The 57671-nt window shown below is 66.1% G+C and carries 47 protein-coding genes and 1 tRNA gene (1 of these 48 running past the window's edge); 24 read left to right on the top strand and 24 right to left on the bottom strand.

The features are described 5' to 3' along the window. Both QWL29_RS19475 and cysK read left to right on the top strand, forming a co-directional pair. Positions 1-407, top strand: partial view of an FKBP-type peptidyl-prolyl cis-trans isomerase gene (locus QWL29_RS19475; RefSeq protein WP_308635796.1) — the 3' portion only. The gene continues 244 nt to the left of window position 1, outside the view; 407 of the gene's 651 nt are visible here — the last part of the coding sequence; its start codon lies off the left edge, out of view; its stop codon occupies positions 405-407. A gap of 29 nt (positions 408-436) precedes the next feature. Further along, entirely contained in the window at positions 437-1366 is a 930-nt protein-coding gene (gene cysK / locus QWL29_RS19470) for a cysteine synthase A (protein ID WP_305824534.1), read from the top strand. 351 nt (positions 1367-1717) lie between these two features. Here cysK and QWL29_RS19465 read toward each other — a convergent pair whose 3' ends face one another. The 6 genes from QWL29_RS19465 to QWL29_RS19440 form a co-directional block, all read right to left on the bottom strand. Beyond that, positions 1718-2674, bottom strand: a complete 957-nt coding sequence (locus tag QWL29_RS19465) for a cation diffusion facilitator family transporter (RefSeq protein WP_305824533.1) — start codon at positions 2672-2674, stop codon at positions 1718-1720. Further along, on the bottom strand, positions 2671-2985 hold the full coding sequence (locus QWL29_RS19460; protein ID WP_305824543.1) for an ArsR/SmtB family transcription factor: 315 nt from the start codon (positions 2983-2985) through the stop codon (positions 2671-2673). The genes QWL29_RS19465 and QWL29_RS19460 overlap by 4 nt, the downstream gene beginning before the upstream one ends. A gap of 98 nt (positions 2986-3083) precedes the next feature. Beyond that, positions 3084-4142 (bottom strand): AI-2E family transporter, encoded by a 1059-nt coding sequence (locus QWL29_RS19455; RefSeq protein ID WP_305824532.1) that lies wholly within the window; start codon positions 4140-4142, stop codon positions 3084-3086. A 150-nt stretch (positions 4143-4292) separates the two neighbouring features. After that, on the bottom strand, positions 4293-7166 hold the full coding sequence (locus QWL29_RS19450; RefSeq protein ID WP_305824531.1) for a M16 family metallopeptidase: 2874 nt from the start codon (positions 7164-7166) through the stop codon (positions 4293-4295). Between the two features lie 27 nt (positions 7167-7193). After that, complete coding sequence (locus tag QWL29_RS19445; protein WP_305824530.1) at positions 7194-8090, bottom strand: metallophosphoesterase family protein; 897 nt, start codon at positions 8088-8090, stop codon at positions 7194-7196. Then, positions 8090-8572, bottom strand: coding sequence for a CinA family protein (locus QWL29_RS19440; protein ID WP_305824529.1), 483 nt, complete (start codon positions 8570-8572; stop codon positions 8090-8092). Before QWL29_RS19440 ends, QWL29_RS19445 begins: the two co-directional genes overlap by 1 nt. 417 nt (positions 8573-8989) lie before the next feature. Between QWL29_RS19440 and QWL29_RS19435 the strand changes: the two genes are divergently transcribed. Next, on the top strand, positions 8990-11005 hold the full coding sequence (locus QWL29_RS19435) for a sensor histidine kinase, YfiR-like protein-associated (RefSeq protein WP_305824528.1): 2016 nt from the start codon (positions 8990-8992) through the stop codon (positions 11003-11005). After that, positions 11002-13578 carry an EAL domain-containing protein gene (locus tag QWL29_RS19430; RefSeq protein WP_305824527.1) on the top strand — a complete coding sequence of 859 codons (2577 nt, stop codon included), beginning with the start codon at positions 11002-11004 and terminating at the stop codon, positions 13576-13578. The genes QWL29_RS19435 and QWL29_RS19430 overlap by 4 nt, the downstream gene beginning before the upstream one ends. Positions 13579-13663: 85 nt before the next feature. Here the strand turns inward: QWL29_RS19430 and thiL are convergent, their stop codons facing one another. Beyond that, entirely contained in the window at positions 13664-14632 is a 969-nt protein-coding gene (thiL, locus tag QWL29_RS19425; RefSeq protein ID WP_305824526.1) for a thiamine-phosphate kinase, read from the bottom strand. Positions 14633-14820: 188 nt separating this feature from the next. Here thiL and QWL29_RS19420 point away from each other — a divergent pair, with 188 nt between their 5' ends. The 4 genes from QWL29_RS19420 to QWL29_RS19405 all read left to right on the top strand — a co-directional run bounded on the left by QWL29_RS19420 (position 14821) and on the right by QWL29_RS19405 (position 20709). Continuing rightward, positions 14821-17133 (top strand): NADP-dependent malic enzyme, encoded by a 2313-nt coding sequence (locus QWL29_RS19420; protein ID WP_305824525.1) that lies wholly within the window; start codon positions 14821-14823, stop codon positions 17131-17133. A gap of 287 nt (positions 17134-17420) precedes the next feature. Then, positions 17421-18467, top strand: a complete 1047-nt coding sequence (gene gmd / locus QWL29_RS19415; RefSeq protein WP_305824524.1) for a GDP-mannose 4,6-dehydratase — start codon at positions 17421-17423, stop codon at positions 18465-18467. Position 18468: 1 nt separating this feature from the next. Then, a complete protein-coding gene (locus QWL29_RS19410) occupies positions 18469-19401 on the top strand; it encodes a GDP-mannose 4,6-dehydratase (RefSeq protein WP_305824523.1) in 933 nt (310 codons plus the stop codon). 141 nt (positions 19402-19542) lie between these two features. Beyond that, positions 19543-20709, top strand: coding sequence for a glycosyltransferase family 4 protein (locus QWL29_RS19405; protein ID WP_305824522.1), 1167 nt, complete (start codon positions 19543-19545; stop codon positions 20707-20709). A gap of 230 nt (positions 20710-20939) precedes the next feature. Here the strand turns inward: QWL29_RS19405 and QWL29_RS19400 are convergent, their stop codons facing one another. Continuing rightward, entirely contained in the window at positions 20940-21962 is a 1023-nt protein-coding gene (locus tag QWL29_RS19400; RefSeq protein ID WP_305824521.1) for a response regulator, read from the bottom strand. Further along, positions 21959-25333, bottom strand: coding sequence for an MHYT domain-containing protein (locus tag QWL29_RS19395; RefSeq protein ID WP_305824520.1), 3375 nt, complete (start codon positions 25331-25333; stop codon positions 21959-21961). The genes QWL29_RS19400 and QWL29_RS19395 overlap by 4 nt, the downstream gene beginning before the upstream one ends. Positions 25334-25583: 250 nt before the next feature. Here QWL29_RS19395 and QWL29_RS19390 point away from each other — a divergent pair, with 250 nt between their 5' ends. After that, positions 25584-26354: a substrate-binding periplasmic protein gene (locus QWL29_RS19390; RefSeq protein ID WP_305824519.1), complete on the top strand. Its 771-nt coding sequence runs from the start codon at positions 25584-25586 to the stop codon at positions 26352-26354. Positions 26355-26457: 103 nt separating this feature from the next. Here the strand turns inward: QWL29_RS19390 and QWL29_RS19385 are convergent. Both QWL29_RS19385 and QWL29_RS19380 read right to left on the bottom strand, forming a co-directional pair. Then, positions 26458-26542 (bottom strand) — tRNA-Leu (locus QWL29_RS19385). A gap of 81 nt (positions 26543-26623) precedes the next feature. Continuing rightward, on the bottom strand, positions 26624-27085 hold the full coding sequence (locus QWL29_RS19380; protein ID WP_305824518.1) for a hypothetical protein: 462 nt from the start codon (positions 27083-27085) through the stop codon (positions 26624-26626). A 202-nt stretch (positions 27086-27287) separates the two neighbouring features. Between QWL29_RS19380 and QWL29_RS19375 the strand changes: the two genes are divergently transcribed. Further along, positions 27288-27899 carry an FxDxF family PEP-CTERM protein gene (locus tag QWL29_RS19375; protein WP_305824517.1) on the top strand — a complete coding sequence of 204 codons (612 nt, stop codon included), beginning with the start codon at positions 27288-27290 and terminating at the stop codon, positions 27897-27899. 65 nt (positions 27900-27964) lie between these two features. On the opposite strand, the gene QWL29_RS19370 is transcribed toward QWL29_RS19375, so the two are convergent. The 6 genes from QWL29_RS19370 to hutC form a co-directional block, all read right to left on the bottom strand. Then, the gene (locus QWL29_RS19370) at positions 27965-29743 is read right to left on the bottom strand and encodes an ArnT family glycosyltransferase (RefSeq protein ID WP_305824516.1); all 1779 of its coding nucleotides are present in this window, start codon (positions 29741-29743) and stop codon (positions 27965-27967) included. 141 nt (positions 29744-29884) lie between these two features. Then, on the bottom strand, positions 29885-30154 hold the full coding sequence (locus QWL29_RS19365; protein ID WP_305824515.1) for a type B 50S ribosomal protein L31: 270 nt from the start codon (positions 30152-30154) through the stop codon (positions 29885-29887). 286 nt (positions 30155-30440) lie between these two features. Next, positions 30441-31703 carry a transcription termination factor Rho gene (gene rho / locus QWL29_RS19360; RefSeq protein ID WP_305824514.1) on the bottom strand — a complete coding sequence of 421 codons (1263 nt, stop codon included), beginning with the start codon at positions 31701-31703 and terminating at the stop codon, positions 30441-30443. A gap of 171 nt (positions 31704-31874) precedes the next feature. Then, positions 31875-32201: a thioredoxin TrxA gene (gene trxA / locus QWL29_RS19355; protein WP_305824513.1), complete on the bottom strand. Its 327-nt coding sequence runs from the start codon at positions 32199-32201 to the stop codon at positions 31875-31877. A gap of 224 nt (positions 32202-32425) precedes the next feature. After that, a complete protein-coding gene (locus tag QWL29_RS19350) occupies positions 32426-32824 on the bottom strand; it encodes a response regulator (RefSeq protein WP_305824512.1) in 399 nt (132 codons plus the stop codon). A gap of 99 nt (positions 32825-32923) precedes the next feature. After that, positions 32924-33628, bottom strand: a complete 705-nt coding sequence (gene hutC, locus QWL29_RS19345; RefSeq protein WP_370663720.1) for a histidine utilization transcriptional repressor HutC — start codon at positions 33626-33628, stop codon at positions 32924-32926. Positions 33629-33778: 150 nt separating this feature from the next. On the opposite strand from hutC, the gene ada reads away from it, so the two are divergent. Continuing rightward, on the top strand, positions 33779-34852 hold the full coding sequence (gene ada / locus QWL29_RS19340) for a bifunctional DNA-binding transcriptional regulator/O6-methylguanine-DNA methyltransferase Ada (protein WP_305824510.1): 1074 nt from the start codon (positions 33779-33781) through the stop codon (positions 34850-34852). A 33-nt stretch (positions 34853-34885) separates the two neighbouring features. On the opposite strand, the gene bla is transcribed toward ada, so the two are convergent. After that, complete coding sequence (gene bla, locus QWL29_RS19335; protein WP_305824509.1) at positions 34886-35752, bottom strand: subclass B3 metallo-beta-lactamase; 867 nt, start codon at positions 35750-35752, stop codon at positions 34886-34888. 132 nt (positions 35753-35884) lie between these two features. On the opposite strand from bla, the gene QWL29_RS19330 reads away from it, so the two are divergent. The 7 genes from QWL29_RS19330 to hutI all read left to right on the top strand — a co-directional run bounded on the left by QWL29_RS19330 (position 35885) and on the right by hutI (position 45144). After that, a complete protein-coding gene (locus QWL29_RS19330; protein WP_305824508.1) occupies positions 35885-37549 on the top strand; it encodes an amidohydrolase in 1665 nt (554 codons plus the stop codon). Positions 37550-37831: 282 nt separating this feature from the next. Then, positions 37832-39556, top strand: a complete 1725-nt coding sequence (gene hutU, locus QWL29_RS19325) for a urocanate hydratase (RefSeq protein ID WP_305824507.1) — start codon at positions 37832-37834, stop codon at positions 39554-39556. A 15-nt stretch (positions 39557-39571) separates the two neighbouring features. After that, a complete protein-coding gene (gene hutH / locus QWL29_RS19320; RefSeq protein WP_305824506.1) occupies positions 39572-41134 on the top strand; it encodes a histidine ammonia-lyase in 1563 nt (520 codons plus the stop codon). A gap of 21 nt (positions 41135-41155) precedes the next feature. Then, positions 41156-41944 carry an N-formylglutamate deformylase gene (gene hutG, locus QWL29_RS19315; RefSeq protein ID WP_305824505.1) on the top strand — a complete coding sequence of 263 codons (789 nt, stop codon included), beginning with the start codon at positions 41156-41158 and terminating at the stop codon, positions 41942-41944. Continuing rightward, positions 41941-43308, top strand: coding sequence for a formimidoylglutamate deiminase (locus tag QWL29_RS19310; protein ID WP_305824504.1), 1368 nt, complete (start codon positions 41941-41943; stop codon positions 43306-43308). The genes hutG and QWL29_RS19310 overlap by 4 nt, the downstream gene beginning before the upstream one ends. Beyond that, the gene (locus QWL29_RS19305) at positions 43305-43907 is read left to right on the top strand and encodes a HutD/Ves family protein (protein ID WP_305824503.1); all 603 of its coding nucleotides are present in this window, start codon (positions 43305-43307) and stop codon (positions 43905-43907) included. Before QWL29_RS19310 ends, QWL29_RS19305 begins: the two co-directional genes overlap by 4 nt. Continuing rightward, a complete protein-coding gene (hutI, locus tag QWL29_RS19300; RefSeq protein ID WP_305824502.1) occupies positions 43900-45144 on the top strand; it encodes an imidazolonepropionase in 1245 nt (414 codons plus the stop codon). Before QWL29_RS19305 ends, hutI begins: the two co-directional genes overlap by 8 nt. A gap of 196 nt (positions 45145-45340) precedes the next feature. On the opposite strand, the gene QWL29_RS19295 is transcribed toward hutI, so the two are convergent. The 6 genes from QWL29_RS19295 to QWL29_RS19270 all read right to left on the bottom strand — a co-directional run bounded on the left by QWL29_RS19295 (position 45341) and on the right by QWL29_RS19270 (position 49407). After that, a complete protein-coding gene (locus QWL29_RS19295) occupies positions 45341-45520 on the bottom strand; it encodes a hypothetical protein (protein ID WP_305824501.1) in 180 nt (59 codons plus the stop codon). Between the two features lie 332 nt (positions 45521-45852). Beyond that, a complete protein-coding gene (locus QWL29_RS19290) occupies positions 45853-46350 on the bottom strand; it encodes a GNAT family N-acetyltransferase (RefSeq protein ID WP_305824500.1) in 498 nt (165 codons plus the stop codon). Then, a complete protein-coding gene (locus QWL29_RS19285) occupies positions 46347-47285 on the bottom strand; it encodes a DMT family transporter (protein WP_305824499.1) in 939 nt (312 codons plus the stop codon). The genes QWL29_RS19290 and QWL29_RS19285 overlap by 4 nt, the downstream gene beginning before the upstream one ends. A gap of 110 nt (positions 47286-47395) precedes the next feature. Then, positions 47396-47851, bottom strand: coding sequence for an outer membrane lipoprotein (locus QWL29_RS19280; RefSeq protein WP_305824498.1), 456 nt, complete (start codon positions 47849-47851; stop codon positions 47396-47398). A 105-nt stretch (positions 47852-47956) separates the two neighbouring features. Beyond that, a complete protein-coding gene (locus QWL29_RS19275) occupies positions 47957-48400 on the bottom strand; it encodes an Mpo1 family 2-hydroxy fatty acid dioxygenase (protein ID WP_305824497.1) in 444 nt (147 codons plus the stop codon). Positions 48401-48459: 59 nt separating this feature from the next. Next, positions 48460-49407 carry a LysR family transcriptional regulator gene (locus tag QWL29_RS19270; RefSeq protein WP_305824496.1) on the bottom strand — a complete coding sequence of 316 codons (948 nt, stop codon included), beginning with the start codon at positions 49405-49407 and terminating at the stop codon, positions 48460-48462. Between the two features lie 152 nt (positions 49408-49559). Here QWL29_RS19270 and QWL29_RS19265 point away from each other — a divergent pair, with 152 nt between their 5' ends. The 6 genes from QWL29_RS19265 to QWL29_RS19240 all read left to right on the top strand — a co-directional run bounded on the left by QWL29_RS19265 (position 49560) and on the right by QWL29_RS19240 (position 57340). Next, positions 49560-49784, top strand: a complete 225-nt coding sequence (locus tag QWL29_RS19265) for a hypothetical protein (RefSeq protein ID WP_305824495.1) — start codon at positions 49560-49562, stop codon at positions 49782-49784. Next, complete coding sequence (locus QWL29_RS19260; RefSeq protein WP_305824494.1) at positions 49781-50641, top strand: alpha/beta hydrolase; 861 nt, start codon at positions 49781-49783, stop codon at positions 50639-50641. Before QWL29_RS19265 ends, QWL29_RS19260 begins: the two co-directional genes overlap by 4 nt. Positions 50642-50864: 223 nt before the next feature. After that, a complete protein-coding gene (locus QWL29_RS19255; protein WP_305824493.1) occupies positions 50865-52013 on the top strand; it encodes an efflux RND transporter periplasmic adaptor subunit in 1149 nt (382 codons plus the stop codon). A gap of 4 nt (positions 52014-52017) precedes the next feature. Beyond that, a complete protein-coding gene (locus QWL29_RS19250) occupies positions 52018-55203 on the top strand; it encodes an efflux RND transporter permease subunit (protein WP_305824492.1) in 3186 nt (1061 codons plus the stop codon). Continuing rightward, complete coding sequence (locus QWL29_RS19245; RefSeq protein ID WP_305824491.1) at positions 55200-56672, top strand: efflux transporter outer membrane subunit; 1473 nt, start codon at positions 55200-55202, stop codon at positions 56670-56672. The genes QWL29_RS19250 and QWL29_RS19245 overlap by 4 nt, the downstream gene beginning before the upstream one ends. A 119-nt stretch (positions 56673-56791) precedes the next feature. Beyond that, complete coding sequence (locus tag QWL29_RS19240) at positions 56792-57340, top strand: DNA-deoxyinosine glycosylase (protein WP_305824542.1); 549 nt, start codon at positions 56792-56794, stop codon at positions 57338-57340. Positions 57341-57671 lie beyond the last annotated feature (331 nt).

The following is a 57671-nucleotide window of genomic DNA, read 5'->3' as shown; positions in this document are numbered from 1 at the left end:
CAGCCCAGGATGCCGCCGCCGCCGCCCAGGCGCCGCAGCCGGCAACCCCGGCCGAACCCCAGCTCGAAATCGTCGACCGCGTGGTCGGCAAGGGGCAGACTGCCGAACTCGGCCACAAGGTGACCGTCAACTACACCGGCTGGTTCTACAAGCCGATGGCGCGTAACCAGCGCGGCCGCAAGTTCGACTCCTCGCTCGACGGCGGCCGCACGCCGCTCGACTTCCAGCTGGGCGCCGGCCAGGTCATCAAGGGCTGGGAGCAGGGCGTGGCCGGCATGAAGGTGGGCGGCAAGCGCACCCTGATCATCCCGAGCCGCCTCGGCTACGGCGCGCGTGGCGCACCAGGCGGCATGATTCCGCCGAATACGGATTTGATCTTCGATGTGGAACTGCTCGGCGTAAAATAAACGCACTAACCACCAAGCGGGAGTGAACGATGCGTGTCGCCAACGATGTCACTGAGCTGATCGGCAATACACCGCTGGTCAGGATCCGCAAGCTGGGCAAGGGTGGGGCCGAGATCCTCGCCAAGCTCGAGTTCCACAACCCCGCGCACAGCGTCAAGGACCGCATCGGCCTGGCGATGATCGAGGCGGCGGAGCAGGCCGGCAAGATCGGCCCCGACACCGTCGTCGTCGAGCCGACCAGCGGCAACACCGGCATCGCGCTGGCGATGGTGTGCGCGGCGCGCGGCTACCGCTGCAAGCTGGTCATGCCCGAGACCATGAGCAACGAGCGGCGCATGCTGCTGCGTGCCTATGGCGCCGAACTGGTGCTCACGCCAGGCGCCGAGGGCATGGTCGGCGCGATCCGCCGCGCCGAGGAAATCGTGGCTTCCGACCCGCGCGCCTTCATGCCCCAGCAATTCAACAACCCCGCCAATCCGGAAGTCCACCGCCGCACCACGGCCGAGGAAATATGGCGCGATACCGACGGCAAGGTCGACATCGTGGTGGCGGGCGTCGGCACCGGCGGCACCATCACCGGCGTGGGGGAAGTGCTGAAGGAGCGCAAGCCGGGCTTCCAGGCGATTGCGGTGGAGCCTGAGGCGTCGCCGATGCTGTCGAAAGGCACCAAGGGGCCGCACCCGATCCAGGGCATCGGCGCCGGCTTCGTGCCGCAGGTGCTGAATACCGGGATTTATGACGAGGTGATCGCGGTGCGCAACGAAGACGCATTCGAGACCGCACGGGCGGCGGCGCGCGAGGAGGGGCTGCTGGTTGGCATCTCGTCTGGCGCGGCGCTGTGGGCGGCGATGCAGGTGGCGCAGCGGCCCGAGAATGCGGGCAAGCTGATCGTGACCATCATTCCGTCGTTTGGCGAGCGGTATTTGAGCACGGCGTTGTTTGCGAACCTGGCGGGGTGATCATGCCTGCGGCCTGATCAACGCCGCGCCCGGGCCGTCAACAGAGGCCTGCGGCCTGGCCGTTTATTGGAGGCCTGCGGCCTGGACCGTACGGTGGGCACTCCGTGCCCACGCGGTTACGTGCGTATCCGTAGCTACGGGCAGCGAGGCGTCGCTCGAAACGCATCCATGAACGGCAACAGCTAATACGCCAACACTCCGCTCATCGTTTCGAGCGGCATGTCACGGCAAACGCAAAAAAGACACGCACGTAACCGCGTGGGCACGGAGTGCCCACCCTACGATATCAACCGCTATCGTCCAGACGTTATCATCGCATGACGTCAGCGCAAGCCCATCATCCGCCCGGCTTTACACCCCATGCGCCGCCAGTGCACACCCGTGCGTGCTCGTCCCTTCCTCCACCTGCAAGGTGCAATGCGCAATCCCGTGCTCCTCGCGCAGCGCCGCCACGGTCTCGTCGAGGAAGCCGTCCCCCGGATACCCGCCCGGCATCACCAGGTGCGCCGTTAGCGCATTCTCCGTGGTGCTCATGGCCCAGATATGCAGATCGTGCACGCTTGCCACGCCGGGACGCGCCGCCAGGAAGTGTTCGATTGCATGCGCATCGACGCTGGCCGGCACCGCCGCCATCGCCATCTGCACCGATTCGCGCAGCAGCGACCAGGTGCCCCACACGATCACCAGCACGATCGCCAGGCTCACCGCCGGGTCGAGCCAGGTCCAGCCGGTGGCGATGATCACCAGGCCCGAGATCACCACGCCCAGCGAAATCGCCGCATCCGCCGCCATGTGCAGGTAAGCGCCGCGCACATTCAAATCACCCTTGCTGCCGGCCATGAACAGCCAGGCCGAAAAGCCGTTGATGGCCACGCCGATGGCCGCCACCACCGACACCGTGACGCCCGCCACCGGATGCGGCTCGGCGATGCGCTGCACCGCTTCCCAGGCGATCGCGCCGCAGGCGGCCAGCAGCAGCAGCGCGTTCGCCAGCGCCGCCAGGATCGAGGAACTGCGCAGGCCATAGGTATAGCGGGCGCTCGGTGCGCGCTTGGCCAGTACCGCCGCGCCCCAGGCCAGCACCAGGCCCAGCACGTCCGACAGATTGTGGCCGGCGTCGGCCATCAGTGCCGTGGAGTTGGCCAGGAAACCGTAGACGAATTCGATGGCGACAAACGCCGTGTTCAGGCCGATGGCCAGCGCAAAGGCACGGCCGTGGCCTTCGACCGGGGCGTGGTGGTGATGGTGGCCGTGTCCATGGGCGTGTCCATGCGCGTGCGAATGATCGTGGTGGTGGTCGTGGCTCATGGTTCGTTTCCGTTGGCGGGTTCGGCGATGTGCTCGAACATGTTGGCGAGCAGGGTGCTGATGTGGGCGTCGGCGGCGGCGTAGAACACCTGCTTGCCCTGGCGTTCGGCCTTCACGATGCGCGCCGCCCGCAGCAGGCGCAGGTGGTGGCTGACCAGCGAGCTGGAAAGATGGAGCGCCGCGGCGATGTCGCCTACGGCGGTCGGCTGGGCCAGGCAGGCGAGCACGATGCGCAGGCGGGTGGCGTCGCCGAGCAGGTGGAAGAGGTCGGCCACTTGCTCGACGTGGTCGGATTCGTCGGGAATAGTCATCATTAACATGTGAATAGATGTTCACATGTTAGTTGAAAAAAATGGAACGGGCAAGTGCACTTGCCGGTCCCATCTTTTTCGGTCTTTTCCTCCCTGCCTTACTGCGGGTGGAATTCCTCAGCCGACGCAAACATCTCCCAGGCCGCAATGAACAGCGCCGCAATCACCGGCCCGATCACGAAACCGTTCAGGCCGAACAGCGCCATGCCGCCCAGGGTCGACAGCAGCACCAGGTAGTCCGGCATCTTGGTGTCCTTGCCGACCAGGATCGGGCGCAGGATGTTGTCGACCAGGCCGATCACCAGCACGCCAAAGGCGATCAGCACCACGCCCTGCCAGATGGCGCCGGTCACCAGGAAGTACACCGCCACCGGCGCCCAGACGATCGCCGCGCCCACAGCCGGCAGCAGCGACAGGAAGGCCATCACCACGCCCCACAGTAGCGGCGCCTGCACGTCCAGGAACCAGAAGATCAGGCCGCCCAGCGCGCCCTGGGCAATCGCCACCAGGACGTTGCCCTTCACGGTGGCGCGGATCACGGTGGTGAAGTTGTCGAACAGGCGCTGCTTGTACATGCGGCTGAGCGGCACGGCGCGCTTGATGCGGTTGGCCAGGGCCTGGCCGTCGCGCAGCAGGAAGAACAGCAGGTACAGCATGATGGTCAGGCTGACCAGGAAGTCGAAGGTGTTGCGGCCGAAGTTGATGGCGTAGCGCGCGAACACCTGGCTGACCTGGGCCGCGCCTTCGGACAGCTTCTGTTCCAGCGAGGCCAGGTCGGTGACTTCGAAGCGCTCCAGTACGGAGACGATCCAGTCGGGCAGCACGCTGACGATCTGCTGGAAGTAGCGGCCGAAGTCGATCTGGCCGGAGCCGATCATGTCGTAGATGCCGAGCGCCTGGCGCACCAGCGAGGCGCCGATCAGGGACAGCGGCAGGATCACCATCACGATGATGGAGAACAGGGTGAGCAGGGCGGCGACGGTCGGCTTTTGTTTTGTTACCGGCAGCAGGCGGCGGTACAGGGGCGCGAACAAAATCGCCAGCACCATGCCCCAGAAGACTGCGCCGGAATAGGGCAGCAGGATCCAGCCGAAGGCCAGGGTGACCAGGGTGAGGAGGAGGAGGAAGAACTTTTGCTGGATTGTGAATTGGTTCATGGGCTGCCGGTATGTGAATACAGTTGGGCCATGATAGACGATTCGACAACCCGGTGTTTGGGGAACGCGGGTTGTCCGGAACGCGTGGTGCAAATTTTGTCGCCGCGGTGCAGATGGTCAGACCGCGTGGGCACAAGTGCCCACCCTACCTTATTGCAGCAGTTGTCCCTCGGTGTCGCGGATTTCGATGGGGCCGAGCTTGAGCTTGTCGAGTTGCGGCAGGATGCGCTTGCGGTCGCCGACGGCCACGATGACCAGATGCGCGGGGTCGAGGTAGCGGCGTGCGGCTTGCTGCACATCTTCTGCAGTCACCGCAGCCAGCTTGTCGGGCAGCTGGCGGTAGTAGTCGAGCGGCAGGCCGAAGACGAAGGCTTCGGCGAGGCTGGCGCCGATGTCGGCATTCGTCTCGAAGCCGTTCGGCAGCGACAGCAGCTGGGCGTTGCGCGCGCCCGTCAGTTCGTCGACGCCGAGCGGGGCGTCGATCATCGCGCGTGCCTCGCGCAGGATCTCGGCCACCGAGGCGCCGGTGGCGTCGGCGCGCACGCTGCCGGCGATGCTGAACGGGCCCGGTGCGCGGCCGTAGCGAAAGCCCGAGAACACGCCGTAGCTGTAGCCTTTTTCTTCGCGCAGGTTCTGGTTGATGCGGCTGGTGAACAGGCCGCCAAAAGCCGCGTTCATCACTTCCAGCGCCGGATATTGTTCGCTGGTGCGCTCTGCGCCAAAGGTCACCAGGCGCAGCGCGGTCTGCGGCGCGCCGGGCTTGTCGACCAGGACCACGCGTGCGCGCGTCGGGCCGGGCGTGCCCGGGGCGAACGGCGGCGCGTCGGCCACTTGCCAGGCGCCGAAATATCTCTCCGCCAGCGCCTGCAGTTCCTCGCGCCGGATGTCGCCGGTGACAACCAAGGCCGCGTTCGACGGCACGTAGTGGCGGCGCCAGAAGCCGAACAAGTCTTCACGCGCGACGGCGCGGATCGCGGGCTCGGTGCCCAGCTGGCCGTAGCCGTAGGGATGGCGCGGGCCGTACAGGGCGCCGGCGGCGGCCACCGAGGCCACCGCTTCGGCTTCGTCGCGCTGGCCCAGCAGGTCGCCAAGGCGGCTGGCGCGCTGGCGCTCGACTTCCTCAGGCGGGAAGGCCGGATGCAGCACCACGTCGGCCATGACGGCAAAGGCTTGCTCGAAGGTCGAGCGCAGCGCCAGCAGCGACACCGCCGAGGCATTGGTGCCGCTGTCGGCATCCATGAAGGCGCCCAGCTGCGCGATCTCCTCGGCAATCGCCAGGGCGCTGCGCTTGCCCGTACCTTCGGTGAGCATCTGCGCGGTGAAGCCGGCCAGGCCGGGCAGGGCCAGGGGGTTGCTGTCGGCGCCGCTGCGGATCACGACTTCGGCCGACACCAGCGGCAGCGCAGGGTTGCGATGGTGGATCACGGTCAGGCCGTTCGCGAGCCGGAAGGCTTCGCCCAGCGGCAGCATGAAGCCCGGCGCCGGACCAGCCTGCGGCGCTTTTGCGCGCCAGGCTTCGGCTTCGTTGGCGCCGGCGTGCCGGGTCTTGACCGTCTTCGCGGTCCTGGACGCTTTCGGCGTTTTCGGCAGCGGCGGGTCGTGCGGCAGCGTCGGCTCGCCCGGCACGCCGGCCACCACTACCCGGTTCTTCGGCTGCAGCCATGTGCGCACGGCGCGCTGCACGTCGGCCGCGGTGATGCGGCGCAGCGCGGCGATGTCCTCGGCCAGGTAGCCCGGGTTGCCGGTGAACTGGTTGTAGTGGTTCAGCTGGTCGGCCAGGCCGTCGCCGCCCAATTGTTCCAGGCCGGTGAGCATGGCGGTTTCGATCTGGCGCTTGGCGCGTTCGACTTCTGCCTCGTGCGGACCCTGTTCGCGCAGGGCGTCCAGTTCGGCGTCGATGGCCGCTTCCAGTTCCTGCGCCGTGTGGCCGGCGCGCGCGGTCACCTCGACCAGGAAGGTGGAGGCGAGGGCGCGCGCATCCTGGTCGGCGTCGACGTCCTGGGCGATCTGGCGCTCGTAGACCAGGGATTGGTACAGGCGGCTCGACTTGCCGCCGGCGAGGATCTGCGCCGCCACCGACAGTTCGGCGTCGCCCGGCTGGTAGGCGGGCGGCGTGAGCCAGCCCATGTACACGCGCGGCAGTTCGACGCGGTCCGGTACCGTCAGGCGGCGTTCCTGCGTGATCGGCGGCGTGGTCACCTGCGGGCGCTCGACATCCGGGCCGCGCTTCAGGCTGCCGAAGTACTTGGCCACCAGGGCGCGCGCCGCCACCTTGTCGATGTCGCCGGCAATCACGATGCTGGCGTTGTTGGGGCCGTAGTAGCGCGTGAAGAAGTCGCGCACGTCGGTCAGTTTCGCGTTCTGGATGTCGGTGTGCGAGCCGATCACCGAGGCGTAGTACGGGTGCTCGGGCGGGAACAGCGCGTGGTTCAGGGCTTCCTCGACGATCCCGTAGGGTTCGTTTTCCACGGTCTCGCGGCGCTCGTTGCGCACCACGTCCTGCTGGTTGGCCAGGGATTTCTGGTCCAGCACGTCGAGCAGGTAGCCCATGCGGTCGGCGTGCACCCACAGCGCCAGTTCGAGCTGGTTGGCGGGCACGGTGTCGTAGTAGCTGGTGCTGTCGTAGCCGGTGCCGCCATTGCTGTCGCTGGCGCCGGCGCCTTCGAGCAGGCGGTCGGCCAGGCCGCGCGGCAGGTGCTTGCTGCCGGCGAACATCATGTGCTCGAACAGGTGGGCGAAGCCGGCCAGGCCGGGCGCTTCGTTGGCCGGGCCGACGTGGTACCAGACATTCACGGCCACCACGGGCAGGCGCTTGTCTTCCACCAGGATGACTTGCAGGCCGTTCGGCAGCGTGTATTTGTCGAAGGCGATGTGCGGTATATCGAGCGGCGCTGGCGGCGCGCCAGACGATGCAGGCGCCACAGGCGCGGCAGGCGGGGCCGCCGCGGCGGCCGCTCCTGCTGCGCCGGTACTGTTAGCAGCGGCCAGCAGCACGGATGCGGCGAACAGCGGTCGGGTTTTCATGCGGTACTCCAGGATTCATTCAATGTGTCAGTGGCAGGCGGCGCTGCCATGGTCGGGCGGCGAGGCGTTCGGCAGCATAGGTGGGGTCGCTTCCAGCAATTCCCAGTCGTAGCCGTCTGCGCGCAGCCGCAAGCGCAGCACGGCGTTGCGGCTGGCGTCGCGCACTTCGCTGTGCTTCGCGAACAGGAGGAAGGGCGTGGCAAAGGCGCCGCCGGTGCCGACCACGAACTGGCGCATCCCGCGCGGGTCCGGCTTGCCGTGCGCATCCTGCGGTGCAAAGCGCTCGTAGTCGTGGTCGTGCCCGGACAATACCAGTTCCGCGCCGGCCGCGTGCAGCAGGGCCCAGGCGCCGCGCATTTTCGGCACGCTGCCGTGCCCGCCCGAACTGTACAGCGGATGGTGCCAGAAGGCGAGGGTGCAGCGGCGCGGGTTGTTCTTCAGTTCCTCGCGCAGCCAGTCCAGCTGGGCGGCGTGCGCGTCCGGGGCCAGGTTGCTGTCGAGCGAAATCACGTGCCAGCTGCCGAGCGTCAGGCTGTACCAGCTGCGCTCCGGGCGTCCGGCGCGCTCGCCGAAATAGGCGAAGTAGGGCAGGGCGCCCTTCGTGTAGTACTCGTGGTTGCCGGGCGTGGGCCAGGTGCGGTCCTTGAAGCGGCCCCAGGTCGGGTCGTAGCAATCGGCGAATTCCCTGGCCGTGCCGCGCGGGTAAGTGTGGTCGCCCAGGGTCAGCACCACGGCTTGCGGGGCGGTGGCCAGGCCGGCGGCCACCACGGCGGCGGTATCGGCCGCGCCCGACCAGCGCGGATCGGGATGGGCGCAGCGGGCGATGTCGCCGGCGGCGTAGACCGTCTGCACCGGTGCCGCGTTCGCACAGGCGTGCGAACACAGGGCGGCCAGCGCGGCCAGGACTACACGGACCGGCTGCACTATTCAATAAAGCGCAGCAGTCCGCGCAGCGCGTGGATGACGGTCTGTTCGCGCACGGCCTGGCGGTCGCCCTGGAAGACCAGGCGTTCGGTAAAGGTGGTGTCGCCGCGCGTCCAGCCGAAACAGACCGTGCCGACCGGCTTGCCCGGCACCGCGCCGGTGGGGCCGGCGATGCCGGTGGTCGAGAGGGATACATCGGCATTGCTGTTCGAGAGCGCGCCCTCGGCCATGGCGCCGGCAACTTCCTCGCTGACGGAACCGAATTGCGCGATCAGCGCCGCCGGCACGTCCAGCAGTTCGGTCTTCGAGTTGTTCGAATAGGTGACGAAGCCGCAGTCGAACCAGGCGGTGGAGCCGGCGATCTCGGTGACGGCCTGCGACACGCCGCCGCCGGTGCAGGACTCGGCGGTGGCCAGCACCAGGCGCTTGGCCTGCAATGCCGCGCCAACCTTGGTGGCGAGTTCGATCATTTCGTTGCTCATGCGGCTCCTCCGGTGATGTAACGTTACTGTACGCACCAGGCAAATCAGCGGAAAGCCGGTGGCGCAGCAGGGGCGACAGCCTTGTTCGCGCAATAGGCATTCTAGCGCGCGCAGGCAGCTGCCGGTGTAGCAAACTTGCAGGAAAAATCCGCGACTATGCTATCCAAATGACAAGGGAAGGCGTAGAGTTGCACGCTTTCAGCGTACGAAATGTTCCGTGCGACACGTTGACATTGCCTGCTGCTATCCTGCATCGCGGCGGTATCCGCCGAGTTTCCTTTATTCAATCGACCACAATGTTGCTTCATCAATACGCGTGCTGCCGGGCCTGGCCGGCGCGGCCGTGATGGTTTTGTCCATCCGGGCCGCGTGGCGTGCGCACGGGATACTGTCGCCCTTCCAGACTGGCGTGGCGCCATGATCCGCCTGCCCTCGATCCGCAAGAAGCTGGTCGCCGTCGTGATGGCCACCACCCTGGCCGCGCTGGTGGTCTCGGTCGGGCTGGTGATCGGCTACGACCTGCGCAGCTACCACCGCACCCTGATCAACGATCTCTCGACCCAGGCCGAGCTGGTCGGCCACATGACCTCGGCCGCCCTGTCCTTCGACGACGCGCGCCTGGCCGGCGAGAACCTGGCCCTGCTGCGCACCCGCCCGATGGTCGACGCCGCCGCCATCTACGACGACCGCGGGCGCCTGTTCGCCTCCTACGCGGCCGAGGGCGCCGGCACCGTCTTCCCGGCGCGCGCCGAAAGCGCGGGGGCGCGTGTCGAGGGCGACCATCTGGTCGTGTTCCGCCCGGTGGTCGAGAATGGCGAAACCGTGGGCACGGTCTGGCTGCGCGCCGAGAACCGCCTGCTGGCGCGTACCCTGGATTACCTGGCAATCGCGTTTGGCGTCACCTTGCTGGCGATGGCGATTGCGTATTTGTTGATGCGGCGCCTGGGCAGCATCATCACCGCGCCCATCGTGGCGATTACCGAGATCGCCCACGACGTGGTGGCGACGCGCGATTATTCGCGCCGCGCCCCGCGCATCAGCAACGACGAGGCGGCCGAGCTGGTCGATTCCTTCAACGCCATGCTGAGCGAGATCGAGAGCCGCACCCGCGAGCTGGAAGACTCGAACGCCGTCATCGCGCGCGAAGCCCAGGAACGTTCGCGCGCCCAGCAGGAAGTGATGCGCCTGAACGAACAGCTCGAACACCGGGTCGACGAACGCACCCTGCAGCTGGCGCTGGCGAACGCCGAACTGGCGAATGCCATCGACGAGGCGCGCACCGCGAACCAGGCGAAATCGGCTTTTCTTTCTTCGATGAGCCACGAGCTGCGCACGCCGCTGAACGCCATCCTCGGCTTCGCCCAGATCCTCACCTCGGAAGCGCTGCCGACCAGCGACGCGCAAAAGAAGGAATTCGCCAGCCACATCCTGAAGTCGGGGCGCCATTTGCTCACCCTGATCAACGAGATCCTCGACCTGGCCAAGGTGGAGTCGGGCACGATCCCGCTCAGCATGGAGCCGGTGGCCCTGGGCGAGATCCTGGAAGAGTGCCGCACCATGATCGCGCCGCTGGCGGCCGGGCGCGGCATCCGCGTGCTGTTCCCCGAGCAGGTGGGCGCGGTGCTGCTGGCCGACCGCACGCGCCTGAAGCAGGTGCTGCTCAATCTCCTGTCGAACGCGGTGAAGTACAACCGCGAGGCCGGCGCCGTGGTGCTCGACTGCGCCGCGGCCGGGCCGGGCCGCCTGCGCATCGCGGTGCAGGACACCGGCATGGGCCTGCGCCCCGACCAGCTCGACAGCCTGTTCCAGCCCTTCAACCGCCTGGGCCAGGAAGCCGGCGCCCAGGAAGGCACCGGCATCGGCCTGGTGGTCACGCGCCGCCTGGTGGAGCTGATGGGCGGATCGATTCACGTGAGCAGCAGTCCCGGCGTGGGCAGCGTGTTCGCGATCGAACTGGGCACCACGGCGCCGCTGGTGGGACCCAACGCGGCCGAGGATGGCGTGGCGGTGGCGTGGTCCGAACGCGCCGCCGGCGCCCCGCACCTGGTCCTGTACGTCGAGGACAACCCGGCCAACCTGCGGCTGGTCGAGGAGATCGTGCGCTTCCGGCCCGACCTGCGCCTGGTCTCCGCCAACAACGGCCCCGACGGGCTGGCGCTGGCGCGCGAACGGCGCCCCGACATCATTTTGATGGACATTAACCTGCCCGGCATGAGCGGCTACGAGGTGCTGGCCGAACTGCGCCGCGACGTGCAGACGGCCGCCATCCCGGCCATCGCCCTGTCGGCGAACGCCATGGCCAGCGACATCGAGCGCGGCATGGCGGCAGGCTTTTTCCGCTACCTGACGAAACCGGTCGACATCGACAAGTTCAACGAAGCGATCGACGGCACGCTGGCCCAGCTGGCTGCCGGGAAAGGACAAGAAACATGATCACGCCCGCCGAGGTGCGGCGTGCACGCGTGCTGGTGGTCGACGACCAGCCCGTCAACGTGCAGCTGCTCGAATACCTGCTGAAGACCACCGGCTACGAGAATGTGCACAGCACCACCGACCCGCGCCAGGTGGTGGCCCTGCACCTGAAGTACCGCTTCGACCTGATCATCCTCGACCTGCACATGCCGCACATGGACGGCTTCCAGGTGATGGAGGCCCTGAAGCCCCTGGAAAGCGAATCCTGGCTGCCGGTGCTGGTGGTGACGGCCGAACCCGATAAAAAGCTGGCCGCGCTGGAAGCCGGCGCGCGCGACTTCATCGGCAAGCCGCTCGACACGGTCGAGGTGATGACGCGCATCCGCAACCTGCTCGAAGTGCGCCTGATGCACCGCGAGTCGCTGGCCCACGGCGCCAACCTGGAACGCACGGTGCGCGAGCGCACGGCCGAGCTGGAGCGCTTCCGGCGCGCCATGGACGCCACCTCCGACGGCATCTTCCTGGTCGACGCCGCCAGTCTGGCGCTGGTGGATGTGAGCGACGGCGCCTGCCGCCTGCTCGGCTTTTCGCGCGACGCGCTGCTGCGCATCGACCCGGTAGCGCTCGGCCTGACCACCGCCGACCAGCTGCAGCGCCACCTCGACACGAATGGCGCCGCCCACGAATCCGACATCGCCGAGACCGAGCTGCTGCGCGCCGGCGGCGAAGGCGCGGTGCCGGTGGAGATCAGCTGGCAGTGGGAAGAGGCGGGCAGCAGCAAGCTCCTGATTGCCGTGGCGCGCGACATCAGCGAGCGCCGCCACGCCCAGCAGCGCCTGAAGCACCTGGCCAGCTACGACGCACTGACTGGCCTGCCGAACCGCACCCTGTTCTTCCAGAACCTGCGCGAAGCGATCGAGCTGGCCCAGGACAAGGCCTGGCGCGTGGCGGTGCTGTTCATCACGCTCGACCGCTTCAAGATCGTCAACGATTCGCTGGGCCCGGCCCTGGGCGACGAACTGCTGCGCCAGTTCAGCAACCGCCTGATGCGCGTGATGGACCTGCGCGACGCCGTCGGCCGCCTGGGCGGCGACGAGTTCGCGGTGGTGCTGAACATGACGCGCGAGCAGGGACGCGAACACAGGCGCGAGCCGGTACACGTGGCCAACGAGATCCGCGAAGCGCTGCGCACGCCCTTCGACCTGGGCGGGCAGCAAGCGGTGCTCACGGCCAGCATCGGCATCGCCATGTACCCGAGCGACGCCACCGACCCCGGCACCCTGGTGAAGTACGCCGACACCGCCATGGTGCGCGCCAAGGAAGCGGGGCGCGACGGCTACCGCTTCTTCACGGCCGGCATGAACGTGCAGGTGCTGGCGCGGCTCGACCTGGAAGTGGCGCTGCGCAGCGCGCTGGAGGGCGGGCAGTTCGTGCTGCACTACCAGCCCAAGCTGGAACTGAACACCGGCCGCGTGACCGGCGTGGAAGCGCTGCTGCGCTGGAACCGGCCCGGCCATGGCCTGGTGTACCCGGCCGAGTTCGTACCGGTGCTGGAAGAAACCGGGATGGTGGTGCGCATCGGCGACTGGATCGTCGACGAAGCCTGCCGCCAGATCGCCGAGTGGAACGCGCAGGGTGTGCGCGAGGTGCGCGTGGCCGTGAATGTGTCGAGCCGCCAGTTCGTCGAGGGCGACCTCGAAGGCGTGGTGCGCGCCGCCATCGAACGCCACGGCATCGAGCCCGGCATGCTGGAACTCGAGCTGACCGAAAGCGCGCTGATGACCAACGCCGAGCGCACCATCGAGGTGCTGCAGCGCCTGAAGAAACTCGGCATCCGCATCGCCATCGACGACTTCGGCACCGGCTACTCGTCGCTGGCTTACCTGAAGCGCTTCCCGATCGACAAGCTGAAAATCGACATCGCTTTCGTGCGCGACATCGTCACCAACCCCGACGACGCGGCGATTGCCCTGGCCATCATCAGCATGGCGCACAGCCTGCACATGCAGGTGATCGCCGAGGGGGTGGAAACGCGCGCCCAGATGGCCTACCTGCGGCGCAACCGCTGCGACGAGATCCAGGGTTTTCACTTTTCGCGCGCGCTGCCGGCCGGCCAGCTGGCCGCGCTGGTGCGCAAGAACCGCGCCACGCCCGACATGCCGGCCGCCGACGACAGCAACGTCCAGACCGTCCTGGTGGTCGACGACGATGCCGACACCCTCAGTGCGCTGCACCGCCTGTTCAGGCGCGACAACTACCGGGTGCTGACAGCATCCACGCCGTCCGAGGCCTTTGAAGCGCTGGCGCTGTACCGGGTACAGGTGGTGATGTGCGACCAGCGCATGCCGGTGATGAGCGGCACCGAGTTCCTGAGCAAGGTGAAGGAGATGTATCCGGACACGATGCGGATCATTTTGTCCGGTTATACAGGGGTGAACGTCGTGCTCGACTCGATCAACCGCGGGTCGATCTACAAGTTCTATACGAAGCCGTGGAGCGATGCGGAGTTGCGCGATAACGTGCGGCTGGCGTTCCGGCAGTACTGGATGGAGCATGGGCCGTATGATGACCGCAAGGTGCCCAGGGCGGGGTGATGGTTTGGTGGTAGGGTGTGCATGGGTACGACCGCGTGGGCACGAGTGCCTGGCGCGGCCCGGCCCACCCTACAATGTGCGCATATCAACTGCCGCCGAAATGGTCCCAACCCTTGACCTGCAAATCGATTGCTGCGCCTGAGGCATCCACGAACCGCAATCCCGCCTGCGCATCGATCGTGCCGACCCGCGTCACCGGCGTTCTGGACGCCACGCCCGCCGCGATTACCGCCTCGCGATCATCCTTCCGCGCCGTGAAACACAACTCGTAATCGTCGCCCCCGGCCACCGTGAACCGCCGCCGCCACTCTCGCGGCTGGCGCGCAAGCACCGCCCCCGCCGGCAAGGTATCCACCTCCAGCGTCGCGCCAACCCGGGACGCCGCCAGGATGTGCCCGAGATCCCCCACCAGCCCATCCGAGATATCCAGCGCCGCCGGCGGCGAGGCCAAGGCCGCCAGCGCACGCCCCAGCGCCACGCGCGGGGTCGGCATGTGCATGCGCAACGCAGCCAGCGTGTGTTCGTCCTCGCCCAGCGCATATTCTTTCCAGTACCCCGCCAGCGCCAGGCGCGCATCGCCCAGCGTCCCGGAAATCCAGATGTCGTCGCCGGCACGCGCGGCATCGCGCCGCAGCGCCTGCCCGGGTGCGACTTCGCCGAACACGGTGATGCAGATGTTGAGCGGCCCGCGCGTGGTGTCGCCGCCGATCAGCTCGCAGTCATGGGCGTCGGCCAGCGCGAACAGGCCGGCGGAAAATCCTGCCAGCCAGTCCGGATTGGCCTCGGGCAGGGCCAGGGCCAGCGTGAAGCCGAGCGGCCGCGCACCCATTGCCGCCAGGTCGGACAAGTTCACGGCCAGGCATTTATGGCCCAGCATGCGCGCGTCGGCCCCGGCAAAGAAATGCCGCCCCTCGACCAGCATGTCGGAGGAAATCGCCATCTGCATGCCGGGCGTGGGCGCAAGCAGGGCGCAGTCGTCGCCGATACCGAGTACGGCTTTGCCCGGCCGGTTGCGGCGGAAGTAGTGTTGGATGAGTTCGAATTCGGAAAGCATGCGCGCATTCTACCGTTGCCACTCTATACATACCGCACTGCCAACGATCCATAAGACTTGCTAATGTGACATCGCCTACCATCAGATAAGCTTCTAAAGCCCCCTGGGAGTGGAAAATACGTAGCCGCCAGAAAGAGTCAGTCTGATAAAATTGGAGGTTCCCCTCTAGTTCAGGAAGGCTGCAAAACATGGATTCGTCATCGGATAAAAAAGAAGAATTACGCCAACAACTGCGTGCTGCAGCGCTCGAATACCACCAGTTTCCCCGTCCCGGCAAGATCGCCGTCACCCCGACCAAGGGCCTGCTGAACCAGCGCGATTTGGCGCTGGCCTATTCGCCCGGCGTCGCGGCGCCTTGCGAAGAGATCGTCAAGGACCCGGCGGCATCGTACAAGTACACCTCGCGCGGCAATCTGGTGGCCGTGATCTCGAACGGCACCGCCGTCCTCGGCCTGGGCAACATCGGCCCGCTGGCCTCGAAGCCGGTCATGGAAGGCAAAGGCGTGCTGTTCAAGAAGTTCGCCGCGATCGACGTGTTCGACATCGAGATCGCCGAGAACGATCCCGATAAGCTGGTCGACATCATCGCTTCGCTGGAACCGACTTTCGGCGGCGTGAACCTGGAAGACATCAAGGCGCCCGAGTGCTTCTACATCGAGCGTAAACTCCGCGAGCGCATGAAGATCCCGGTCTTCCACGATGACCAGCACGGCACCGCCATCATCGTCGGCGCCGCCATCCTGAACGGCCTGAAGGTCGTCAACAAGGACATCAAGCAGTGCAAGCTGGTCGTCTCCGGCGCCGGCGCCGCGGCCCTGGCCTGCCTCGACCTGATCGTCGACCTCGGCTTCCCGATCGAGAACATCTTCGTGACCGACCTGGCGGGTGTTGTTTATAAAGGTCGTCTTGAGCTGATGGACCCGGACAAGGAACGCTTCGCGCAGGAGACCGCGCAGCGCACCTTATCGGACATTATTCCCGGCGCCGACATCTTCCTCGGCCTGTCGGCCGGCGGCGTCCTCAAGCCCGAGATGGTGGCGCAGATGGCGGCCAACCCGATCATCCTGGCGCTGGCCAACCCGAATCCGGAAATCCTGCCGGAAGACGCGAAAGCCGTGCGCAGCGACGCCATCATCGCCACCGGCCGTTCGGATTATCCGAACCAGGTGAACAACGTGCTGTGCTTCCCGTACATCTTCCGCGGCGCGCTGGACTGCGGCGCGACCACCATCACGCGCGAAATGGAAATCGCGGTCGTCCACGCGATTGCCGACCTGGCGCACGCCGAGCAGTCGGACGTGGTGGCCACCACCTACGGCATCAACAATCTGTCGTTCGGCCCTGAATACCTGATCCCGATGCCGTTCGACCCGCGCCTGCTGACCCATATCGCGCCGGCCGTGGCCAAGGCGGCGATGGAAGGCGGCGTGGCCGCGCGTCCGATCGCCGACCTCGACGCCTATGCCGAGAGCCTGCAGCAGATCGTCTACCGCAGCGGTTCGTTCATGAAGCCGCTGTTCCAGGTGGCCAAGGCCACGCCGCCGGAACTCAAGCGCATTGTGTATGCCGAGGGCGAGGACGAACGCGTGCTGCGCGCGGTGCAGGTGGTGGTGGATGAAAAGCTGGCGCGCCCGATCCTGGTCGGCCGCCCGGCCGTGCTGGAGCAGCGCATCGAGAAGTTCGGCCTGCGCCTGAAACTGGGCCAGCATTTCGACGTCATCAACCCCGACTTCGACGAGCGCTACCGCGACTACTGGCAGACCTACCACCAGATGGTGATGCGCAAGGGCGTGACCGCCGACATGGCCAAGCTGGCGATGCGCCGCCGCCATACCCTGATCGGCGCCATGATGATCCACAAGGGCGACGCCGACGGCATGATCTGCGGCACCTACGGCACCACCTGGACCCACCTCGACTTCATCGACAAGGTGCTGGGCCGCCGTGCCGGAGCCGACGTGTACGCGGCGATGAACTTCATCATCACCGAAGAGCGCCAGCTGGCGATGGTCGACACCCACGTCAACGAGAACCCGACCGCGCACGAACTGGCCGAGATCACGATGATGGCGGCCGAGGAACTGGAACGCTTCGGCATCGCCCCGCGCGTGGCGCTGCTGTCGCACTCGAACTTCGGCACCTCGGACAACGAGTCGGCACGCAAGATGCGCGACACCCTGGCCCTGGTGCAGCAGAAGGCGCCGCACCTGGAAATCGACGGCGAGATGCACGGCGACGCCGCGCTCGACTCGAAGCTGCGCGCGAAGATCATGCCGCAGTCGACGCTGAAGGGCGACGCCAACCTGGTGGTGATGCCGAACATCGACTCGGCCAACATTGCCTACAACCTGCTGAAGACCGCCGCCGGCAACGGCATCGCGGTGGGACCGGTGCTGCTCGGCTGCGCGCGTCCGGTGCACATCCTGACGCCGTCGGCCACGGTGCGCCGCATCGTGAACATGACGGCGCTGTGCGTGGTGGATGCGGTGTCGAGCCGCTAAGCTCGATCATGTTTGTCCTCCCGTGCCGATAAAAGTTCGGGCAGGATAAAGGTAACTTGCGGTCACTCACAGGCGAGCATGCTCGCCTGTTTTTTTTGCCTTGAACAAGTAACAATCCGTAAGCGGAACCCGGAAGTGTGGTGTTTGGCGCAATAATGCTGCCGATTTGCAGCAGGGACCGCTTTCTGATAGCAGCCACTGCCTTTACGGGATATGGCTCTGTTACAATATGGGGTTGTCAGAAAAGTATTTGATCGACCCGAGCACTCATCCGGAACTCCATTACCATGCAAAACACAACGAAACGTGCCGTCGTTACCGGCATTACCGGCCAGGACGGCGCTTACCTGGCGCAGCTGCTGCTTGAAAAGGGCTACCACGTTACCGGCACTTTCCGCCGCGCCAGCTCGACCAATTTCTGGCGCATCGAGGAACTGGGCATTGCCGCGCACCCGAACCTGTCGCTGGTCGAATACGACCTGACCGACCTGGCATCGAGCCTGCGCCTGATCCAGACCGCCGAGCCGGACGAGGTGTACAACCTGGCCGCGCAAAGCTTCGTCGGCGTTTCCTTCGACCAGCCGCTGACCACCGCCTCGATCACCGGCCTGGGCGCCGTCAACCTGCTCGAAGCGATCCGCATGGTCAATCCGAAGATCCGCTTCTACCAGGCATCGACCTCGGAAATGTTCGGCCAGGTGCAGGCCATCCCGCAAGTCGAGGATACCCCGTTCTACCCGCGCAGCCCGTACGGCGTGGCCAAGCTGTACGCGCACTGGATGACGATCAACTACCGCGAGAGCTACGGCATCTTCGGCTCCTCGGGCATCCTGTTCAACCACGAGTCGCCGCTGCGCGGCCGTGAGTTCGTCACCCGCAAGATCACCGACTCGGTCGCCAAGATCGTGCTGAACAAGCTCGACGTCCTCGAGCTGGGCAACATGGACGCCAAGCGCGACTGGGGCTACGCCAAGGAATACGTCGAGGGCATGTGGCGCATGCTGCAGGCCGACCGTCCAGACACCTATGTGCTGGCGACCAACCGCACCGAGACCGTGCGCGACTTCGTCACCATGGCCTTCAAGGGCGCCGACATCAATCTCGAATGGAGCGGCAGCGCCGAGAACGAAACCGCGCGCTGCGCCAACAGCGGCAAGACCCTGGTGCGCGTGTCGCCGAAGTTCTACCGTCCGGCCGAAGTCGAACTCCTGATCGGTAACCCGGAAAAGGCCAAGCGCGAGCTGGGCTGGGAACCGAAAACCACGCTGGAAGAGCTGTGCCAGATGATGGTCGACGCCGACCTGCGCCGCAACGAGCAGGGCGCCTCGTTCTGACATGAGCGTACCGCGTCCGCAGTTGTTGGCTGAGGTGTGCGAAGGCGCAGGCCGGCGCGCGCTTGTTACCGGCCTGCGTGGCTTTACCGGCGTCTACATGGAGCGCGAGCTGGCTGCGGCCGGGTACCAGGTATTCGGCATGGCGGCGCCGGGCGCGGCGGATCAACCCGGCGTGTTCCCCGTCGACCTGTGCGACCGTGCGGCCGTGGGCGCGATGGTCGAGCAGGTCCAGCCCGACGTAGTCGTGCACCTGGCCGGCATCGCACGGGTCGAGCATGGCAATGCGGAACAGATTTACCGTATCAACGTAGCCGGTACCCGGAACCTGCTGGAAGCACTGGCCGGCATGTCGCGCACCCCCTCGGCCGTGCTGCTGGCCTCGTCGGCGAATGTCTACGGCAATGCCAGTGTTTCGCTCATCGATGAATCGGTGGCGCCGGCGCCGGCCAACGATTACGCCGTCAGCAAGCTGGCGATGGAATACATGGCGCGCCTGTGGGAAGACCGGCTGCCGATCATCCTGGCGCGTCCGTTCAACTACACCGGCCGTGGCCAGAGCGAACAGTTCCTGCTGCCGAAGATCGTCGCCCATTTCCGGCGCAGGGCAAGCACGATTGAACTGGGCAACCTGGAGATCGCACGCGATTTCTCCGATGTGCGCATGGTCGTGCACAGTTACCGCCGCCTGCTGGCGGCCGCACCTGCGGGCGAGACCTTCAACGTCTGTTCCGGACGCAGTCACTCGCTGTCGAACGTGCTCGACCTGATGGCGGAAATTGCCGGTTACCGCATCGACGTCCGGGTCAATCCGGCGTTCGTTCGCGCCAACGACGTGCTGACCCTTACCGGGGACAATAGCAAGCTGGTGGCACGGATCGGCCAGGTGCAGACGCGGCCCTTATCCGAAACCTTGCGCTGGATGGCGGAGGATTGAGCATGACCGGGCCTGGCACCATGCAGAGCCGGGCCGCAAGGCAGCATCGTCGTGCTGTATTGACCGCTTGCGTGCCGTCATGTGCCGGCATGGCTTGCGGTATCGTTTTCGCGCACTAAGCGTTCATTTTTCACCACGTCCATGCGCGTCCTCCATTTCTACAAGACCTATTATCCCGACACCGTAGGCGGGGTCGAACAGACCATCCGCCAGATGTGCGTCGGCACCGGCCGCCTCGGCGTGACCAACACCGTGCTGTCGCTGTCGCGCGAGAAGAACCTGCAGCCGATCGCCTTCGAAGGCCACACCGTGCACCGCGTGCCGCTCGACTTCGAGATCGCCTCGAACGCCTGCTCGTACGCCGCGCTCGGCGCCCTGGCGCGCCTGGCGCGCGAGGCCGACGTGGTGCATTACCACTTCCCCTGGCCCTTCATGGACCTGGCCCATTTCATGGCGCGCGTGCGCAAGCCGACGGTGGTCAGCTACCACTCCGACATCGTGCGCCAGAAGAACCTGCTGCGCCTGTACCAGCCGCTGAAGCACCGCTTCCTGCGCAGCGTCGACGCCATCGTCGCCGCCTCGCCGAACTACCTGGAATCGTCGGCGGTGCTGGCGCGCTACCCGGGCAAGGCCCGCGTCATCACCTATGGCCTGGACCAGGCCAGCTATCCGCAACCCGACCCGGCGCGGCTGGCGTACTGGCGCGAGCGGGTCGGCCCGAAGTTCTTCCTGTTCGTCGGCGTGCTGCGCTACTACAAGGGCCTGCACGTGCTGCTCGACGCGGTGGCCGGCACCGAGTATCCGCTGGTGATCGTCGGCGCCGGGCCGGAAGAGGCGGCGCTCAAGGCCCAGGCTGCGCGCCTGGGGCTGAAGAACGTGCTGTTCACGGGCGCCGTCGACGAGCACGACAAGGTCGCGCTGCTGACCCTGGCCTATGCCTTTGCCTTCCCTTCGCACCTGCGCTCGGAGGCCTTTGGCGTGTCGCTGCTGGAAGGGGCGATGTACGGCAAGCCGATGGTCTCGTGCGAGATCGGCACCGGCACCAGCTACATCAACATCGCCGGCGAGACTGGGCTGGTGGTGCCGCCGGACGATGCGCAGGCCTTGCGCGCAGCGCTGCGCACCCTGTGGAACGACCCGGAACTGGCGCGCGCCATGGGCGGCAATGCGACCCGGCGTTTCGAGGAAGTGTTCACCTCGGCGCAGATGGCAAACGGCTATACCGCGCTGTACCGCGAAGTGCTGGCCAGGCATGCCGGCGCGCCGCAGGCGCCCGTGCCGGTGGCGCCGCCGGTAACGCCGGAATAAGCGAAGCAGGGGAAAAGCAAAAGGGGCGCAGCGCGCCCCTTTGTGTTTTTTGTAGGGTGGGCACTTGTGCCCACGCGGTACGGCATGTGATCGATCGGGATGGCCGCGCAGCGCCCGGTTCGGCAGAGTCTCGTTCTCACGGTGCGTTTTCGATATCGCAAACGCCGCACCGCGTGGGCACAAGTGCCCACCCTCCGACCCCGAACCCCGAGCCCGCAGCCCGCAGCCGCTTACGCGAATTGCGCCTCCGCTTCGGCTTCGACCTTCTCCGCCCAGCGCAGCCGCACCGTACGGATTGCCGGCAGCTGGGCCACGAACAAATCGACCAGCGCCGGATCGAAGTGCTTGCCCTTTTGCTGCACCAGGTAGTCCACCGCTTCTTCCTCGCTCCAGGCGCGCTTGTAGGGGCGCACCGAGGTCAGGGCGTCGAACACGTCGGCAATCGCCACGATGCGGCCGGCGAGCGGGATGCGCTCGCCAACCAGCTTGTTCGGGTAGCCGCTGCCGTCGTACTTCTCGTGGTGGGTGATGGCGATGTCGTGCGCCAGCTTCAGCATGCCGCCTTCGTGCTCGCCGATGATCTCGGCGCCGATGGTGGCGTGGCTCTGCATGATCTTCCATTCGTCCGGATCGAGCGGCCCGGCCTTTTGCAGGATGCGGTCGGGGATGCCGATCTTGCCGACGTCGTGCATCGGCGCGGCGTGCAGCAGGTCGTCGGCTTCCTCTTCGGTCATGCCGGCGGCCAGGCCCAGGATGCGCGCGAAATGGCTCATGCGGATCACGTGCAGGCCGGTCTCGTTGTCCTTGTACTCGGCCGCCAGGCCGAGGCGCTGGACGATCGCCAGGCGCGAGGCCTTCAGTTCCTCGGTGCGCACCAGCGACAGGTGGGTGCGCACGCGCGCGCGCACCAGCGGCGGGCTGATCGGCTTGGTGATGTAGTCGACGGCGCCGGCCTCGAAGCCTTCCAGCTCGTCGGCGGTGTCGGTCAGGGCGGTGACGAACACCACGGGAATCGGCGCCGTCATCGGGTTCGCCTTCAGCGCGGCGCAGACTTCGTAGCCGCTCATCCCCGGCATCATCACGTCGAGCAGCACCAGGTCGGGGCGCTCCTTGACCGCCAGTTCCAGCGCGCGCGCGCCGTCCTTGGCGAACAGCAGGCGGTAATGGTCCTGCAGGATCTGGCGCAGCAGTTGCAGGTTGCTGGCTTCGTCGTCGACCGCCAGGATCAGCGGACGGGTGATGTTATTGCTCATTGCATCGTTTCCTGTGGCGTTGCATCGTCATGGGTAGAAAGGGACTCGAGGGCGATCAGCACGGTGTCGAGCTGCTGCTGGGCGAGGTCGAAGTCGAAGTCGGCCAGGGCCGCCTGGACCTGGGTCACGCGCACGGCCACCGGGTGGCCGGCCAGCGCCGCGGCCAGGCCGGCCATGGCCGCGTCGTCGAGCGCGCCGCGCGCCAGCGCATCGTGCAGCAGGCCGCCGGCGCGGCGTGCGCGCGCCAGGTCGAGGGTGGCGCCGCCGGCGTCCGGCGCAGGGGCGGCGGACGGGCGGCTGCTGCGGGTCAGGTCCAGCGCCTCGGCATGGGCGGCATCGACCGCGTCCAGCGCCGCCGGCAGCAGCGCGCTGGCGGCCAGCTGCTGGCCCTTGTCGCCTTCGGCCAGCGCTTCCAGCCCGGCGAGCGCGTCGCTCAGCAGCTCCAGGCCGAGATTCGCGGCCACGCCGCGCGTCTTGTGCGCCAGCATGCGCAGCGACGGATAGTCGGCGGCGTCGGCAAAGCCGCGCAGGAACTGCGGCAGCAGCGCCTGCTGGGCGTGGAAGTGGGCCAGCGCCTCCAGGTAGGCGTCTTCCTTGCCGCCCCAGCGGTGCACGCCGCCGACGCGGTTCCAGGCCTGGCGCCCGACCGCCGGCGCATCCGGCGCCGCGTGCGAACCGATGCCGAGCACGCGCGCGATCTCGTGCGAAAGCGTGAACCAGTCGACCGGCTTGGTCGCGAAACCGTCCATCCCGACTTCCTGGCTGGCGCGGCGGTGCTCGGCCAGTACGCTGGCGGTCATGGCGATCACCGGCACGCGCGGGCGGCCGGCGGCTTCGGCCTGCTCGCGGATCAGGCGCGTGGCGCTCAAGCCGTCGATGGTCGGCATCTGGAAGTCCATCAGGATCAGGTCGAAGTCCTGGTGCGCGGCCAGTTCCACCACCTGGGCGCCATCCGCGGCGCCGGTCATGGTGTGGCCGCGGCGCGCCATCAACAGCTGCAGCAGCTCCAGGTTCTGCGGCACGTCGTCGGCTACCAGCACGCGCAGGCGCGGCAGGGCGGCGGCGGTGCGCACGCGCGCCTGCTGCGGTGCGAAGCGCGCCACCACCAGCGGCAGCAGCACGTGGAAGGTGGCGCCTTCGCCCACGGTACTCTCGGCCCAGATCTTCCCGCCCATCAGCTCGACCAGCTGTTTACTGATCGTGGTGCCGAGACCGGTGCCGCCGAAGCGGCGCGTCATCGAGGCATCGGCCTGGGTGAACGGGTCGAAGATCGCGTCCAGGCGCTCGGGCGCGATGCCGATGCCGGTATCTTTCACGGAAAAGTGCAGCTGGTCGCCCTGCGGCTCGGCGCGCAGCACCACGCTGCCGGCGGCGGTGAACTTGATCGCGTTGTCGAGCAGGTTGGTCAGCACCTGGCGGATGCGCAGCTCGTCGCCGCGCAAATTGGTCGGCAGCGCCGGGTCGTAGTGGATGTCCACGTGCAGGCCCTTGGCGCGCGCGTTGGCGGCCAGCGTCGACGACAGCTCGTCGATCAGCGAGAGCAGGTTGTAGTCGTTGATCTCGAGTTCGACCGCGCCTTTTTCCAGCTTGGCGGTATCCAGGATCTCGTTCAGCAGGCGCAGCAGCGAGCGGCCGGCGTTGCGCACGGTATCCAGGTGACGCCGCTGTCCCGGCGCCAGTTCGCCGTCGAGCAGCACGTCGGTGAAGCCGAGGATGGCGTTCATCGGCGTGCGGATCTCGTGGCTCATGTTGGCGACAAAGGTGGCGCGCGCGGCGGCAGCCTGCTCGGCGTTCTCCTTGGCTTCGCGCAGCGCTTCTTCCATCATGCGGCGCTCGCTGATGTCGAGGATCACGCCGTCGAGCCAGGCCAGCTTGCCTTCGTCGTCGCGCACGGCGGCGCCGTTCTCCCACAGCCAGCGAGTCGTGCCGTCGGCGTGCAGCAGGCGGTATTCGACCAGCCAGGGGCGGTTTTCGCGGAGCGCGGTCTCGATTGCTTCCGACACGCGCACGCGGTCGGCGGCGTGGATCAGGGCGCCGAAGCAGCGGCGCGGTGGGGTATCGGGCGAGGTGCCGATGAAATCGCGCGCCGGATAGCCGGCCACGCGCTCGACGGCGTCGCTGATGAACACCATCGGGTGCGTGCCTTCGAAACGGCTGCGATAGGAGATGCCGGGAATGGTGCCGATCAGGGAACGGAACTGCTGCTCGCTGGCGCGCAGCGCCTGGACCATCTCGCGCCGCTCGGTGATGTCGGTGACGAAGCAGACGAACAGTTCCTGGTCTTCCAGGCGCGCGTGGCCGATGGCGACGCGGATCGGCACCAGGCTGCCGTCGCGGCGCAGGGCCTCGACTTCGGCGTTGTCGGGGGCGGCCTGGGTGCCGCTGCTGGCCAGGTAGCCGAACAGGCCGGCGCGGCTGGCCTGGTCGCCTTCGGGCAGGAGCAGGCCGGCGTTGCCGCCGACGATCTCGTCGCGGCGCCAGCCGAAGATCTTCTCGGCCGAGGCATTGAATTCGCGGATGGTGCCTTCGCGGTCGATCGTGATCACGCCGTCGATGGTGGTGGTGAGCAGGGCGCGCATCCAGGCTTCGCTGCGCGAGAGATCGGCGTACAGGCGGCGGTAGCGCAGCAGGCCGTTGGCGGCCAGCACCAGCACGGTGAACAGCACGGTAATCAGGGAAATGCCCAGCGCCAGCGCGGTGGTGTCGGACGACGCCGGCGCGTTCGGGTCGATGCGGCCGACGAAGCGCGCAGCCGCCATGCCGGTGTAGTGCATGCCCGAGATGGCGCAGCCCATGACGGTGGCGGCCAGCAGCAGGCGCCCGCCTTCGCCCAGGCGCGCAAAGCGCGACAGCCCGAAGCGCACCCACAACGCCAGCGTGGCCAGCACCACGGCCACCACGATCGACAGCAGGAACATGCCCAGGTCGTAGCGCAGGGCCAGGCCCATCTGCATGCCTTCCATGCCGGCATAGTGCATGGCGCCGATGCCGGCGCCGACCAGCACGCCGCCGGCCAGCAGGCCGCCGGCGCCGAGCCGTTCGCGCGCGATCAGGCTCAGGGCCACGTACGAGGCGAAGATGCTCGGCAGGCTGGACAGGATGGTGGTCATCGGGTCATACACGACCTGGGTGCACAGATTAAAGGCGAGCATGCCGATGAAGTGCATGGCCCAGACCCCGGCGCCGAGCGCCAGGCTGCCGGTCAGCAGGAAGACCGTGCGCTGGCTGCTGCGCTGGCGGGCCTGGCCCGCGATCTGCAAGCCCATCCACGACGAAAAGATCGCCACAAGCAGCGACAGCAGCACGAGCTTGGTATCGTGGATGCCGTAGCTGAGCAGCGACGGGTCATCGGGCAGGGTGAAAAGCTGCATGGCGTCTTTCGGGAAACCTTAAATCAGTAAAAACAGAAACGGCGGGCGTACAAAATTATGACACTTTCCGTATGGAAAGTCTTGGTTTTATGCGGAAAACTTATAATGCTGCTATCGCATGTGTAGCGTGCTTGCGACCATGCATGCGAGCGTTCGCTTTGACCTAGTTCCTTGCGGTATGCTTATTGCATGGATGACCTGTCCTATCAGCTTATTTGATCACCGGCGGCGTACCAGGGAGGGCAAGACCATGCGAATCGGACTCATCACGGCAGGCGTCGCCTGTCTGCTCATGTTCGCCTCCATGCCGACACGCGCCGCTCCGGCAGCGCAGCTTGCCGGCAGCCTTTACATCGCCACCGAGGAGGCCGCGCCTTCGAGCATGCGCGATGCCGGCGGCCGGGTTGTCGGCATTGCCACTGACAAGGTGCGCGCAGCCATGGCGCGCGCCGGCGTGACCTACATCATCGAAACGCTGCCCTGGAAGCGCGCCTACGCCGCCGCCCGCGAACGCGCTGACGCATGTGTTTATTCAACCACCCGCACGCCCGAGCGCGAAGCCCTGTTCAAGTGGGTAGGCCCGACCGACAGTGCACAGTGGGTGCTGATGGCGCGTGCCGACCGCCGCATGGCAATCAGGACACTGGAGGATGCGCTGCCCTACCGGATCGGCACCTATTACGGCGACGCCCGCGACGACTACCTGCGCAGCCGCGGCTTCACCGTCGACACCGCCCCACATGACCTGCTCAATCCACAAAAACTGCTGCTGGGGCGGATCGACCTGTGGGCCGCTTCGCTGCGGCGCGAAAGCACGGTGCTGGAACAGAACGGCTGGAAGGGCAAGATCGTGCCGGTGTTTGCATTCAGCCGGCAGGACGTGTTCCTGGCCTGTAACCGGGGCGTGCCGGATGCGGTGATTGCACGCCTGAACGCCGCGTTTGTGGCGCTCGAGCGCGATGGGACGCTGAAGCGGATCGAGCGCAGCTACGACCGCTGGACGCCGGCGGCAAGCAAGTAAACCTGAGGAGCCAGTGCAGCGATGGCGCTTGTACCGGGGTCGGAAAACAAAAAACCGCGTCCTCTACAAGGAAACGCGGTTTTGTCATGTCATGGTGTTGTGCTGGTGCCTCCGGCCGGAATCGAACCGGCACGCCTTACGGCGCTTGATTTTGAGTCAAGTGCGTCTACCAATTCCGCCACAGAGGCCTTGCACACAACGAGGCCGCATATTAGCACACCGATTCTATTGCTGGCCAGTTTACAGCAGAGGCGGCGGCAAACCGACGGTTAGCCGGCCAGCGCCTTTTGCAGTGCGCGCAGCACCGGCACCGGGCCGATCACTTCCAGCGCATGGGCATGGACCCGGACGTTCACGTTGTGCGCCCGGTTGCGCCAGGTCGGCCGCGCGGTTTTTACGTAACGCAGCAGGCCAGGTGCGGACTTGCCCCGTGCGTAGCCGAGCGAATCGAGGGTGGCGTCGAGGGTGCTGGCCATGTGACAGGCGTCGAAGCGGGTGCTGACTTCCAGGCGCCCCGGGGCATGCGCGCACAGGGGCAGGACCAGGCCGGCCAGTACCGGCAGCACGATGTAGGCCAGGGGCGCAGTGGGGGCGAGCAGGTGCATGGCGACGACCAGCAGCGGCATGCCGATGGCCAGCGTCAGGCCATAGGCCGTGAGCGGGGAGAGCGTGCGCAGCAGGCCGGGGCGGCGCGGCGCGGGCATGACTTCCGAAAACATTACGCTTTTCATGTTGTTTCCTCCATGGTGCGAACGCCGGATGGCGACGGCACTGCCTGCCATTGTCTGCCCCGTATATGGTCCCGGATTGAGCTGACTCAAGGACGGGGACGTTCAAAAGCAAACGTCCGCCCCCGGTAGCTACTCAAAGCATGAGGTGGCGGCGCGGGCATTCCGTCGCGCCGCGTCGACAACCATTGCCAATGGAAACGATATGAACAAGACCCCTCTGGTGTTCGCCGCCTTGCTGGCGGGCGCCGTGTGCGCCGCTCCCCAGGCCGCGGCGCAGACCATCGCGCGCAGTACGCCTGTTGCCGTCATCGGCGACGGCGCCGGCGCCGGCGGCTTCAATGCATGGTTCGGCGACGGTTTCACGGCCGCCGAATCCGGCCGCGCCTTTACCGAGCTGTTCACCTTCAGCGTCAGCGGGCTGCCTTTCGATGCGGCAGCCTCGGTAACGTCCTCGTTCCTGAATTCGCCGCTGGGCAAGGACCTCGACATCGTCGCCTTCAGCCTGTACCGCTACGATCCGGCCACCCTGGCGGTCATCGGCCCGGTCGTGGCCGGCATTGACGGGACCGGCTTCGGCGACGAGGCCCCGGACTCCTGGTCGCTGGCGGCCTACGACTTGCCGACCGGGGCCTACGCGGTGCGGGTCGACGGGCGGGTGCTGGGCAGCGGCGGCGGCAGCTTCGGCGCCGACCTGGCGGTGTCGCCCGTGCCCGAAGCGCCGGCCTTTGCGCTGCTGCTGACGGGGCTGGCGGCGGGGGCGCTGGCGCGCCGGCGCGGGCCGCGGCGCGCCATGGAAAAACCGCCCTGCGGGTAAACCCGGAGGGCGGTCCTGGAGCGCTGGCGTGCCGGCTGCCGGCGCGGCCGGCTCAGCGCCAGGGCTCAGCGTCGGCGATACAGGCGGAAGCGCTCGTCGCGGTCCGAGGCGCGGCGGCCTTCCCACAGCAGCGTGGCGCCGCTCGTGGCCCAGCGGCGCGCCAGGGCGCGCTTTGCCCTGGCCTTGTTGTTGGCCTCGTTGTCCGCCTCGTCGCCGGATTGGTCGTCCGCCTTGTCGCGCGTCTTGACGCTGTCCTGCAGCAGCACGTAATCGCATTGCCCGCCTTCGACGCCGGCAAACGGCAGGCGGCCGAAGTAGGCGAACGAGGCACGCTGGGCCGAGCCGACGTTCGTGTCGATGCAGTTGGCGCCGGGCGGCAGCTTGGCGGCAATCGCCTGGGCCACGCCGGCGTAGCTGCGGCGGTAGTTCAGGTCCGGCAGGAACAGCGTCATCAGGAGCACCCACAACAGGATCAGGCCGCTCGACGACAGCACCACGGCGCGCCACAGCACTGCCGGCTGGCGCGACACGCGCCAGCGCACCAGCAGGATCCAGCCAATTGTCACGCTGGCCGCCACCAGAAAGGAGACGATGCCGAATTCGGGCTTGAAGCCTGGCACCAGCTTGAGCGCGTTATGCGCCAGCTTGGCCGGCCAGCCGCTCAGCTTGGCGATCCAGAACAGCCAGATCAGGGCGGCGAGGGTGGTCAGCGCCATCACCGAGAACCAGTCGATGGCGTTGATGGCGCCGCGCTTCATGGTCGGCAAGCCGAAGGCGGCCATCAGGGCCAGCAGCGGCAGCAGCTTGAGCAGGTCGCCGTTTTCCGGCGTCGGGTCGCACAGGATCACCACGGTCAGGGCGCCGAGGAAGGTCAGGGGCAGCACGATGTGCAGCATGTTCTGCTGGCGGCGCCAGGCCCAGATGGCCCAGCCGGCAAACGGCCAGGCCGGCCAGAAGAACCAGACGCCCACGCGGAAGAAGGCGCTGATCGAGGCCCAGTTCGGCAGGCTCAGTTCGGACGCGTTCCAGGCCAGCCAGTCCGGAATCGGCGACTGGCTGTAAGGCTGGACGATGCTTGCCGGCAGGATCCACACCAGGCTCAGCAGCAGGGCCACGCCGGCGGCCAGCGCCAGGTGGCGCAGCGAGGTGGCCGGCGGCAGGCGGAAGAAGCGGGTGCCGAGGAACAGCGCGGCCAGCAGCGCAACCGGCGACAGCGGGCCGCGGCTCAGGACCAGGGCGCCCAGCGCCAGGCCGACCAGTACGGCATTGCGCACGCTGGCGCCCTCGATGTAGCGTACCGCGCGGTACAGGAAATAGGCGATCAGCGAGCCCTGCAGGGTGACGGACAGGGTTTCGTGGCTGAGCAGCAGCAGGCCGAGCGAGCCCAGGTAGACCAGTACCGCGGTATCGGCCAAGGTGCGGCCGTAGTCGTCGGGCTCGGGCTGGCCGCCGAAGGCCAGGCGCAGCGGCTGGGCTTCGGGACGGCGCCCCAGGTGGAAGGCCGTGTACCAGAGCGACATGGTGCCGAGGACAAAGATGCCGATGTTCGAGACGCGCGCGGCCAGCACGTCGCCCAGCAGCCAGCCGAACAGCTTGATGCAGATGGCGCCCAGCCAGAAGGCGAGCGGGCCTTCGTCGTTGACGGCCAGGCCGGCGATATTCGGGTACAGCCAGTCGTGCAGGCCGCCGCGCGCCATCGTCCACATGATGCCGAAGCTGCCGGCGTCATCCTTCCACGGGTCGCGGCCGATCAGGCCCGGCAGGATATACAGCATGCCGAGCGCAAACAGCGCCCAGCGCGGCAGGGCCAGCGTGGCGGCGGCGGGGAGACGGACTGGTTTCATCGATCAATCTGTTGCGAAATGAATGTCGCGCTAGTATAGCGGCATTGGAAAAGACGAAAAAAAAGAAGCCGGAAACCGGCTTCTTCTCGTATTCCGCGCAGCGCTCCAGGGAACGCTCCGAAGATTGTATTGCTCTGTTGCTTAGCCGTTCGCGACCGCAGTCTTCGAACCGACCGAGCCGAACTTCTGGCGGAACTTCTCGACGCGGCCAGCGGTGTCGACGATCTTGTGCTTACCGGTGTAGAACGGGTGCGATTCAGCGGACACCTCGATCTTGATCAGCGGGTATTCCTTGCCTTCGTGGGTCATCGTTTCGCGGGTAGCGATGGTCGAACGGGTCACGAATTTGAAGTCGCACGACACGTCGTGGAACAGGACTTCGCGGTAATCTGGATGGATATCGGTCTTCATGGTTTTGCCTTGGTTTAGTTTGGTAGCCAAACAGCACTTCGTCGGTCTCGCTGCTTCTTGACCCGATTGCCGCTCACTTGCCAGGGGTGGAAATACTGAACCCACGATTATAGAACGGTCCTGTAGTCGAGGCAAGCGCGGGGCGGGAGTGGCGGCGCTGCAGCTACGGATTTGTGGCCGAGGTGCCAACCGTACGGTCGCTACGGATCGTGGTGCTGAATACGCCGCGTGGTTTCCAATAAAAAAAGGCGGCCGAAGCCGCCTTTCATGATGTTTTTGGCAGGTATTAACCGCCGCGGCGCATCATGTCGAAGAATTCCACGTTGGTCTTCGTCGCACGCATCTTGTCGAGGATGAACTCCATCGCTTCGATCTCGTCCATCGAGTACAGCAGCTTGCGCAGGATCCAGATCTTCTGCAGCTGGTCCGGCTTGATCAGCAGTTCCTCGCGGCGGGTGCCCGACTTGTTCAGGTTGATTGCCGGATACACACGCTTCTCGGCCAGGCGGCGCTCGAGGTGGACTTCCATGTTGCCGGTGCCCTTGAATTCCTCGTAGATCACGTCGTCCATGCGCGAGCCGGTTTCGATCAGCGCGGTGGCGACAATGGTCAGCGAGCCGCCTTCCTCGACGTTACGTGCGGCGCCGAAGAAACGCTTCGGACGCTGCAGCGCGTTCGCATCCACACCGCCGGTCAGGACCTTGCCCGATGCCGGGATCACGGTGTTGTAGGCGCGCGCCAGGCGGGTGATCGAGTCCAGCAGGATCACGACGTCCTTCTTCATTTCGACCAGGCGCTTGGCTTTTTCCAGCACCATCTCGGCAACCTGCACGTGGCGGGTGGCCGGTTCGTCGAAGGTCGAGGCGACGACTTCGCCGCGCACCGAGCGCTGCATTTCCGTGACTTCTTCAGGACGTTCGTCGATCAGCAGGACGATCAGGGTCACGTCCGGGTGGTTCGCGGTGATCGCGTGGGCGATGTGCTGCAGCAGCACCGATTTACCCGACTTTGGCGAGGCCACCAGCAGGCCGCGCTGGCCCTTGCCGATCGGCGCGATCAGGTCGACGATACGGCCGGTGATGTTCTCGGCGCCGTTCATGTCGCGCTCGAGGCGCAGCGGCTCGTTCGGGTGCAGCGGCGTCAGGTTTTCAAACAGGATGCGGTGCTTCGAGGCTTCCGGCGATTCGCCGTTGACCTTGTCCACCTTTACCAGGGCAAAGTAGCGCTCGCCGTCTTTCGGGGTGCGCACTTCGCCTTCGATCGAGTCACCCGTATGCAGGTTGAAGCGGCGGATCTGCGACGGCGAGATGTAGATGTCGTCGGTCGAGGCCATGTAGCTCGCATCGGGCGAACGCAGGAAGCCGAAGCCGTCGGGCAGGACTTCGAGTGCGCCGTCGCCGAAGATCTGCTCGCCTTGCTTGGCGCGCTTCTTCAGGATGGCGAACATCAGTTCTTGTTTGCGCAGGCGCGCTGCGTTGTCGATGTCGAGGCTGATTGCCATCTCCAGAAGGGCGGAGACGTGCATTGCCTTCAGTTCAGATAAGTGCATGTTATGTGGGTGTCCCGTGACGGGAAAGTAAAGGTAGGGGAGGGGACTACGTGGGTCAATGTAGGGTCGCGGCCGGAATCGGCGGGCTACCCATCTGGATTAATGGCGGCAGTGCGGGCGCGCTGCCGCCGCTCAACTAGACGCTCGATGAAACCTTGCGTGAGCGCTCGATCAGATGTTGCTGTCGATGAAAGCCGTCAGCTGGCCCTTGGCCATGGCGCCGACTTTCTGTGCGGCCGGCTCGCCGTTCTTGAACAGGATCAGGGTCGGGATGCCACGGATACCGAACTGGGCCGGCACGGCCTGGTTGGCGTCGACGTCCATCTTTGCGATCGTGATCTTGTCGCCGTATTCTTTCGCGACTTCTTCGAGGATCGGGGCGATCATCTTGCACGGACCGCACCACTCGGCCCAGAAATCGACCAGGACCGGACGCTCGGATTTGATCACGTCGGTTTCGAAAGAAGCATCGCTGATGTGTTTAATGTTTTCGCTCATGTTTTCCTCAAATAGAGGTAAGGATCAATGTACGCCTGGAGACTGTGCCGATTCCTCGGCAATTCATCCGGCTTCCGTTTATTTATAAAACTGGTTGCAACACAATGGTGGAGACAATGTGCGCAAACTCAATATTGGAAGGGCGTCAAGAGGACGTCAGGCGGGGGATTTAGGCCGAATAATACCGCATTTTCCCAAAAAGTGTTCGGACGTTTGTACAAATCTTAACACGTGACGGCCGAGCGCAATTGCTCCAGTCCGATAGGCTTGCGGAAGGTGCCTGCAACGCGCAGGCCAAGCACCCGCGCCAGCTCGCCGGCGGCATCGCGCACCCCCGCATCCATGCCCGAGAGCAGGATCACGCGGCCATTGAAACCGCGCGCGGCGGCGGCCTGCAGGAACTCGATGCCGTCCATGTCGGGCAGGGCCAGGTCGCAGATCAGGGTATCGGGACTACGTTCTTCCAGTGTGGACAGGGCGCGGCGGGTACTAGCCTCGGCAAACACTTCACGCACGCCCACCTGTCCCAGCATGTCGGTGAGCACTTCCAGCATGAAGCAGTCATCGTCGAGCACCAGCACGCGCGGCGGCTGGACTGGGCTGGCTACGGTGTCACCGTTCATACGACTGGTTCCGGAAGAATATTGACTGGAAGGGAATTATGGTCGAGAAGCGGCATGCGTGGGACATGCCGCCCGAAAAAATCCTTCCAGGCGTCGCGTTCAGCCCACGCTGCCCGTGAACTGGTACAGGTTGCCTGGATGCCACATCGTGACGATGGATGCCACGCGCCCGCCCGACGTGGTCTTGCGCTTGAGCACCAGGCACGGGCTTTTCGCCTCGATCGCCAGCAGCTCGGCCACGTCGCGCGGCGCAGCCAGCGACTCGATGGCCCAGGTGGCGCCCTGCAGCGGCGCGACCGCCACCAGGTGCTCGTTGGGCGTGATGGCATTGAAGTCCTGGGCCAGGTAGTCCGGCGCGCAGGCCGGGTTCACCCAGCGGTCTTCGAGCTGGATCGGCACCTCGTTCTCGAAGTGGACGATCAGCGAGTGGTACAGGGGAGCGTCCGGCGCCAGGCCGAACTGCAGCGCCAGCGCCTCGCCCGCCGGCGCAGACGCCAGCAGGTGCAGGCTGCTGCGGTGGCGGTGGCCGCGCGCGCGCACTTCGTCGGCGATATTCCGGATCTCGACCAGGGTAGCCTGGTATTTTTGCGGCGCCACATAGGTGCCCGAACCCTGGCGCCGGGTGAGCACCTGCTCGGCGGTGAGTTCGCGCACGGCGCGGTTGACCGTCATGCGCGAGACCCCGAACTGGCGCACCAGCGCCTGCTCCGAGGGCACGAGCTCGCCCTCTTTCCAGCGGCCCGACGCGATCTCGCCGACCAGGTAATCCTTGATGCGCTGGAAAATGGGGGTACTCGCTTGCACGCTCTGTTCGTTCAAACTGCTCTCCGGTGGGGCGATAATGATGGCTGCCGACAGCCGCGATTCTAGCATCGCAATTCGAAAGCAAGAGCCGGAGTGCGCGCGTGTGGAGCAGGCGCCACGATAGGGACATTCAGCCTGGCAGGAGCCGCCATGAAGACCGACACCATTCTGTATGACTATGCCAGCGACGCAGCGCGCTGGGACGCCGTGCAGCGCCGCGAGCGCGCCGCCGACGGCGCCTTCTATTACTCGGTGCGCACGACCGGCGTGTATTGCCGGCCCTCTTGCGGCGCACGGCCGGCGCGGCGCGAGAACGTCGCCTTCCACCCTACATGCGAGGCGGCCGAGCGCGCGGGCTTCCGGTCCTGCCTGCGCTGCCGTCCTGACCTGCCGCCGCTGGCCGAGCGCCAGGCGCAACTGGTGGCCGCGGCCTGCCGCCTGATCGAATCGGGCGAAGAAGAACCCAGCCTGGGCGCGCTCGCAGCCAGCGCCGGCATGAGCCGCTTCCACTTTCACCGCGTGTTCAAGGCGCAGGCCGGGGTGACGCCGAAAGCCTATGCGGCCGCGGTGCGGGCGGCGCGCGTGCGTGCAGGCCTGGCCCACGGCGCCCCGGTCACCGATGCGCTGTATGCGGCCGGCTTCAACTCCAGTTCGCGCTTTTATGCGGGAGCCGATGCGATGCTGGGCATGGCGCCGGCGCGCTTTCGCAGCGGCGGCGCGGGCGAGGAGATCCGCTTCGCGGTGGCGCAGTGTTCACTCGGCGCGATCCTGGTCGCCAGCACCGGGCAGGGCATCTGCGCAATCCTGATGGGCGACGATCCCGAGGTCCTGGTGCACGACCTGCAGGACCGCTTTCCAAAGGCGCGGCTGGTCGGCGCCGATGCGGAGTTCGAGCGCACCGTGGCGCTGGTGGTGGGCTTCGTGGAAGCGCCGCGCCTGGGCCTGGACTTGCCGCTCGACGTGCGCGGCACCGCCTTCCAGCAGCGCGTGTGGGATGCGCTGCGCGCGATTCCGGCCGGGGCGACGGTGAGTTATACCGAGCTGGCGCAGCGCATCGGGTCGCCCGCCGCGGCGCGTGCGGTAGCCGGGGCCTGCGCCGCGAATCCGGTGGCGGTGGCGATTCCCTGCCATCGGGTGGTGCGCAACGATGGCGGCTTGTCGGGCTATCGCTGGGGCATCGAGCGGAAACGCGCCTTGATCGAGCGCGAGAAGAACGACGCCTGATCGTTACGGCTTATTCGGCACGCATTTTTCTCATTATTTGCGCGCCGCCGCTTCCTGCGCCAGCGTCTTTTCCAGGCGCTGGCGGCCGTCGTCGGCATAGCGGCGGGAGGCGTCGCGGTCGATGAAGGCGGTGCTGCCTTCGTTGGCCTGGCGCGCGTGGCGCTCGAACAGCCCGCCGGCCTCGGGGTGGGCCGAGACCAGGATGTCGCAGGGCAGGGCCGCCACGCGCGCGATCGAGCGCTCGATGTCGGCCTTCGCCTCCGGATAGCGCGCGTCGCCACTGTAGCGGAAGCCGTGCAGGCCGAAGGCGTTCAGGCTGTCGGCATACACCATCTGCATGGCGCCGGCGAGCTCCTGCGCGGTCCAGGTCCAGCTGATGCCGCCCCGGGTATGGCCCGGCGTGTAGTTGGCCTTCACGGCCAGCGGGCCGACGCTGACGATCTCGCCGTCGCGCACCGTCTTCACGTTCTCCACCGGCTCCATGTCGGGCAGGGCGCCGAACTGCGGGTCGCCCCGATCCGGCTTGCCGCTTTCCAGCACCGGCTGCGCCGCAGGGCTGGTCAGGACGGTCGCGCCGCTCAGGCGCTGCAGCTGGGCCACGCCGCCGGCATGGTCGACGTGCGCGTGCGACACCAGGATGTATTTGATATCTTCCGGCTTGAAGCCCAGCCTGCGCACGTGCTCGATGATGGTTTGCGCCGACTTCGGCGTGCCGCCGTCGATCAGGATATGGCCCTTGGACGAGGTGATCAGCACCGAGGCCACGCCCTGCGGGCCGACGTAATAACTGCCGCCGTAGATCGGGAAGGGGTCTTGCGGCGCGTCCCAGTCGGCGGCCAGGGCGCCGTGGGGGCAGGCGAACGTCAGGGAAAGGCTGAGGATGAGTCGTTTGGCGGACATGTCGTGCTTCGTGGTTGAGGTCGGTTCCGCGCATGATACGAAATATGGGCGGATGGCGGCTGACGCCAGTGCCAAAGAAGCGGCGATTCGCTACACTCATGTTTTGCATTTATTTAATAAAACGGAGAATCCATGCGCCCCACCCTGAAGCAGTGTTCCATGTTCGTGTTTGCCGCAGTCGCCGCCATGTCGGTACAGGCGCAAACGGTGATCGAGAACGCCAACGGATACACGCTCAATAATCAGGGTGAACTGGTGCAGTTCACGGCGCTCGCCTTTGATGCCCAGGGCAAGATCGTCGCCGTCGGCAGCGCCGCCGACGTATCTGCCAAGGCGCCGGGCGCGCGCCGCGTCGACATGGGCGGCAAGACCCTGCTGCCGGGCCTGATCGACGCCCACGGCCACGTGTTCGGCCTGGGCCAGATGCTGACCCAGCTCGACCTCTCGCAAACCACCTCGCTCGAAGGCGCGCTGAAGGCGATTGCCGACTATTCGCGCGCAAACGCCGGCCAGGGCTGGCTGCGCGGACGCGGCTGGAACCAGGAGAACTGGAAGCTGGGCCGCTTCCCGACCGCGGCGGATGTCGACACCGTGGTCAGCGACCGCCCGGTCTGGTTCGAGCGCGTCGACGGCCATGCCGGCTGGGCCAACAGCCGCGCGCTGGCGGCGGCCGGCATCACCGATAAAACGCCGGACCCGGCGGGCGGCAAGATCATGCGCGACGCGAACGGCAAGGCCACCGGCGTGCTGGTCGATGCGGCGCAGGAGCTGGTAACGAAGGTGCTGCCGGCCCAGACCGAAGCCGAAGGCCGCGTCGTGCTGGATCGCGCACTCGGCGCACTGGCCAAGGTTGGCGTCACCAGCACCCACGACGCCGGCCTGGGTGTGGCGGAAGACCGCCTGTACCGCGCCTATGCCGACCAGGGCAAGCTGACCGCGCGCATCTACGGCATGATCGGCGGCACCGAAGGCGACTTCGACGCGCTGGCCAAGAACGGTCCCCTGAAAACCTACGGCAACGACATGTACGCGCTGCGCGCCGTGAAACTGTATTCCGACGGTGCGCTGGGCAGCCGTGGCGCCGCCCTCATCAAACCCTACAGCGACGAGCCGCATTCGCACGGCCTGCTGTTTTATAAGACCGCGCAGATGGACGCCATGATGAAAAAGGCGATGGCGCGCGGCTACCAGGTGAACGTGCACGCCATCGGCGACGCCGGCAACCACCAGATCCTCGACATCTACCAGAAGGAACTGGCGGCGACCAAGAGCGCGGCCCAGCGCCACCGCATCGAGCATGCCCAGGTCGTCACGCAAGCCGACATCGTGCGCTTCAAGACGCTTGGCATCATCCCGTCGATGCAGCCAACCCACGCCACCTCGGACAAGAACATGGCGGAAACCCGCGTCGGCCACGAGCGCATCAAGGGTGCGTACGCCTGGCGCAGCTTCCTGCACCAGGGTTCGCGGATTGCCTGCGGGTCGGACTTCCCGGTGGAATCGCCTAATCCGTTCTTTGGCATCCACGCCGCGGTGACGCGCCAGGACGCTTCCGGCCAGCCAATTGCCGGCTGGTATCCGAACCAGGCGATGTCGCTGAAGGAAGCCTTCCGCTGCTTCACGCTTGACGCAGCCTATGCGGGCCACGCGGAAAACAGCTTAGGCTCGCTGGAGCCGGGCAAGTGGGCCGACTTCATCGTGGTGGACCAGGACTTGTTCAAGATGCCGACCTATGACATCTACAAGACGGGCGTGCTGCAGACCTGGGTGGCAGGTAAACAGGTGTACCAAAAATAACGGCGGCCGCAACCGTACGGTGGGCACTCCGTGCCCACGCGGAACGGTGAGCATTGTTGGCAGTTCAAACGAAATATTGTTGACGCCACATTCAATTGCAAACCAATTGCAAACGTTAGCGAGCGATGTTTCGAAGCAGCAGACTGCGGATCAGCCCGTAACCGCGTGGGCACGGAGTGCCCACCGTACGGTTGAGGTTCCAGGCCAAAGCAAAGCAAAATGAATTGACGCTGTTGTATAGACAACCTAGACTCTGAGCATATCCTCAACCCAGGAGCTGCCATGACCCAAGCATTGCCCCGTATCGATACCGATACCGATACCGATCCGCGCTTCGACCCGAGCCGCAGCATCCGCGCCCCGCGCGGTACCGAGCTCAGCTGCAAGAGCTGGCTCACCGAAGCCGCCTACCGCATGCTGCAAAACAATCTCGACGCCGAGGTAGCCGAGGACCCGCAGCGCCTGGTGGTCTACGGCGGCATCGGCCGCGCCGCGCGCAACTGGGAATGCTACGACCAGATCCTCGCCTCCCTGCGCGAGCTCGAAGACGACCAGACCCTCCTCATCCAGTCCGGCAAGCCGGTCGGCGTATTCCAGACCCACGAAAACGCCCCGCGCGTGCTGCTGGCCAATTCGAACCTGGTGCCGAAGTGGGGCAACTGGGAGCATTTCAACGAGCTCGACCGCAAAGGCCTGTTCATGTACGGCCAGATGACGGCCGGCAGCTGGATCTACATCGGCACCCAGGGCATCGTGCAGGGCACCTACGAAACCTTCGCCGAAGCCGGGCGCCAGCATTTCAGTGGCGACTGGGGCGGACGCTGGATCCTCACCGCCGGCCTGGGCGGCATGGGCGGCGCGCAGCCGCTGGCCGCCACCTTTGCCGGCGCCGTGTCGCTGACGGTGGAATGCCAGCAAACCAGCATCGACTTCCGCCTGCGTACCCGCTACCTCGACAAGCAGGCAGCGGACATCGACCACGCCATCGCCCTGATCAAGGAACATACCGGGAAGCGCGAAGCGGTCTCGATCGGCCTGCTCGGCAACGCCGCCGACGTGCTGCCGGAACTGGTGCGCCGCGCGCGCGAAGGCGGCCTGGTGCCGGACCTCGTGACCGACCAGACCTCGGCCCACGACCTGATCAACGGCTACCTGCCGAGCGGCTGGACGGTCGAGGAATGGAAGGCGGCGCAGCGCGACCCGGCCCAGCACGCGCGCCTGCAGGCCGCCGCCGCTGCATCCTGCGCCAAGCACGTGCAAGCCATCCTCGACTTCAAGGCGCTCGGCGCGTATGCGGTCGACTACGGCAACAACATCCGGCAAGTGGCAAAGGACGAAGGCCTCGAGAACGCCTTCGACTTCCCCGGCTTCGTGCCGGCCTATATCCGCCCGCAGTTCTGCGAAGGACGCGGCCCCTTCCGCTGGGTGGCGCTGTCCGGCGACCCGGAAGACATCCATAAAACCGACGCCAAGATCAAGGAGCTGTTCCCGCACCATGCGCAGGTGCACCGCTGGCTCGACATGGCGCGCGAACGCATCGCCTTCCAGGGCCTGCCGGCGCGCATCTGCTGGCTGGGTCTGGGCGAGCGCCACCTGGCCGGCCTGGCGTTCAACGAGATGGTGCGCACGGGCGAACTGAAGGCGCCGATCGTCATCGGCCGCGACCACCTGGACACCGGCTCGGTCGCCAGCCCGAACCGCGAAACCGAGAGCATGCGCGACGGTACCGATGCCGTGTCGGACTGGCCGCTGCTGAACGCCATGCTGAACACGGCCGGCGGCGCCACCTGGGTCTCGCTGCATCATGGCGGCGGCGTCGGCATGGGCTATTCGCAGCACTCGGGCGTGGTGATCGTTGCCGACGGCACCGAGGCTGCCGCAAAACGCCTGGCGCGCGTGCTGGTGAACGACAGCGGCTCGGGCGTGATGCGCCATGCCGACGCCGGCTACGAATCCGCCATCGACACGGCCAAGCGCCAGGGCCTGAATCTCCCGATGATCAAGTAAAAGGTAGCAAAGAAGATGAAACACGAAACATACAACTGGGTCCTGGAACCGGGCGCCCTGACGCTGGCCGACTTGCGCGCGGTCTGGGCCGATCACTTCCCGATTGCGCTGTCGGCAAACGCCGCCGCACCGATTGCGGCGTCGGCCGCACTGGTCGACCAGATCGTCGCCAAGGGCGACCCGGCCTACGGCATCAACACCGGCTTCGGCATCCTGGCCAAGGCCCACATCCCGAACGAGCAACTGGCGCAGCTGCAGCGCAACCTGATCTTGTCGCACGCGGTGGGCACCGGCGAACTCATTGCGGACAATATCGTGCGCCTGATCCTGCTGACCAAGATCGGCAGCCTGGCGCGCGGCTATTCCGGCGTGCGTCCCCTGATCATCGACACCCTGATCGCCATGTATAACGCGGGCATCATGCCGGCCATTCCGGCCCAGGGTTCGGTCGGCGCCTCGGGCGACCTGGCGCCGCTGGCGCACATGACCCTGGCCATCCTCGGCGTCGGCCCGGTGCGCTATCAAGGCGAGATCGTCGATGCCGTCGAGGCCCTGCGCGCCGCCGGCATCGAACCCGTGACCCTGGCTGCGAAAGAGGGCCTGGCCCTGATCAACGGCACCCAGGTATCGACCGCGCTGGCGCTGCACGGCCTGTTCATGGCCGAGCGCCTGGTGGAAGCGGCGATGGTTACCGGCGCCTTGTCCGTGGACGCGGCGCGCGGCAGCGATGCGCCGTTCGACGCCCGCATCCACGCGGTGCGCGGCCAGCCCGGCCAGATCGCCGCCGCCGCCATCTACCGCGAACTGATGGCCGGCAGCGCCATCCGCGCCTCGCACCTGGTGGGCGACGAGCGCGTGCAAGACCCCTACAGCCTGCGCTGCCAGCCGCAGGTAATGGGCGCGGTGATGGACCTCGTCGCCAACGCCGGCCGCACCCTGCTGATCGAGGCGAATGCCGTCACCGATAACCCGCTCTTGTTCCCGGCGGACGGCGCATCCGGCGATGGGGCGATCGTCTCGGGCGGTAACTTCCACGCCGAGCCAGTGGCCTTTGCCGCCGATACCCTGGCGCTGGCCATTGCCGAAGTCGGCTCCCTGGCCGAGCGCCGCATCGCGCTGCTGATCGACGCGAATCTGTCCGGCCTGCCGGCCTTTCTGGTGCGTGAGCCAGGCCTGAATTCGGGCTTCATGATCGCCCACGTCACGGCGGCCGCGCTGGCGTCGGAAAACAAGTCGCTGGCCCATCCTGCCAGTGTCGACAGCTTGCCAACCTCGGCCAACCAGGAAGACCATGTCAGCATGGCCACCTTCGCGGCGCGCCGATTGCAGCAGATGGCGCACAATACGGCTGTGATTGTCGGTATCGAATTGCTGGCGGCAGGGCAGGGCATCGAGTTCCACCGTCCGCTGGCCACATCAAGGCACCTGGAGCACGTGCACGCCCAGCTGCGCGAACAGGTGGCGCCGTACGACGCCGACCGCTTCTTCGCACCCGATATCGAAGCCGCGCGCCGCATGGTGATCGAAGGCGCGCTCTCGGCCTCGTGCAAGGAACTGTTCACGGTATTACACCCATAAATCAATGCGACAGGAGAGGTGATGGATTTCCGGTTCAAGGCAGGTACTGCGCCGATGCTGCTGTCGATGCCCCACGTGGGCACCGACATTCCCGACGAGGTCGCCGCCACCATGGCGCCCTGCGCACTGGCGACGGCCGACACCGATTGGCACCTGGCCGAACTGTACGAGGCCGCCGGCCGCCTCGGCATCTCGACCCTGGCCGCGCGCTGGTCGCGCTACGCCATCGATTTGAACCGGCCGCCGGAAAATACGAATTTGTATCCGGGCCTGGACACCACCGGCCTGTGTCCGGTCGATACCTTCGGGCGCGAAAGCCTGTACCAGGAAGGCAAAGTGCCGGATGCCGCCGAAGTCGGGCGCCGCCTGGACCGTTACTGGCGCCCCTACCACGACCAGTTGCGCGCCGAGCTGGCGCGCCTGCTGGCGCTGCACGGCAGGGTGGTGCTGTGGGACGCGCATTCGATTGCCTCGGTCGTGCCGCGCTTCTTCGAAGGCCGCCTGCCGGACCTGAACTTCGGCACCGCCGAAGGCAAGTCCTGCGATCCCGGCCTGGAACAGGCCGTGGTCGGCGTGGCGCGCGCCCAGGACCGCTTCAGCATCGCGGTGAATGGCCGCTTCAAGGGCGGCCACATCACCCGCTTCTACGGCCAGCCGAAAGAGGGCGTGCATGCGATCCAGCTCGAGATGTGCCAGTGCCTGTACATGAACGAAGAACCTCCCTTCGAGTACCGGCCGGACGTGGCGGCCGAAGTCCAGCCGCTGCTGGCCGGGATGATGGAAGCGGCCCTGGCCTGGGTGAAATCATGAATGCATTATTCGCACGCCACGCCCTGCTGCCGGAAGGCTGGCGCGGCGACGTGCTGGTCGAATGGGATGCGCGCGGTGCGCTCACCCGGGTGCAGGCCGACGCCAGGGCGCCGATCGGCGTACCGCGCGCCGACTATGTGGTGCCGGGCATGGCGAACCTGCATTCGCACGCCTTCCAGCGCGCCCTCGGCGGCCTGACCGAGCACGCCGGCGATGGGCCGGACAGCTTCTGGACCTGGCGCGAGCTGATGTACCGCTTTGCCGCCAGCATCACGCCGGAACAGGCCGAGGCGATCGCCGCCCAGCTGTTTTCGGAATGCCTGCGCCACGGCTACACCTCGCTGTGCGAGTTCCACTACATCGGGCGCGATCCTGCGGGCGAACTGTATGCGCGGCCGGCCGAGATGGCCGAGCGCATCGCCGCCGCCGGCCAGCAGTCCGGCATCGGCCTGACCCTGCTGCCGGTGCTGTACAGCCACAGCGGCTTCGGCGAGCAGGCCCTGAAGCCGGAGCAGCGGCGCTTCCGCAGCGACGTCGACACCGTGCTGCGGATCGTCGAGGCGCTGGCGCCCTTGCGTTCGGGCCAGCTCGAAGTGGGCGCCGCGCCGCATTCGCTGCGCGCGGCCGGCATCGCGCAGATCCGCGAGCTGGCGGCGGCGCTGCCGAAGGACCGCCCGCTGCACATCCACATCGCCGAGCAGCAGGGTGAAGTCGAGCAGAGCCTGGCGTTTTCCGGCTGGCGCCCGGTCGAGTACCTGCTGGAGAACATCGGCATCGACGAGCGCTGGTGCCTGGTGCATGCCACCCACCTGAACGAGGACGAGGTGAGGGCGCTGGCGGGCAGCGGCGCGGTGGCCGGCATCTGCCCGACCACCGAGGCCAACCTGGGCGACGGCCTGTTCCCGCTCGGGGAGTACCTCGCGCTTGGCGGGCGCTGGGGCATCGGCAGCGACAGCCATGTGTCGCAGAGCCCGGTCGAGGAATTGCGCTGGCTCGAGTATGGCCAGCGCCTGGCGCATCTGCGCCGCAACGTTGTCTCGAGTTCAACGCGGCGCGACGTTGCGCTCAACTTGTGGCAGGATGCGCTGGCCGGTGGCGCGCAAGCGGCCGGGCGGGCCGTGGGCGCTTTGGAAGCCGGGCGGCGCGCCGACCTGCTGGTGCTCGACAGCGCGCATCCGAACCTGGAAGGCGCGCTGGACGCCGACGTGATGGGCCGCCTGGTCTTTTGCGGCAACGACAACCTGGTGCGCGACGTGCTGGCCGGCGGGCGCTGGGTCGTGCAGGGCGGGCGCCACATGGCCCAGGACACCATCGCGCGCCGCTACCGGCAGGCGATCAACCCCTTGCTTGAGGCAAGAACATGAATATCCTGATTCCCTTTGCCGGCCTGTCGGCGATCCCGTGGAAAAACGGCGGCGGCAGCACCACCACGATCGCGGTCGGCCCGCCCGAATCCACTCTCGAGAACTTCGAGTGGCGCGTCAGCCTGGCCACCATCAGCGAGGACGGCCCCTTTTCCAGCTTCCCGGGCGTAGACCGCACCCTGGCGCTGGTCGACGGCCATGGCATGACGCTCGACATCGACGGTTCCGAGCGCGTGATCCTGTGCGAGTCCGGTCCGGTGCTGGCGTTCGACGGCGAATCGCAGGTGGTGGCCAAGCTGAACCGCGGGCCAACGACCGATTTCAATGTGATGACGCGCAGCGACTGCTGCTACCACCAGTTCGGGCGGCGCCGGCTGTCCGGTAAATCGACCTTTGTCGCACGCGCCGACCTGACGGTGCTGTTCCTGGCCGAGGGCGAGAGCCTGGAGATCGCCAGCGACGCCGAACGCATCGGGCTGGTACGCTATGACGCGGTGATGTTCGATCCCGGCAGCGTGTGGTCGCTCGAAACCACGCAGGCGACGATCTTCATTGTCGACATTTTCTATTACAACGAGGACGAGGACGACGATGAGTGAGCGCAGCAATCCGCGGGTCGATGCGGTATTTGCGAACGTCAACCTGGCCACCATGGTCGGCGGCTATGGCGAGATCGTGGACGGCGCGATTGCCGTGCACCACGGGCGCATCGCCTGGATCGGCGCACGGCGCGACGCTCCGCGCGCAGCCGTCATCCACGACTGCGACGGCGCCTGGCTCACGCCCGGCCTGATCGACTGCCATACCCACATCGTCCACGCCGGCAACCGAAGCGACGAGTGGGAAGCGCGCCTGGAAGGCGCCAGCTACGAAGACATTGCCCGGAATGGCGGCGGCATCATGTCGACGGTGCGCGCTACCCGCGCCGCCACGGTCGAGGACCTGATCCGCGTGAGCGCGCCGCGTGTCTCGCAACTGCTGGCCGAAGGCGTGACCACCCTCGAAATCAAGTCCGGCTATGGCCTGAACATGGTCGGCGAAGCGAACCTGCTGCGCGCTGCGCGCCGCCTGGGCGAAATCTTGCCGGTGTGCGTGCGGACGACTTTCCTGGGTGCGCACGCGCTGCCGCCGGAATTTGCCGGCCGCGCCGACGACTACATCGCCGAAGTGGCCGAACGCATGCTGCCGCTGCTGGCCAAGGAAGGGCTGGTCGACGCCGTGGACGCCTTCTGCGAGCACATCGGCTTTACCTACGACCAGACCGAGCGCGTGTTCAACGCCGCCAAGCGCCTGAATCTGCCCGTCAAACTGCATGCGGAACAACTCTCCGAGCAGCGCGGCGCGGAACTGGTGGCGCGCTACCGTGGCTTGTCGGCGGACCACTTGGAGCATCTGACCTCGGCCGGGATTGCCGCCATGGCGGCGGCGGGCACGGTGGCCGTGCTGCTGCCGGGCGCCTGGTACTTCCTGCGCGAAACGCGCATGCCGCCGATCGCCGAACTGCGCGCCGCCGGCGTGCCGCTGGCGGTGGCGACCGATTGCAACCCGGGTACCTCGCCGATGAGTTCGCTGTTACTGGCGATGAACATGGCCTGCACCATGTGGCGTTTGACGCCGCGCGAGGCGCTGCAGGGCGCGACCGTGCATGCGGCGCGTGCGCTGGGCATGCTGGACCGGATCGGAACGCTGGAGGTTGGCAAGCGGGCTGACTTTGCGCTGTGGGATATTGCGCGGCCGTCGGAGCTGGCGTATTCGATCGGGTTCAATCCTTGCCAGGCGGTGGTGAATGGTGGGGTGATGCGTGAGCGGGATGCAGGGCTGCCGGCGGGGTTTTGATTAGATAGGGAAGGGCAGGTTCATGCCTGGCATCTTGTTTCGGGTTCCGGGATAGGAAACGCTGCACCGCGTGGGCACGAGTGCCCACGCTACAAAACCGGGTAGGGTGGGCACTTGTGCCCACGCGGTACACAATCCGATCATTCGAACCGCCTCACAACAACCGCCTCACAACAACCCCCTCACAACAACCGCCTCACAACGACTGCAACTTCGCCTTCGTCGTCGACACCGCCCGGTGCAACATCCGCTCCGCATGAAAATCATTGGCCCGCTGCACCTCGATGGCGTGCAAATTGCGCGAATAATGATCGAGACGTGAGCGCAGCCACGCTTTGTAGATCCGCGACTTCACCGGTTTGAGGCTGAGTTTCATGTGTCTCTCCTGACTGGAAGAGCACATTCTCCGCGCCGCCTACCCGTTGCGTTTGTGATAACTCAATTGTGCCACAGCCCCTCACAATGCTTGAGGCTTCTCAAATTGCCCATTCCCAGCTCGGTAATTATTAGGATCAAGAGAATCCGTAAGAGAGGTAAGCAATTGTAAGAGCAAGCATTGTCGGCGGTGTCAGGCGGATATATTGAAACCGTTGATTCCGACTCTCCCCTCCCCATCTTAAAAAATGGGTTCGCCCACGGCGCTACAAGGTCCCGTGGGCTTTTTCTTTCCAGATCAGATAGCGCTTTACCAGCGCGTTGGCGACAGAATCAGAGCCCGCGCCGCGCCAGGTGATCCAGCGCTTCACCCGTCACGCGGCAGATGCGCCACTCCGGCAAGATCTCGGCGCCCATGGTCTGGTAGAAGCCGATGGCCGGTTCGTTCCAGTCCAGCACCGACCACTCGAAGCGGCCGCAGTTGCGTTCCACCGTCAGCTGCGCCAGGCGCGCCAGCAGCTGGGTGCCATAGCCCTTGCCGCGGTGCGACTGCCGCACGTACAAGTCTTCCAGGTACAGGCCCTTCTTGGTGAGGAAGGTCGAGAAGTTATGGAAGAACAGGGCAAAGGCCACGACTTCGCCGTTTTCCTCGCCGACGATGGCTTCGCAGGCCGGCCTGGTGCCGAACAGGCCTTCGTGCAGCAGCTCCTCGGTGGCGACCACCATGTGCTCGAGTTTCTCGAACACGGCCAGCTCGACGATCATCGAGTGGATGTCGGTAACGTCGGCCGGCTCGGCGGGGCGGATGGAAAAGTGTGTGGCAGATGTCATGGGGTTTCGATTGCGTTGTTCAAAAGATCATTTTGCACTGGTTTGGCTGCGGGTGCACGCAGTGCCCAGGCCACGCTGGCCAGGCAGAGGATCATGCCGAAGAATTCGACGGGACCGGGACGGTAGTGTTCGAGCTTGATCGACAGCAGCACCGACAGCACCGGCGTGATCACGCCGATATACACCGCCTTCTGCGGTCCGATGCGGGCGATCAGCGTGAAGTAGGCAAGGAAGGCGATCACCGAGCCGAACAGGGCCAGGTAGAACAGGCCCAGCGTGTACGACAGGCTCGGCGGCGCGACAAAACGCTGGCCGGTGAGCAGCACGTAGAACACCACCAGCAGGGTACCCCAGAGCATCGACCAGGCCGTGGTCAGCATCACGTTGGTCGACTGCTCGCGCACCTTGCTCACCACGATGCTGCCGCCCGAACTGGCGATCGTCGCCACCAGGGCCAGCACCACGCCCAGCAGGAAGTGGCCGCTGCCGCCAGTCTGCAAATCGCGCCAGGCCTGGCCGATGGAATGCCAGAACAGCAGGGCGACGCCGGCGGTGGCCACCGCGCCCGCACCCCAGGTGCGCGGCGCGATCTGCGTGCCGTGGAACAGGCGGCCCAGGAGCGGCGTCCAGAACACCATCAGCGCAAACAGCACGGCCACCAGGCCCGAGACCACGACTTCCTCGGCCTGGTAGGTGCAGATGTAGGAGAGGCCGAAGGTCGCGGCGCCCTGCAGCATCATCCATTTCTGGGTGCGCCAGGGCAGCTGCAGCTTGTGGCCGCGGATCAGGCAGATGAAGAACAGCGTGGCCGAAGCCAGGGCGAATCGGTAGACCACGGAGACGGCCGGCGGCACGTCGCCCAGCTGCAAGGTGATGGCCCAGAAGGTCGATCCCCAGATCAGGGATGCGATGACGAACAGTACGGGAGTAGGCATCGCGAAAGTATACGTGCTTTCGCTGTTGCCTGTCGTCTATAGATTGGCAATATGAAGTGCTCGTACGCAGGTTTTCGGAAGCGATACAACACCCGCGCACGAGTAAACGATCAATGCGTCACGCGCGTCTGGTAACCATTGCTCAGCAAGCGCACCCGCTCGCCCGGACGGAACAGTTCGTCCGCCGATTGGGTAATCGCGCGCAGTTCGCCATTGTCGAGCTTGACCGTGATTTCGAAACCGGGGCGGTTATTCGCATTCGCCTCGACCCGGTTGCCGATCAGCCCGCCGGCAATGGCGCCGACGATGCCGACGGCGGCCGAGCCGTTGCCGCTGCCGATCTGCGAGCCGGCCAGGCCGCCCAGGGCTGCGCCGCCCATGGTGCCGACGCCCGATTCCGGGTTGACGATGGTGACGTTGCGTACCGATTCGACCACGCCCATGCGCACGACCTGCTCGGACTGGGCCTGGTAGGAACGGTAGACGCTGCCCGACTGGGGCGGGGTGGCGCAGCCGGCAAGCAGGCCGGCAGCGAGGATGGCAACGAGGGGCAATGACTTGTTCATGATGATCTCCGGCTTGTTTCTCTGTCCAGAAATCCTACTCCTCGTTAGCGGCGCGTGGCGCGCGTTGACGCTAGCGTTCAATAAGTCAGTGTCAATATGCCGACATTAATACGCCAGGTTCAGGCGCCGGTACAGGAAACCCAGCACGAACAGCGGACCGATCAGCAGGAAGCGCAGGTCGTCGAAGAAGGACGGTTTCTTGCCTTCGATCTTGTGCCCGACGAACTGTCCGATCCAGGCCACGACGAAGATGGCGATCGACATCGGCAGCACGGCATAGGGCGGCATCGCCGCCAGCAAGGCCAGCATGATCCCCGCCATCGCCAGCATGCCCAGGGCAAAAGGCTTCGACAGCTGGAAGTAGTACCACATGGCCCCCGCCACCGCGGCCAGCGCCACCAGCGGATGAATCGCCCACAGGATGCCGAGCAGCGAGAACACGATCACCGGCACGCACACGAAATGGATCAGTTCATTGGTCGGGTTGCGGTGGCTTTCGCTGTAGATGTCGAGCAGGGTATGAATGTCGCGGGACGGGGTGGCGCGCATGGCGAAGGTCTCCTTAGTGATTTTATGTAGAAATTCTACACCCGCTCCAGCCGAAAAAATCACGCCGCCTGAGCCTGTTCCGCGAAGGCCGGCCGCGCCCCCAGGCGCATCTGCGGATGGTTCGCAAACAGCTCCGACACCCATTCAACGAATACGCGCACTTTGGCCGACAAATGGCGGTTTTGCGGATACAGCACGTGCACCGGCAGCGGGTCGCTGCTCCAGTCCGGGAGCAATTGCACCATGCGGCCTTCCTGCACATGGCGCAGCAGCAGGTAATCGGTCATCTGGATGATGCCCAGCCCCGCCAGCCCGGCGGTGACGTAAGCATTCGAATCGTTCAGGGCAATCGCGCCGGGCAGGGGGATCGCGATGCGCTCGCCGTCGCGGTTGAAATCCCAGTCGGAAACCTTGCCGTTCTTGGCCGAGAAATAATTCACGCAGCGGTGCTGCAGTAAATCGTTTGGATGGGTAGGCCTGCCATGGCGCGCCAGGTAAGCTGGCGACGCGGCCGTGACAAAGTTGATCACACCGACCCGGCGAGCGATCAGGCTGGTATCGAGCAGGGGGCCGCCGCGCACGGCGCAATCGACGCCTTCCTCGATCAGGTCGACGGTGCGGTCGGTGCTGCCCAGTTCCAGCGTGATGTCCGGGTAGCGCTCGAAGAAGTCGGGCAGGGCCGGCACCAGGATTTCGCTCGACAGTCCGGTAGGTGTGTCGACGCGCAGGCGTCCGCTGGGATTGAGGCGCGTGCGCGACAGCGATTCCTCGGCGTCGCGCACGTCCGACAGGATACGGATGCAACGTTCGTAATACGCGGCGCCATCCGAAGTAACGGTCACGAGCCGCGTGGTGCGGTGCAGCAGCTTGGCCGCTAACGACGTTTCCAGCGCCTGCACCAGGGTCGAAACGCTGGCCTTGGGCATGTTCAGCATCTCGGCGGTGCGGGTGAAACTGCCGGTGTCGGCCACCTGCACGAAGACTTCCATGGCTTGCAGCTTGTTCACTTTGCGTCTCTCTCGATCAGGAATCGTTCAGGTTTTTCGCTCATTGTTCGCGTATTCCGAACAATCAATTCGAAATTGGCATCTTTATCAGATTGTAGATGATGTCTATAGTGTGCGTACTGACAGTCATATTTATTTAAACGGAGCAGGTCATGACACACAAGGATGGCATCGTCGCAACGATCGCACTGGCGCTGAGCACGCTGGCGATGGCGGGCGTGGTTGGCAGCGGCGCGTATGCCCAGGCTGCCGGCGCCGAGGCGCGCGGCGTGCAGGCCTTGTCGAATGCCGTGATCGAAACCGTTTGCCCTGAAACGCATGTCAACCGTGCTGCGGACGCACAATGGCTGGCCGTTGCCGTGCAGGTGAATCCATGAACGCGCCTTTCGAATCCGGCCTGGCCGGCAAGGCCGACGATGTGCGCGTAAAAGAGCTCGAGGTCGCCGGCGAACAAGGCCCGCTGAAGGCGCGCCTGTACAGCGCCGGCCCGGCCGCCAAGCGCGACACCCTGATCGTGTTCTTCCACGGCGGCGGTTTCGTCGAAGACAAGCTGGACGATTCCGACGTCTTCCTGCGCCACCTGGCCGACGGCGGCCACGCGCAAGTGGTGCTGGCGTCCAGCTACACCCTGGCCACCATGCGTCCCTTCCCGGCGGCCGTGGAGGATGCCCACGCCGTGCTGCTGTGGGCCAAAAAGAACAAGACCAAGCTCGGCTGGAACGGCAAGCGCATGCTGGTGGCCGGCATCGAGGCCGGCGCCAACCTGGCCGCCGTCTGCGCCCTGATGTCGCGCGACCGTGGCGCCCCCAAGCTGGACGGCCAGATCCTCCTGATGCCGATGCTCGACCCCGGCCTGTCGACCTGCTCGATGCGCGAAATGCCGAACTGCCCGGACATGGAAGCGCTGGCCGACGATTGCGCCGCCGCCTACCGCGGCTACCTGCCGCACGCCGCCGACCGTACCCATCCGTATGCGTCGCCGCTGCAATCGAGCCGGCTGAAAAACCTGCCGCCGGCCCTGATCCTGTCCGCCGAGGATGATCCCTTGCGCGACGAAGCCGAAGCCTATGGCGCCAAGCTGAACAGCTTCGGCGTGCCCGCCTCCGTGCGCCGCCTGCTGCCGGCGCCGCTCACCGAACCCGGTGGGCGCAACGACTGCGCTTGCAAGGCCAGCGCCCTGACCGAAATCGCCGCCTTCATCGCCGGCCTCGACGCGGAGGCAGCCACGGGATGACTTCCGCCTCCTGATCTTCCTGATCCTCTAAATCACTGAACCGGACTACCGCGCTCATCCGAGCGTGGCGGGACCCGCTTTGCCCATTTTTTCCTGCGCCCTGTCCAGAACGGCGCCGGGCAGGGCGGGTATTGCCCAAGCACTTAGATTCATTACTAATACTCAACAATAACAAGGGGTAAACATCAAACGCACACATGAATGGTCCGCACTCCTGCGGCCGATGTCGATGGCGCTGGCGGCCGCCGGCCTGATCGCAGCCACGCTCTCCGGCTGCGGCGACGCCACGGGCAAGGCCGCCGAAGCGCAAGCGCCGGCCGCGCCGCCGGTCTCGGCCGCGCTGGTGCTGGAGCGTCCGGTGGCAGAAACCCAGGAATTCTCGGGCCGCCTGGAAGCCATCGAGCGCGTCGAGATCCGCTCGCGCGTCAGCGGCTTCATCACCGCCGTCAACTTCAAGCCAGGCAGCGAAGTGAAGAAGGGCGATGTACTGTTCGTGGTCGACCCGCGCCCCTACCAGGCCGAAGCCGCGCGCGCCGAAGCCGCTGCCGCATCAAGCCGTGCCAAGCTGGACCTGGCCAAGCGCGAACTGGCGCGCGCCGAAAGCCTGCTCGCCGACAAAGCCATCGCCAGGCGCGAATACGACGAAGCCGCCGCCGGCCAGAAGGAACTCGAAGCGAACGCCAACGCGGCGCAAGCCCAGGCTGACGCCGCGCGCCTGAACCTGGCCTATACCAAGGTAGTCTCGCCAATCGACGGCCGCGTATCGAAAGCCGAAATCACCCTCGGCAACCTGGTCGACGCGACGGCGGTGCTCACCTCCGTCGTCTCGCTGGACCGCATCTACGCCAGCTTCGACGGCGACGAAGAAACCTATTTGCGCGTCGGCGCCAAGGCCCAGCAGGGCACGACGGTGGGCGTACGCGTGGGCCTGGCCAACGAAACCGGCTTCCCGCACGAGGGCAAGCTCGAATTCGTCGACAACCAACTCGATGCCCGCACCGGCAGCGTGCGCATGCGCGCCACGTTTGACAACGCCGAGCGCAAGCTGGCGCCGGGCCTGTTCGCGCGCATCCAGCTGGGCGCGGCCGACAGCCGCACCGCGGTCCTGATCAGCGACCGCGCCGTCGCCACGGACCAGAGCCGCAAGTACGTGTTCGTGGTCGGCGCCGACAACAAGGCCGAGTATCGTCCCGTCACCCTCGGCCCGACCGTGGATGGCCTGCGCGTGGTGCGCACCGGCCTGAAAAGCGGCGAGAAGATCGTCGTGAATGGCCTGCAGCGCGTGCGCCCCGGCGCGCCGATTGCGGCGCAGATGGTGTCGATGGACGCGGCGCCGCTGGCGCTGGCATCGAATGCGGCTGTGAAGGAATAAGACCATGAACATCTCCCGCTTCTTTGTCGACAAGCCGATCTTCGCCATCGTGCTGTCGGTGCTGGTCTTCGTCGGCGGCCTGATCTCGATCCTGCAGCTGCCGGTGTCCGAGTACCCGGACGTGGTGCCGCCATCGGTAGTGGTGCGCGCCCAGTACCCCGGGGCGAACCCGAAGGTGATCGCCGAAACCGTGGCCGCGCCGCTGGAAGAGCAGATCAACGGCGTCGAGAACATGCTCTACATGAGCTCGCAAAACACGTCGGACGGCGCGCTGATGCTGACGATTACCTTCGCCATCGGCACCAATGTCGAGCAGGCCGAAACGCAGGTGCAGAACCGCGTCCAGCGCGCCCTGCCGCGCCTGCCCGAGGAGGTGCGCCAGATCGGCGTGACCACCGTGAAAAGCTCGCCCAACCTGACCATGGTGGTGCACCTGAAATCGCCGGACGGCCGCTACGACGACCTGTATCTGCGCAACTACGCCACCCTGAACGTCAAGGACCGCCTGGCGCGCATCCACGGCATGGGCGAAGTGCAGCTGTTCGGTTCGGGCGACTACGCGATGCGCGTCTGGCTCGACCCGCAGAAGGTAGCCGCGCGCGGCCTGGTGGCGAGCGACGTGGTCGACGCCATCCGCGAGCAGAACGTGCAGGTCGCGGCCGGCGTCATCGGCCAGGGGCCGAGCAAGGACGCCGACTTCCAGCTCACCGTGAACACGCAGGGCCGCCTGGCCAGCGTCGAGGAATTCGGCGCCATCGTCGTGAAGGCGAATGCCGACGGCGCCACCACGCTGCTGAAAGACGTGGCGCGCCTCGAAATGGGCTCGAACTCGTATGCGCTGCGCGCGCTGCTGGACAATAAATCGGCGGTCGCGATCCCGATCTTCGAGGCGCCGAACGCCAACGCGCTGCAGCTGTCGACCGACGTACGCGCGGCCATGGCCGAGCTGTCGAAAGATTTTCCGGAAGGCGTCGAATACAGCATTGTGTACGACCCGACCCAATTCGTGCGCGAGTCGATCGACTCCGTGATCCACACCTTGCTGGAAGCGGTGATCCTGGTCGCCCTGGTGGTGATCGTGTTCCTGCAAAGCTGGCGCGCCTCCATCATCCCGCTACTGGCCGTGCCGGTATCGGTGGTGGGCACCTTTGCCGTGATGCTGATGTTCGGCTTCTCGATCAATACCCTGTCCCTGTTCGGACTGGTGCTGGCCATCGGTATCGTGGTCGACGACGCCATCGTGGTGGTGGAAAACGTCGAGCGCAACATCACCAACGGCCTGTCGCCGCACGATGCGACGATCCAGGCGATGCGTGAAGTGAGCGGCCCGATCATCGCGATTGCGCTGGTGCTGTGCGCCGTGTTCGTGCCGATCGCCTTCGTCGCCGGCCTCACCGGCCAGTTCTACCGCCAGTTCGCGCTGACGATTGCGATTTCCACCGTGATTTCGGCCTTTGCTTCGCTGACGCTGGCGCCGGCGCTGTCCGCTGCTTTGCTCAAGGCCCACGACGCGCCGAAGGACCGCCTGACGCGCATGATGGATGCCGTCTTCGGCCGCTTCTTTGCCGCCTTCAACCGCTTCTTCGGCCGTGCTTCGCACAACTACGAAGGCGGCGTGAAGGGCGTCCTGCGCCGCAAGACGCTGTCGCTCGGCGTGTACGCGGTGCTCGGCATCGCCGCCGTGTTCATGTTCAAGGTGGTGCCGCCCGGCTTCGTGCCGCAGCAGGACAAGGCTTACCTGATCGGCTTCGCCCAGCTGCCGGACGCCGCCTCGCTCGACCGCACCGATGCCGTGATCCGCAAGATGTCGGCGATTGCCGCCGAGATCCCGGGTGTGGAATCGTCGATTGCCTTCCCCGGCCTGTCGATCAACGGCTTTACCAATGCGCCGAACTCGGGCATCGCCTTCTTCAGCCTGAAGCCCTTCAATGAGCGCAAGGGCAAGGCGCAGTCGGCCGAAGGCATCGCCGCCGAGATCAACAAGCGCATGGGTGCGGTGGAAGACGCTTTCGTGATGGTGCTGCCGCCGCCGCCGGTGAACGGCCTGGGCACTACCGGCGGCTTCAAGATGATGCTGGAAGACCGCGGCAACCTCGGCTACGACGCGCTGTACAAGGCGACGCAGGCGATGCAGGCCAAGGCCTGGGCCGACCCGCGTTTGCAGGGCGTGTTCTCGAGCTACCAGATCAACGTGCCGCAGCTGTTTGCGGACGTGGACCGGGTCAAGGCCAAGCAGCTCGGCGTGCCGCTGCAGACCATCTACCAGACCTTGCAAGTGAACCTGGGCTCGCTGTACGTGAACGACTTCAACCAGTTCGGCCGCACCTACCAGGTGCGCGTGCAGGCCGACGCCCAGTTCCGCTCGCAGCCCGAGCAGATCGCCCAGCTGAAGGTGCGCAGCAGCAGCGGCGAGATGATTCCGCTGTCCTCGCTGATGCAGGTAAAGGACAGCTATGGTCCGGACCGCGTGCAGCGCTACAACGCCTACGTGTCGGCCGACATGAACGGCGGCCCGGCCGCGGGCGTGTCCTCGGGCCAGGCGCAAGCCATCTTCGAGCAGATCGCGAAAGAGACGCTGCCGAAAGGGATCGCCTATGAATGGACCGACCTGACCTACCAGGACATCCTGTCGGGGAACACGATGATCTACGTCTTCCCGCTGTGCGTGCTGCTGGTGTTCCTGGTGCTGGCCGCCCAGTACGAAAGCTGGACCCTGCCGCTGGCCGTGATCCTGATCGTGCCGATGTCGATCCTGTGCGCCCTGGTGGGCGTGAAGCTGACCGGCGGCGACAACAACATCTTCACCCAGATCGCGCTGTTCGTGCTGGTGGGGCTGGCCTCGAAGAACGCGATCCTGATCGTGGAGTTTGCCCGCGAACTGGAACACCACGGCCGCAGCATCGTCGACGCCGCGCTGGAGGCTTGCCGCCTGCGTCTGCGTCCGATCCTGATGACGTCGATCGCCTTCATCATGGGCGTGGTGCCCCTGGTGTTCTCGAGCGGCGCCAGCGCCGAGATGCGCCATGCGATGGGCGTGGCGGTGTTCGCCGGCATGCTGGGCGTGACCTTCTTCGGCCTGTTCCTGACGCCGGTGTTCTATGTCTTGCTGCGCACGCTGGCCAAGCGTTTCGAAAAACCTGTGGTGGTACGTGTACCGAGCGCGCATGTTGAAGAAGGAGTCGCACAATGAAGGCCATGATTGCGAGAGGTATCGCACCGCTGATGGCGGCCCTGTTGCTGAGCGCCTGTGCGGCGCCGGCTTTCCGCCAGCCAGAGGTTTCCGTCCCGGTGGCCTTCAAGGAAGCCGCCGTCCACACCGCCGCTGACGGCAGCCGCTGGCAGGTAGCACGTCCTGCCGAACAGCAGGCGCGCGGCGAATGGTGGCTGGCCTTCCAGGACCCCACGCTTACCGCCTTGATGGATGAAGCGGCACGCAACAACGCCAGCCTGGCCGTGGCGGCCGCCCGTGTAAAACAGGCGCGCGCGATTGCCGGCATCGCCGAAGCGGACCGCATTCCGCAGGTCGGCGTCGGCATGGGCGCCCAGCGTGGCCGTTCTTCTTCGCTGGAAGCCGGCCTGCCGCAGGGCAGTCCGGTAGCGCCACGCACGACCTACAACGCCAGCCTGAGTGCCAGCTACGAGGTCGACCTGTTCGGCCGCGTGTCGTCGAACGTGGAAGCGGCGCGCCAGGATGCCGGCGCGGTCGAGGCCAGCTACCGCTCGGTGCTGCTCTCGCTGCAGGCCGACGTGGCGCAGGGCTGGTTCCGCCTGCGTGCGCTGGACGCCGAACTGGACACGCTGGCGCAGACCGTGCGCCTGCGCGAGGAAAGCGTGGGCGTCAACCAGCGCCGCTTCGACCTCGGCGACATCGGCGAATTCGATCTGACGCGGGCGAAGACGGAACTGGCCACCACGCGCCTGGAAGCGGTCGGCTTGCAACGCCAGCGTGCTACCACCGAGCATGCGCTGGCCGTGCTGCTGGGTCGTCCGGCGGCCGACTTCACGACGGGTGCTGCGCCGTTGCCGCCTGGCGCGCAGATGCCGGTGATTCCGGCCGGGCTGCCATCGACGCTGCTCGAACGCCGTCCGGATATCGCGCAAGCCCAGCGCGGCATGGAAGCAGCGAACGCGCGCATCGGCGTGGCGCGCGCGGCCATGTTCCCGGCGCTGAACATCGACGCTGCCGGCGGCGGCGTGGGCGGCACCGTGGCCGAGGTGTTCAAGTGGAGCAGCCGCTCCTGGGTGCTGGGCGCGATGCTGTCGCTGCCCATCATCGATGGCGGACGGAATAAGGCCAATATCACGCGCAGCGAGGCGGCGCTGGAAGAAGCCGTCGGTGCCTACCGCGAGCGCGTGCTGGTGGCCTTTGCCGAAGTCGAGGACAACCTGGCCGGCCTGCGCGTGCTCGATGCGCAGGGCGTGCAGGTGGACGAGGCGCTGGTGTCGGCAAGGCGCTCGGCCGAGCTGGCGCGCAAGCTGTACGACGCCGGGCGTTCCAGCTACCTGGACCTGCTGGATGCGCAGCGCAACCTGGCGGCGGTGGAGCGCACGGCGGTGCAACTGCGCGGCGACCGGGCGCTGACCACGGTGGCGCTGATCCGGGCGCTGGGTGGCGGCTGGGATGCGCCGGCGGCTTCCAACGCACTGGCACGAAACTGATCGCTCGGTTGATGAACTGTTGATTTGCCCCTTGCGGCGGCCCGCGATTGCGGCCCGCCGCTTTTTTTATTGACGATGCGGTGCGCATCGTGGAACGGGCAGGGCGCTACAATCGGGCCATGCCGAATACCGTTTCCCAAGACAGCCCGCTTCTCATGGGCCTCGCGCCCGTCATCGCGCCCGATACCCGCATCCTGCTACTCGGCAGCTTTCCCGGCGCCGCCTCGCTCGCCGCCCAGCAGTATTACGCGCATCCGCGCAATCAGTTCTGGAAACTGGTCGGGGCGCTGGTCTGCGAAGACCTGTACAGCCTGCCCTATAACGAACGCCTGCCCCGCCTGCTGGCGCACCGCTTCGGTCTGTGGGACGTACTGGCCGCCTGCGAGCGCGAAGGCAGCCTCGATTCGGCGATCCGCAAGCCGTCCGCGAACGACTTCGAACGGCTGCACAAGTTGTGTCCGCAACTGGAAACGGTCGGCTTTAATGGCCAGGCATCGGGCAAGTTCGCGCCGCAGTTCGAGCAGGCCGGCTACCGCACCGTGGTGCTGCCTTCGAGTTCGCCGGCGCATATGGCGATGACGTTCGAGCAGAAGCTGAGGGTATGGCAGCAACTGACGGCCGACAGTACAGGGGCAGTATTACCACCTTCGCAACCGCCCTTGTTCTGATATCAGCCCAATGTATCAAGCTTCGATCTAACTGATCGAGCGCGCCCTGCGCTCGGAACTGTATCGAATAAGGCTGGCGCACATCGGCGCGTCCTGGGACTGCGAACCAGTGTTGGCCCAACATTGATGAAACCTCCATTGGCCCTTGGCTATCGGCCAATCGTGCCTGGAGCACACGCTTGCCCTTTCGACTAAGGTTTTTCGGCATGGCCGAATTCCTTCAGGGTAAATCTCAGGAAACCTTAGAGATGGGACAGGGAAACGTGTTGACGCCAATCAAATTCCTTTTGGCAGCGTCGGGGTAACGTGGCCGCTGATATTTTCATATGCG

It is taken from the genome of Massilia brevitalea (assembly GCF_030711405.1).
Lineage (GTDB): Bacteria > Pseudomonadota > Gammaproteobacteria > Burkholderiales > Burkholderiaceae_D > Telluria > Telluria brevitalea.
The sequence above is the reverse complement of the archived record's forward strand: the minus strand, read 5'-3'. Positions and strand labels throughout refer to the sequence as shown.

Coding starts and splice junctions, on each gene's coding strand:
- cysK (WP_305824534.1), top strand. CDS start 437: ATGCGTGTCGCCAACGATGTCACTGAGCTGATCGGCAATACACCGCTG.
- QWL29_RS19465 (WP_305824533.1), bottom strand. CDS start 2,674: ATGAGCCACGACCACCACCACGATCATTCGCACGCGCATGGACACGCC.
- QWL29_RS19460 (WP_305824543.1), bottom strand. CDS start 2,985: ATGACTATTCCCGACGAATCCGACCACGTCGAGCAAGTGGCCGACCTC.
- QWL29_RS19455 (WP_305824532.1), bottom strand. CDS start 4,142: ATGAACCAATTCACAATCCAGCAAAAGTTCTTCCTCCTCCTCCTCACC.
- QWL29_RS19450 (WP_305824531.1), bottom strand. CDS start 7,166: ATGAAAACCCGACCGCTGTTCGCCGCATCCGTGCTGCTGGCCGCTGCT.
- QWL29_RS19440 (WP_305824529.1), bottom strand. CDS start 8,572: ATGAGCAACGAAATGATCGAACTCGCCACCAAGGTTGGCGCGGCATTG.
- QWL29_RS19435 (WP_305824528.1), top strand. CDS start 8,990: ATGATCCGCCTGCCCTCGATCCGCAAGAAGCTGGTCGCCGTCGTGATG.
- QWL29_RS19430 (WP_305824527.1), top strand. CDS start 11,002: ATGATCACGCCCGCCGAGGTGCGGCGTGCACGCGTGCTGGTGGTCGAC.
- thiL (WP_305824526.1), bottom strand. CDS start 14,632: ATGCTTTCCGAATTCGAACTCATCCAACACTACTTCCGCCGCAACCGG.
- QWL29_RS19420 (WP_305824525.1), top strand. CDS start 14,821: ATGGATTCGTCATCGGATAAAAAAGAAGAATTACGCCAACAACTGCGT.
- gmd (WP_305824524.1), top strand. CDS start 17,421: ATGCAAAACACAACGAAACGTGCCGTCGTTACCGGCATTACCGGCCAG.
- QWL29_RS19410 (WP_305824523.1), top strand. CDS start 18,469: ATGAGCGTACCGCGTCCGCAGTTGTTGGCTGAGGTGTGCGAAGGCGCA.
- QWL29_RS19405 (WP_305824522.1), top strand. CDS start 19,543: ATGCGCGTCCTCCATTTCTACAAGACCTATTATCCCGACACCGTAGGC.
- QWL29_RS19400 (WP_305824521.1), bottom strand. CDS start 21,962: ATGAGCAATAACATCACCCGTCCGCTGATCCTGGCGGTCGACGACGAA.
- QWL29_RS19395 (WP_305824520.1), bottom strand. CDS start 25,333: ATGCAGCTTTTCACCCTGCCCGATGACCCGTCGCTGCTCAGCTACGGC.
- QWL29_RS19390 (WP_305824519.1), top strand. CDS start 25,584: ATGCGAATCGGACTCATCACGGCAGGCGTCGCCTGTCTGCTCATGTTC.
- QWL29_RS19380 (WP_305824518.1), bottom strand. CDS start 27,085: ATGAAAAGCGTAATGTTTTCGGAAGTCATGCCCGCGCCGCGCCGCCCC.
- QWL29_RS19375 (WP_305824517.1), top strand. CDS start 27,288: ATGAACAAGACCCCTCTGGTGTTCGCCGCCTTGCTGGCGGGCGCCGTG.
- QWL29_RS19370 (WP_305824516.1), bottom strand. CDS start 29,743: ATGAAACCAGTCCGTCTCCCCGCCGCCGCCACGCTGGCCCTGCCGCGC.
- QWL29_RS19365 (WP_305824515.1), bottom strand. CDS start 30,154: ATGAAGACCGATATCCATCCAGATTACCGCGAAGTCCTGTTCCACGAC.
- rho (WP_305824514.1), bottom strand. CDS start 31,703: ATGCACTTATCTGAACTGAAGGCAATGCACGTCTCCGCCCTTCTGGAG.
- trxA (WP_305824513.1), bottom strand. CDS start 32,201: ATGAGCGAAAACATTAAACACATCAGCGATGCTTCTTTCGAAACCGAC.
- QWL29_RS19350 (WP_305824512.1), bottom strand. CDS start 32,824: ATGAACGGTGACACCGTAGCCAGCCCAGTCCAGCCGCCGCGCGTGCTG.
- ada (WP_305824510.1), top strand. CDS start 33,779: ATGAAGACCGACACCATTCTGTATGACTATGCCAGCGACGCAGCGCGC.
- bla (WP_305824509.1), bottom strand. CDS start 35,752: ATGTCCGCCAAACGACTCATCCTCAGCCTTTCCCTGACGTTCGCCTGC.
- QWL29_RS19330 (WP_305824508.1), top strand. CDS start 35,885: ATGCGCCCCACCCTGAAGCAGTGTTCCATGTTCGTGTTTGCCGCAGTC.
- hutU (WP_305824507.1), top strand. CDS start 37,832: ATGACCCAAGCATTGCCCCGTATCGATACCGATACCGATACCGATCCG.
- hutH (WP_305824506.1), top strand. CDS start 39,572: ATGAAACACGAAACATACAACTGGGTCCTGGAACCGGGCGCCCTGACG.
- hutG (WP_305824505.1), top strand. CDS start 41,156: ATGGATTTCCGGTTCAAGGCAGGTACTGCGCCGATGCTGCTGTCGATG.
- QWL29_RS19310 (WP_305824504.1), top strand. CDS start 41,941: ATGAATGCATTATTCGCACGCCACGCCCTGCTGCCGGAAGGCTGGCGC.
- QWL29_RS19305 (WP_305824503.1), top strand. CDS start 43,305: ATGAATATCCTGATTCCCTTTGCCGGCCTGTCGGCGATCCCGTGGAAA.
- hutI (WP_305824502.1), top strand. CDS start 43,900: ATGAGTGAGCGCAGCAATCCGCGGGTCGATGCGGTATTTGCGAACGTC.
- QWL29_RS19295 (WP_305824501.1), bottom strand. CDS start 45,520: ATGAAACTCAGCCTCAAACCGGTGAAGTCGCGGATCTACAAAGCGTGG.
- QWL29_RS19290 (WP_305824500.1), bottom strand. CDS start 46,350: ATGACATCTGCCACACACTTTTCCATCCGCCCCGCCGAGCCGGCCGAC.
- QWL29_RS19285 (WP_305824499.1), bottom strand. CDS start 47,285: ATGCCTACTCCCGTACTGTTCGTCATCGCATCCCTGATCTGGGGATCG.
- QWL29_RS19280 (WP_305824498.1), bottom strand. CDS start 47,851: ATGAACAAGTCATTGCCCCTCGTTGCCATCCTCGCTGCCGGCCTGCTT.
- QWL29_RS19275 (WP_305824497.1), bottom strand. CDS start 48,400: ATGCGCGCCACCCCGTCCCGCGACATTCATACCCTGCTCGACATCTAC.
- QWL29_RS19265 (WP_305824495.1), top strand. CDS start 49,560: ATGACACACAAGGATGGCATCGTCGCAACGATCGCACTGGCGCTGAGC.
- QWL29_RS19260 (WP_305824494.1), top strand. CDS start 49,781: ATGAACGCGCCTTTCGAATCCGGCCTGGCCGGCAAGGCCGACGATGTG.
- QWL29_RS19255 (WP_305824493.1), top strand. CDS start 50,865: ATGTCGATGGCGCTGGCGGCCGCCGGCCTGATCGCAGCCACGCTCTCC.
- QWL29_RS19250 (WP_305824492.1), top strand. CDS start 52,018: ATGAACATCTCCCGCTTCTTTGTCGACAAGCCGATCTTCGCCATCGTG.
- QWL29_RS19245 (WP_305824491.1), top strand. CDS start 55,200: ATGAAGGCCATGATTGCGAGAGGTATCGCACCGCTGATGGCGGCCCTG.
- QWL29_RS19240 (WP_305824542.1), top strand. CDS start 56,792: ATGCCGAATACCGTTTCCCAAGACAGCCCGCTTCTCATGGGCCTCGCG.